Consider the following 54388-nt stretch of genomic DNA (forward strand, 5'->3'; position numbering starts at 1 on the left):
TGCTCATGCGGGGCATCCCTCAATGTCGTCGTCCCACTCCCGCGGCCGCCAAGCCGCGGAAGCCACCTCTTCGATTTCCGCGTCTTCCTTGCTATCGCGTTCTTTAACTTCTTCAGCCAGATACACGCCCGCCAAATCCACGAACTTGTCGCACTGACGGACGGCCTGTTGGTGAACAAGACGCGCGCCCTTCAACGACTGTTCCGCCGCCAGTTCAGTCTTCTCCGCCTGTTCTCGCACGTCATCGCATTGGCGCTCGCCATCGCGCAGGCCGGCGACGCGTTGCAGCACGCCGTCGATTTCGCGCACCCGCACTATCCGGCCGCACAGGTCTGCATACATTCCGTCTTCTTCGATTCGAGCCTTCTCGCGGAACTGCTGTAACGAGATTTCGGCTTCCCGGCGTGCCCTTGCCGCTTCCGCCATGCGGCGACGTTCCCGCCCTACCGAGAGTTCGGCCTGTTCCTCTCGAAAGCGCTTGATCTCAAGTAGGGCATCGAAGATCTTCATCACTGCCCCGCAATGCGGCTCATGCCGTCCAGGGCCTCCTCCAGCGTCGATAGTTCATCCGTCCGCTGGCGAAGGAAGGCCCGAATCGCGTCGATCTTCTCCAACGCTTCATCCGTGGCCGGATCGCCGCCCGGCTTGTACTCGCCGATCTTCACCAGAAGCTCTACCTCTTGATACTTGGCCATCAACTCGCGTATCCGGCCCGCCGCCGACTTATGCGCTTTACCGACCACCGCATTCATGACGCGGCTGGCCGAGGCCAGCACGTCGATCGCCGGATAGTGATTTCCCGAGGCCAGTTTTCGCGACAGCACGATATGCCCATCCAGAATCGATCGGGTTTCGTCGGCGACGGGCTCGGTCATGTCGTCGCCTTCGACAAGCACCGTGTAGAGCGCGGTAATGGAGCCTTTGTCGTTCATGCCGACCCGTTCCATCAGCTTTGGCAGCGTGGCGAACACAGAAGGCGGGTAACCGCGCCGCGTAGGCGGTTCGCCGGCTGCCAGCCCAATCTCGCGCTGCGCCCGTGCGAACCGGGTTACCGAATCCATCAAGAACAACACCTTCTTTCCTTGGTCCCGGAAATACTCGGCGATAGCCGTCGCGACATACGCGGCCTTGGCCCGCTCCATGGAAGATTTGTCGCTGGTGGCACAGACAATGACACTGCGTTTTCGCCCTTCCTCGCCGAGTTCGTGTTCAAGGAATTCGCGCACCTCCCGCCCTCGTTCGCCGATCAGCGCAACCACCGTGACGTCGACCGCGGCACCTTTCACCAACATCCCCATCAGCGTCGATTTTCCGCCGCCTGCAGCGGCGAAGATCCCCATGCGCTGTCCCTCCCCGCATGTCAAAAGGCCATCCATGGCCCGGACACCGAGTTCCAACGGTTCGGCGATGATGCGCCGCGTCAGAGGGTCGGGCGCATCGGCGAAAACTGGGTAGAATTTGCTCGCCTCCAGGGGCCCAAAGCGGTCTGCATCCAGCGGCCGGCCCAGCCCATCCACCACACGGCCCAGCAACCCGGGGCCCACCGGAACCATATGGGAGCGGCCGGTCGGAATTACCTCGGTCGACGAAGAGATACCGTGCATGTCGCCCAACGGAGTCAGGAGCGCGGCGTCTTTCACGAACCCCACCACCTCGCCCTTCATCTCGAATGCTTCACCCGGGTTGCGCAGCAGGCAAACCTCGCCGATCTTGACGGCCGGGACCACGGCTTTGATGATGGTCCCAACGACTTGGGTCACCCGGCCCTTTACCTGCAGGGTAGGCGCATCTTGCAACGCCATACCCATCATCTCCATGATGTAGCTGAATTCACGCATGGCGGACGCCCGAAGCGGCGGTCATACCCGGCTTCCCAACACGCGTTCGAACGCCCCGCGCATCGCCTGCAACTGCGCGTCCAAACTCGCCTCTACCAATCCGATCTCGCTCTCGACAATGCAGCCGCCCCGCGCAAGGCGGGGGTCGGGAACCAGATCGACGTAGCCCATTCTTGGGAACTCGGCCAGCCAATCATTCATGCGGCCTTGGGCCACGTCCATGTCGTCGGGGTGCATTCGCAGCGTTACCTGCTTCTGGTTTCGCACGACCGACAGGGCATTGCGAACGACCACTGCCACCCTGTCGCGATCGTCGAACCCCGAAATCAGTTTGCGCACGGCCTGCATCACCACATCGATCATCGTGGTCTCGACGTTGGCGAAGTACTCCACCGTGCGGCCCACGGCCTCGATCATGTGGTCGGCAGCCTTCAAGTTGGCCTCCTGACGTCCTGCCTCGTGCCCGCGTGCCCGCTCGGCTTCATACGCCGCCTCGGCGCCCGCAACGATTTGCTCGGCGCGACGGTTCGCCATGTCGATCAGCGCTTGCGCATCGCCGAGCGCGCTATGCTCTGCGGCGCGCACTATCCGTGTGCCGGGAGCGACCCGCCCGGGCAGCCCGAGCGGTGTCAGCGGTCCTTGGGAAATGAGGAAAGCCATGTGGGATCCATTTTTTCGATAATCCGGCACTCAAGCTCCAACGCGGCGCCAGCCGCCAACGGCGCCGAGCCCGCTGCAACCGTTGGCAGCTTCAGTTCAAACCGGCGCGCCACCGCGGGCCCGGCGTCCGTCACGGCAGCCAGCAACGTGCGTTGGCCCAGTTCTTCCACGGCACTCAACGCCTCCTCCAACGTCCAATTCCGCGTGCCTTCCAACCCGGGATGCAAGGACTCTGCCTGGCGGACGAACGCGACGATGTCATCGCCAAGCGCCGCACGTAGCGTCCGAACCTCCGCACCGACAATAGTGCGGCGCAGCCGTGGTCCGCACAGGACGGCCCCCGTTTGCCGCGCCAGGTTCTCCAACGCGTCCGGGGGCAAAAGCGCCACCACCAGCTCGCGGCGACCTGTATCGAAAACCGGCTCCGATGCCACGCCCAGACCTTGCAAAATCTGTCTGGACCAATGCCGATGCAGTGCGGCGCGCGCCTTGGGGTTGGCTTCCAATACGGCCAGGTTGGCGGACCGTGCAAAGGCCTCCCGACGCGAAGGATGCAGGGTCTGGCTCGGCAATTGATTAAACTCCATCAGTCGACGGCCAAAGAGCTGAAGAGGCGCGGTCATGTCGCGCCGTCGCCGGAGGACGGTTCGCCACGCTTGCCGCGCAGCGCCCCGGCGGTCTTATCGCGCAGCGTCTTGGGCAACCGTCGCCACCCCAGCCAAGCTCCCAGGATCGCCATCACCAGCACCATCAACATGGCGAACGCCAGCAACGCGCTTAAACGGCCGGCCGACCCAGGCTCCACCGCGATCCCAAGAATACGGCTAGGCGCCTGCGCGGCTTCCCCGCCTCGGGGTGCGCCCGGCTGGGCATTGACCAATGTCACCGACACCCTATCGTCGGTCAGGCCGGGAATGGCGTGGATCACCAAACGGCGGATCTGTGGCAAGAGCGCATCCAGCGAGTAGCCAGGCTGGTTCTTGATGAAGACGGCCGCCGTGGAAGGCGTTGCCACCTCTCCTACGCCTCCCCGCTCGGGTAGCACGACATGCACGCGCGCGGTGATGACGCCATCCATCTGGGACAACGTGTTCGCCAGTTCTTGCGATAAGGCGTAGATGTAGCGGGCACGCTCTTCCAATGGCGAAGAGACCAGGCCTTCTTTTCGAAAGATCTGTCCCATCCCATCAAATCGTTCACGCGGCAGACCTTTAGCGCGCAGCACCGTCAAGGCCCGCTCTACCTGGTCCGAATCTACGCTGACGGATACACCTGCCTTGCCCACGGCCTTTTGCGCGTTGATCCCCGCATCGAGCAATACCGATAACACTTCATTCGCTTCGGATTCCGGCACGGCGGCCAGCAAGTCGACGCGCGATCCACAGGCGGCAAGCAACGCCAGCGATACCAGGGCGATGCCGGCGCGCAGCCGGCGCCACAACCCAGCGTGTCGTGACGGCGATATCGAGCCCAAGGGAATCATCAGTTCATCCTGACCAGGGCGTCGAGATTCTGCGTACTCTTGGCTACCGCCTTGCCCACGACTTCATACTGCACCGATACCTTGAGCAAATCGGCCTGCAATCGCAACATGTCGGCCGAGGAGGGTTGGGCGACCATGGCATCCAGCCGGGCGGAAATACCCGACCATTTATCGGAGAACTCGGTCACCGTGCCGCGTAGCCCGCCCAGGATCTGATTGCCCATCGTGGAGACGGGTTGCGCAGCCGCGAGCGTGGCATTCAGGAACGAGCTGGTGGCTTCGATGCCCACGGCGGGTTCCACAACGGCGGTCGGTGCGCTCATCAGCGCGGCAAACTGCTGCGTTGCTAACGATGAGTTCGGCGCCAACGCGCCCGCCGCCGGGGAAACAGCAGCGGCCGCATTGGCCGCGACAACCATTCCAACATCCATGCCAACTCCTACGTTTTAATGGCCTGGCCAAGCAGGCTGCTTGCCAGCACGGACGCTTCCGTGTTCGATTCCAGAACATGGCGCAAGAGCCTGACGCTCTCTGCCGAATACCCCGCCTGCTGCAAGGCCACCGCGCGCCAGCAGTCCACCAGCCCGCGCTCTTCCGGCGGCATATCGCGCGGCGCCGATTCGAGTACGCCCACTGCGGCAACAGGGCGCCCTGCATTCATCCACGCCACGCACATCCCGACGCGGGGATAGGCGCGCATCGGGCGAAAAGCCAACAACGCGCCAAAAATCGGCTCCGCGCGCGCCACGTCTCCCGACGCGGCCGCGAGGAATCCGATCTCCGTCAACAAGTGCGCGTGCGACGCCGACAGCGTCACGCCTTGCGTGCGATCCCGCGCTTGTGCGCCGAATAGTTGCTGCATCGGCTCATGCCGCCATGGGCGCGGCAGCAAGCTTCATCAGCGCTTGCGCGCGCCGCCCGATCTCCGCATGGTCCGGAGACGCCTGCGATTCCTGGAGCACTTGATTCAACGTGATCTGCGCCTGATCGCACATTCCGGCAGCGATCTGACACTCCGCGACATGGAGCGTGGAATCGGGAGAATCGGGAAAGAGCATTGAGTTCAATGTGTAAATGGATGCGGCCTCTTCGTGTCGGCCGGCCATGTTCAGACAGAGCGCCATACCCGCCCAATAGTGCTTGCGCGTGGGTCCGTACTGGGCCAGAAAGGCAAATACCGGCAACGCCTGTTCATACTTCTTCTGCACCACATGGGCATACGCCAGGCCATAGATCACTTCCAATTGCGCACTGGAGAACCGTTGCGACGAGGGCAAGGCAGCCAAGGCGGCGTAAAGGACTTCGTCCTGGCTGGTACGGCGGGCACTGTTTGCTTGAGGCATGTCTTTATCTCCCGACAGATGGTACGCGCGGTCAAATGGTGACGCGCGAGCTGATATTGGCTGCAATCTGAGATTTACTGTCTGCTTGACCGTTAATGACCTGCGACACGAGCACCATCGCGTCATCAATGCTCTTTAGAATTTTCTTCATTTGCTCCAAACCCTCGTCCATGGCGGCCTGCAACTGAATGGAGAACGCAATGAGCTTTTCATTCGCGGCCTTTGCCAGCTCCGCGTCTTCCTGGGTTCCAGCGACCTTCAAATCGTTGACTCCTTTACCGATGCCCATGGACCCTTGCACCACCGCGTTGCTCACATTAACGATCGTGAGCGTTATTTTGGTAGCGGTATTGACGGCTGTAGAACCGCCGCTCATCACACCGGAGACGATGCCCACGGTCAACGCAGCCACCATGCCGACGATCATTCCCGTCAGCGCCACGGTATTGGCGTCGGCACCTGACAATTCCGCGATTCCGGTCGCCATATCACCGAGAATTGACGGTTCCACCACCAATGCCGCAGGCAACAAGATCGCGACGGCGCCGGCCACGACTTTGCCAATGCGCGTAGCGGTTTCCGGATCTACGCCGCAAGCCTCAAGCGTCTTTCCGACCAGCGTCGTGAGCATATTGCTCAGGCTGATTTCCGGGCCGCCGAATTCCTTCGATATCTGGTCCGCCAGGGCCATAGTCGAACCAATCATTGCCATCGTTGCCAGAGCCATCACAGGCGCGCCTAGACCTCCAGTCAACCCTGTCAGGCCGGCCGCAACGACCATGAAGACCGCTGAGGCGATAACGGCAAATACCTTCGCGATCCAGCCGAATATTTTGCTGACGGTGCTCTGATTTTTTGCTTCGGCGCACTTATCCGCCCACTCTTGCAGTTTCTCCATCTGCGCTTCGTTGTTGTCCTGCTTCTTTAGCTGGTCTCCCTGAACTTTCTGCTTGTTGGTGTTCAGTTGCTGGTCTTGGGTCTTGGTAGTCCAGACCCGAATAAAATCGGTCATATCTTCAGCCGAGAATTCACTTCCTTCGGCCAACACCGGAGAACCGTCCGCATTCAAGACGCCATTCGCCCGGGTTGGCGCGATTCCCGCCATCTTGTTCATGGCGACCATCTCGGCCACCTGTCCATCGGTCAAGGGCGTCGTTGTTGATGCGCTTGTCGTGCCATTAATGGGCTTGCCGCCCTCTCCGTCGCCCCAAACAGTATTTACGACCGGGGCGCCCGTTACTGTGTTCACATTCGGCATGGCATGGATTCCTAGAGGAACTTCAGTCAGTCGGTTCAGACATTTCGTGCCATGGCGCGAACGCTTTCAGTGTGCGATCGCTCCTTTTCAGCAAGAAGGTCACAGATCTGTTGCGTCGTCTGATCTATGTGCTCATTATTTTTCCGACTTGTTTCCACGGCTGCGTCGTTAACGGTTTGGTAAGCTTGCAGCCGCTGTTTCTCGGCGTCCTCCAGGCCCGCGTTGTATTCGTGTTGCGCGTTGGCCATCTGGCCGGAGCCAGACAGCGACGCCGAACCGCCCTGGCCGATAGCGAGGGCCGACTGGCTATACGAACCATGCTTTTGTGCCAGACTGTCTTCTATCTTTGCGACGCCCGACCACTTCGCATGGGCACTGGTTTCCACCTTAAAATCGCCAGCCTTGATTGCATTCTCTGCGCTCGCCGCCGTGTTTTTGGCTCCCTTGGCGCCGTATATCCCGCCCATAACGCCCGCGCCCATTTGCAATCCGCCGCCGGCGATCGCCAAACCAGCCGCGGCCACCGAGCCGGCATAACGATCGCTTGCAGCCTGTTCCATCTTGTCCGCCATGCTCATCAATGCGTCGTTCGCGTTGCTGGCGGCGGCAAACCCTTTTCGTCGCTCAGCTGTTTTCATCTCCTGCTGCATCTGAAACATCAACTTGGCGACCGCGGTAGCGTCGGCGGCGCTCTCCTCCACGCTCAGCGAGCTCACGGCGAGAAGCGTGTTGCGCACATCGGCTGCCGTCACATTCCCGTCGTCGGGCCGAGGAAGCCCGGAAGCGTCCGCCACGAGAGTTCCGGGCACTGCCGACACGGCGTCGGAAAGTAATTTCGGATCGATCTGTACAGTGCCTGCCTGCTGCACGCCATCCGCAGACGCCAGCGTCCCGGGCAGGTCCTGAACGGTATAGCTTGAAGATACTTGCATGGTTAGGTCCTCACTTCGGGTAGGTCTGTAAACGAGCCATGAGTTGCCGGGCTTGCTCCGCCACTTCGCCATGCTTTTCAACCGAGCAAAGCGATATCGCGAGCTCAAGCGTTTCCAATGCTTCTGATGTGTGCCCCATCGCAGCCAGGCACTGAGCGCTATGGAAGATTGGCTGTGGGTCATCCACCAGGAATACCGCCGCCGTCATGTACTGGGTCAAGGCATCCCTGTATCTGCCTATCATCTGCCCAGCGGCGCCCAGGCCCATCAGATAGCGGGGCTCCATGCTGTTTTGCATGACCAGAACGGAGAAGATCTTGAAGGCCTGTTCGTATTGGCGCTGACCGTAGAACTGACGGCCAAGCGCATAGACCGCCTCATTCTCCTGGTCGCTGATACCGCGCAATTCTCCCGGGGTACCGCCCCGTTTCAGGTAGTCGCCAAATGTCCTGACTTCCTGGGATAGAGCGTCCCAGACTTGCTCGCCATCCTGCGTTGAGTGTGTCTGCATTGGTTGTCCCGCGAAAAGCGATTTCGGTTTTCAAGGTTTGGATCAGATCATCCGCCGGCGCCCCAGCCCGGTGCGCGCCACCGGAGCGCCCGCCAGGCTGGCGTAGTCGAGCCTCAGCTTTTCCTGCTCCACTTCGTTTTTGACATCGGCAAGGTCTTGCTTCAGTTTCTCAGCGACTTCTTGTTCGAGCTCCGGAGACATTTTCAAGTGAAGATCCGCAAGGCTCATGTTCGAGGGCAACCCCATCGAATGCAGAATCCGAGTATGTTCCCGCGTGGTCTGCTCGATGCTCTCGATCAGCGCACGCGACTCGGCCAGGATCTCTTCGGTGCTTTTTCTCATCGTGCTCCGCCCACTCGTAATAATCAGCCGCCGATCAACGCAAATTCGACAAGATGGCAGAGATGCCGTCCTGGACCTTTTTCATGAAGTTGGTCATCAGTTCAAACGCCTCGTTGCGCTTATTGCTCAATGACTGCAGACCCATCATGTCCATCTGCGACGTGCTGTTCATGTTGTCCAACTTTCCTTGGATTTCGTTTTGCAGCTGCTTCACGTCATGCTGAGTTCGACCGCCTGCGAAGACGGACTTTCCGACTGCTATGCTGCCATCGCCGGTCCGTCCGCCAAGCTCCGGCCCGGATCCAAAATTAAGAAGCCCGACCGCCTTCAGCGCATCGTTCAACGGCTTCTCCAGCGTGTTCACTTTGTTGGCGTCCCAATCCTCAATGGTGGCATCCGCCTCTGAATTTTTCGGAAACGCGTTCAGCACAATATTCACCTTCGCCATCGCTGTGTTCAGCGCAGCGGTCGCTTCATTTTTCGCCCTTACGTCTTGGATTCGATCAGCGAGTTGCTTGTCCAGCAATTTGGTTCGCTCCGTCTGAACAAGCATCAGCGCTCCAAGGATGTCACCCGAGCTCAGCATGGCGCTCAGGGCGGAGCTGGCGGTCGATGCAGGAATGGGCATGGCAGAAACGGACATGGCGGGTTCCTTCGTAAAGTGGAAGACGAATACAAAGTTGAATCGATATTTCTTGGTGACTGCCGCAGCGATGTGGTTCCCGGACAAGCGCCCACTCTCGTGGTTGCCGTTGCTTTCAGGCACGAAAGCGGGCGCTTCCGTTCAAGCCGTGCCGAGCGCAGCGGGCCGAATCCCCATTCCGGCCAACCGCTCGTGTGCATAAATCTCCCCGCCCGCGTTAGCCGCTTCCAGCCAACCTTCCCAATGGGTCACGGTGTCGGTAAATCGGCCCAACGCGACATCAAACTCCACCTCATCAAGCGACCTTAGCGGCAGCACCCGGCCAAGCAAGACTCTCCCAGAAGCCTCATCGATGGAAAGCGTGGCGCCGCCGGTCTCCTTCCAGAAGGTGTTCGCCGTCAGCAAACGCGCGTAGATTTCCAACTGCCGATCGGGCTCGACTTCCTGCAGGATGGCGTACAGAATGATCTCGTCCGCCTCCGCATCCAGCTGCATGTGCACGAATTGATCGTCGACCTTCAACATGAGGTAGCCGTCTTCGTCCGGGGCCATGTCCGGCATATTCAACGCTTTACCCAACTTCGCGATCAGTTTCTCGTAGTCGCTCATCATTGTTTTTGCTCCTTATTGCAAGCCATTCAAGCGGAAGCGAAGGCGCCCAAGCCGGCCAGGTACTGCATTACCTGCAAGTCGCCAATCCTGTCCTTCATATGGGGAGTCTCTTTACTTCCCGGCAGGCCCGCGTTACGTGTCTGGTTCTCCAATTGGCCGGACTGAGCCGACATCTGGTTGTAGATGCTGCGGTCCTGGTCATCCATTGGCCGGTCATAGCGAAGGTCGCTGCCCAAGTCCTGCAAGACCATTTTCGTTTTCACCTCTACGTCCAGGACGCCGCCTCTGTCCTTGTCGGACTTACACCCTTTCGAAACGGTGGCGGCCATCGTGTCGACGCCCGCTTGCTGCAATGCCCGATCGGCCAAGGTCTGCAAGAAGACGATCTCCCGCCCCATCTTTGCGGAATCGCCATCGGCCCGCTCGAATTCACGTTCCAAGAACATGTTGCGCACCACCTCTGTCTGCAGGTGCAACCGGCCGACCATGTCGCGCAGGGCCTCTTGGCGCGGTAGATCCAGCGTGCCGTCTGGCGTCGACAGCTTCGCGGAAACGGCTTCGATCACCTGTCCGATGAAGCCTCCCGGAGCCGTGCCTCGCAAGTCGGCGCCGCGACTGCCTGCCGGGCCGAGATCGCCGATCAGCTTGATCATGTTGCGGGTATTGTGTTCATTCACGTTGCGCCAAACCCCACTGATCTGGCCCAACAACGGCGAAGTGGCGATCTTATTAATGCCAAAAGAGAACGTGATGGCGTTGATGTCCAGCCGGACTTTCAACTCCTGCCCAGGCTGTTCGGGATCCACGATACCCACTTGGCCAGCTTTGGCGGCATCGTCGAACGCAGCGAACTGATTACGCGTGAATGTCAGCTCGTCAAACTTGGGATTGAGGCGACGCAGCAGAGGCAAACTGCGGATGCTATCTGGCGAGATCAGCCCCACACTGACGTGCGTAAGGCGCGGCGGCGGTGCTAGCTCATCCCCTCCTTCCGTCGTCTGGGCAGCTTGCCGCAGTCGGGCCATTAAGCCGGCGTTTCCGGTCACGGCGGCATCCAGCACCTGGCGGGCGCCCGCGGCATTGGCGTCTCGACGCGCCGCCTGGTCTGTGATATCCCACATATCCAGCACGCCATGGCCCACGATATGGGCCACGCGTTGGCCTTGTCCGTCCACCAGCTCACTGATCTTCAAATTGCGCACGCCGCCTTGGCCGTCCGTCGTGCCAGCGCCCACCATCCCATCGGCATACTTGGCCGCGAAGCGCTTATCGATCGCGCTGGCGGGAGTGGTGGTACTCACGTACTGGCGAGAAACGCCGTCGCGCGTGAAGACCATGCTTTTGCTTTCCGGCGTCCAATTCCCCAGCGCTGCCTGCAACTCGTTATGCACTGCGGAAAGCACCTTCTTTGACAGGCAATTCTCAACCAACTCCTCTTTCAGTCCAACGGCAAGAAGTTCCTTGCGTAGGTCACCCAGGATTTTTGCCTTGTCCGCCACGATCGGGTGGGTAGTGTCGGCTTTCCCGCTGGGCGCCCTGACTTGATCCGTGAACAAGTCCATATTCCGCGCCCGGGTCTCAAGGTTCGTCAAGCGGCCTAGCCACGACTTTTTCAGCGCTTCGAGCTCGCTTTGGGTCGCCAACCCCTCTTTGATCAGCTGATCTGTCTTGGCCGGGTTTTTCGCCATCCCTGCCTCTTTTTCCGCTCTTGCGCCGCGCACTTCTTCGGCTAAGGTCCGATGCGCGGTCTCCACGACGCGCAGCCCGACCGCCACCCATTGTTTGTTGCTGGCCAATCGCGCGTGCCTGGATAGCGGATCGTTCCTTGCCATCATTTCCACCGTGTCTATCTTTGCTTCGACCAGACGCTTTTGCGTGTCTAGATCCATCACCGTGGCGGCCGTCAACGTGCCTGGGCTAGAGTCCTCGCCTGCGTCGATAGCCGCTTGCGAGATGGAATTGATCAAGGATTCAAGCTCACGACGATGGCCATGCAACGCCGTGTGCAGTTGCTTCAGGCCATCCTGATTCCAAGCCGTCTTGGCCAATAGCTCGGAGCCAGATTCCAAAAGACGGAAAAGACCTGCAACACGTTCCTGCGTCAGCGCTTTATCGCAACCTATCGCCTTGATTTCGGCTGGGGAAAGGGCCTTACGCCGCAGTTCCGTCCACGGAACGGTGATCGCCTGACCGGGGGTTACGGCCTTGTCTGGAGAGTCACTCGCGGAAGGCGTCCCCTGACTTGTCCCGATGACGTTTTTCTGCAAATAGCCGGTCAAGCCTGGAAACTGTAGATGCGCGCGCTGACGCAGTGTTTCGGTTGCCCTTTGCGATGCCTTCTCGCGCAGAGACACCAACGTGTCATTGCTCAATTCGACTCGTCCGTAGTCCGGATGACCGCGAACCTCATCCGCCAACGCGGCTTTCACCGTGCCATCCACCTCGGCAGCCAGATGCAGCGTCAATGCGCTTTCGTTCTTGCGCACGGTATTCAGGCGATATTGATCCGCCAGATCCAGGACGTGCGTCACCTGACGGGACGTAAGCGGTTTTCCCTGGTGGATTTTCGCCGTCGATAGCGCCATGTCCGCGTGCCGCTCACCCATAGCAGTTGTCAATGCCGCACGCAACTTCTCCGCGACATGATCGGGAACTGGCGGCACCCGGCCGGCTTTCTCAAAGCAGTTCAGCAGCTTGTTGCCCCAGCCCATGACGCGCTGAGCAAGCAGGGAACAGCCCCGCTGTAGTTGCCCGTCCTTGCCGATCAGTACGGTTCGGTCCAGGCTCAGCCCGCTTGCGCCAACCGCCCGGAACTGTTCAATGCCTAAGTTCATCGCTAACTCCTACCCTTCGATTCGTCTTGTTCATGACGCGTGGGTAACGGGCGAGGCCAACCCGGTTCCAGGGGTGCGATGGAACTTTCGGCAGGGCCCCCGTTACTACGGCTTACGTGGCCGCTCTGGCCGCGGTCGCATCGTGCACGCTTCGCCCTCAGGACTGATTCAGGATCATGAAGCTCGACAACACTCCTACCACGCCACGACACCCCTTCGGCGCCGGTCAATCGGCACTTGCGCAGTACCGGATGCCCCAGCCCCAGACTGGGCCGAGCGCGCTAGGCACCGCCGCGGCGCCCGATATGGACGGCGCATTCAGCCTGGCCGACGCGGCGGAAGAACTCAGCCTGCATATGGCGCACAAGGTGGAAGAGAAGCGCCATAGCGAGCGGAAATTCGGGGCTGACAAGCCGCTGCGGATCATGCAAAACGCCGAAATCATCGACGCGCGGCATCACTACCATGAACCTGACATCCAGACGCGCCTGGTCGAGTTGACGCGCAATCTGCTTGGCGGTCGGGAGGGGCCGCGAAAGCTCGTCAGCCAGAGCTTCAAGGACGTGACGCAGCAGTACCTCTCGCTTCAGTTCGCGCTGAATCAGGCCGAGAAAGAACGCGCGTCATCGGACGTCCTGGATGGGCTGCGTAATGCGATCGCCGATATGGAGTTGGAGTCCGGGCCGCAAATCCGGGCCGGGCTGAATGCCCTGCCGGCGGCGGGCGCATTTGCCCAGACGGGTCAGGCAGTACAGGGGTTTGTGGATACCTACCGGGATGTCGTCCTTGGAGAATCCACGCTGTCAAAGACCCTCTCCCTGGCCATGGAGCGCTTTGGCGGAGACGACCTGGAACGCGCAGTCGGTCACCTCATTCAGGCGCTGGGCGTCGATCTTGCCGCCACGCACCCCTCCACGCATCCCGAGCGTCTAACGGCGCTGGTTTCGGACTTGTACCAGTTGGAGGTCGCCGCGACGGTCCTGGAAAGTTGCAACGCGACCGTGCGGAAAATGGTCGAGGCCGGTTGCCCGCCATTCAAGAAGAGCGAGCTGATGCACGATTTGGTGTCGATCAGCGCCAGCCAATGGGTAGACGCGCGAAGCATCGAGAATCTGGCCGACAAACGGGCCATCACCGTTCTAAGCCCAAAGATCGCGTTTCTCAACGACGTGCGAAATATATTCCGGGGCCTGCCTCTTCCTGTTTACCCGAACACTGAAACGCGCAATGCCGTCCTGAACGCCAACCAGGCCGCGCTGGACATCGTTATTGCACAAGAGGATGAGGCATGAACACGGAGCTGCTGCTGAACGAGTTCACGCGCCACCTCGGCCTGCCGGATGTCGTCCTGGACCGAAACAGCGAATGCGCCATTGAACTGGGTCATGGCCAATACCTCGGTATGCAGTGCCAGCCAGACGCCATCCTGCTGTACATCGCTCATCCCCTTGGCGTCGACGACCTGATGGCCTATCTGGATGCCAGCAAGCGCGCCCACCTCGCGCACCTGCGCGAAGACGCTTTCCAGCTGGCATTACGCGAGATGAATCATCGCTACTGGTTGCTTGCGCTCAGCCGCATTCCCGCTGCGGAGTTTTCCGCTTTGCGAGGAGAACGCGCTTGCGCGGACCTGCGGCATTGGCTTCAAAGCCTTTGATCCCTTTCTCCTTGCGAACCCTGATCATTTTAGGAATTTCCCATGCCTGACCTTTCCTTCAATAATTCGCTCAGCCTGGACATGGGACTGAGCGGCATCAGCTATCAGAGCCGGCAAAACGTAAAGCAGTCGCTACCGGAACGGCGGGAGATAGCGCCTGCCGAAGAGTCCGTAAAAAATCATCTGGAAACGCTGCTGTCCACCCCGAACCTCAGCAACTATGTCACGGCGCAGCTTCGCCCTGTACTGTCGAACAACGACATGCTGACACCGGCCAGATTCGCGTCCGAATTGAACCGCGCCTGCGCGTTCCTGGACACGGCCAAGCAATCCAACCCAAGGGATGCCACCGTACTCCAACGCGCTGCCCGGACATTGCGCGAAGAGGCCGGGCTGCGGGACCTGGTGACCATGTACCGAAGCGCGTTATATCAAGGATGAAATCCTCGCCGAAGCTCAATCCCGAAACGCGTGAAATGATGCTTGTGCTGGCGTTCGTATATCTGGAGAACAACCGTCCTGAGAAAGCTGCCGCCTTGCTGGACGCTATGCAGGCCATGTCGATGACGGACGGCCGCGCCCGTTGCACGCTGGCGCTTTCCCAGCTTCGTAGCGGCAAGCCCAAGCTGGCCTTATCGACGCTTGACGCCATGGCGATGAGCGGCCAAGCGACCGCCGTCTTTCATCTGGTTCGCGCGGAATGCTTGCAGAAACTCGACCGCCACGATGAGGCGGCCGCCGCAATGCGCGCTTATGTCGGACTGCGAAAGGCCGACAGCCGGGCCGCCCCGCTGGATGCGGTTCCGGGAGCCTCAGGTGTATAAGTTCCTCAACCGCGGTATTGCGGTACTCACAAGCCGCAACGACATCGTTCTTGCCGTGATCATCGTGGCCATCATCTTCATGATGATCCTGCCACTGCCGACGCTGATTGTCGACGCCCTGATCGGCATCAACATGACTTTGTCCGCCGTACTGCTGATGGTGGCCATGTATCTGCCCTCGCCGTTGGCGTTCTCATCGTTTCCGTCAGTCCTGCTGGTCACCACGCTGTTCCGACTCGGCATTTCCATCGCCACGACCCGTCTCATCCTGTTGCAGGGAGACGCCGGTCATATTATCGAAACGTTCGGCAACTTCGTGGTGGGCGGCAACCTCATCGTCGGCCTGGTGGTATTCCTGATTCTCACGATCGTGCAGTTCGTGGTGATCACAAAAGGGGCGGAGCGCGTCGCGGAAGTGGCGGCCCGCTTCTCATTGGATGCCATGCCCGGCAAACAAATGTCCATCGATGCCGACTTGCGCGCCGGCACCATTGACATGGACCAGGCGCGCCAGCGCCGCTCAGTGGTAGAAAAAGAAAGCCAGTTATACGGCGCCATGGACGGCGCGATGAAGTTCGTCAAAGGCGACGCCATTGCCGGTTTGATTATCGTTGCCGTGAATTTGCTGGGCGGCATCCTGATCGGCACGCTGCAGCGCGGCATGACGGCGGGCAATGCCGTGCAGGTGTATTCCATCCTGACTATCGGCGATGGCCTGATCGCACAGATTCCCGCCCTGTTCATTGCGATCTGCGCCGGCATAATCGTTACGCGCGTGCAAACGGGGGATGGGCCGTCCAACGTCGGCAAGGACATCGGCTCGCAAGTGTTGGCTCAACCCCGCGCGCTGATCATCGCGGGCGTGATCGCCATGGGAATGGGTCTTATCCCCGGCATGCCGACGCTGATCTTCGCGGTCCTGGCCATTTCGGTAGGCACGGTCGGCTTCGTATTGTTGCGATCGACACGTAAGGTCGTCAACGAGAAAACCGGTGAAATCACGGAGATCTCGGCGCTGACCGCGGATGGTCGGAAACCCGAAAAGCCCAAGACAGATGGCAGCGCGGAATTTGCACCCTCCGTGCCGCTGATGCTGGATGTCGCCGCCGATCTGCAACGGGCGTTCGACGCCACCACGCTCAATGCGGAATTGATGAAGATCCGCCGGGCGCTCTATTTCGATCTGGGCGTGCCGTTTCCCGGCATCCAGCTTCGGTTCAACGAAGCCCTGGAACAGGACAGCTACACGATCCTGCTGTCCGAGGTTCCGGTCGCGCAAGGGCGTTTGCGGCCCGGCTTCTTGTTGGCCCGCGACACGGAGTCTCATCTTCAAGCGCTGCAGGTAGCCTTCGAGGTGGAGAAGAAGTTCTTGCCGGACCTGCCCACGCTATGGGTGAAGGAAGAACTGGGCGAAACATTGCACGCAGCAGGGGTTCCAACCCTGGACAGCAGTCAAATCCTGGCTTGGCACCTGGCTTTTGTACTCAAGAAATACTCTTCCGATTTTATCGGCATTCAAGAGACACGATTCCTGTTGACCGCCATGGAAGACCGCTTTCCGGAGCTTGTCAAAGAAGCCAGCCGCATCATGCCGGTACAGAAGGTCGCCGAAATCTTGCAGCGCCTGGTGTCCGAGGACATTTCCGTGCGCAACCTGCGCGGTGTTCTGGAAGCGCTGATCGAATGGGGGCAGAAGGAAAAGGACTCGGTTCTGCTGACGGAGTATGTGCGCATCGCGCTTAAACGGCACATCAGCTACAAGCATTCCTCGGGCCAGAACATCCTGCCGGCGTACTTGCTGGCACCCAACGTCGAAGAAACACTGCGCGGCGCGATCCGCCAGACCTCGGCGGGTAGTTATCTAGCGTTGGATCCTGCAGCAAACAAGTCGCTCCTCGACAACATCAAAAATGCCGTTGGCGACTTGAGCAGCTCCGCGCAAAAGCCCGTCCTGCTGACATCGATGGACATCAGACGCTATCTGCGCAAGATGATCGAACAGGATCTCTACGAGCTTCCTGTTCTTAGCTATCAAGAGTTGACGCAAGAAATCAATGTCCAGCCGCTGGCGCGAGTTGACTTATGAGCGCTCCCGCATTGGAACTCCGCGTTCTTTCAGGCATGCACCGCCATGCCAGCGCCCTCGTGACCCAGGGGACGCTGATCGGCGCTGACGCCGACTGCGACATCGTGCTTGCCGACCCGGGCATCCCCCCCCGGGTGGCTCGCGTGCATATCGGTGCGGACACCTGGATGCTGGTACCTGAAGACGGCGAGTCGCCCGGTACGCCCCGGCAGCCGAATCAACCGGTTCAATTGGGTTCGATTTGGCTGACGTTAGCCGACACCGATGCGCCCTGGATCGATGCGCCTACGCCGACACCCGCGTCCCCGCTTGACGCCGACCTTCTTCTGGAGACATCTCCCCCGGGCGAGGCGTCGGCGGGACCGGACCTGGAAACCGAGCGCGACGGCCTCGCGGCTTCTGGGCTCGCGACATCAACGGCCGCGGGGCTGGTCGCCTCGTCCGCTGCGCCAGTTCAGCGCAAAAGCCGCGAAGCCCTATACGTGTACGGCGGCACGGTGGCGATGCTGTTGCTTTCGGTCGCCGGCGTTATTTTCTTGCTTCAGCCTCCGCCGCGCGTGCCTGCCGGCGCCGACCCGATGCGCGCGTCCATCGAAAAGTCGTTGCCTACGATCATGGAGATTCTTGAAAAGCAGGGGCTGACGTCAAGGTTGACGGTGGGTCGACGTCCAGATCAAACCATCGTGATAAGCGGCTGGCTGCGCACCGCCGCCGAACAGGAGCAGCTGGCGACCGCCCTGTCCGCCGTCTGGCCGATGCCTGCCCTGCGCGTCAACAACGAAGCCGAACTGGTCGCTGCCGCGCTGAATGTGCTCAAGGCGTATCCGGTGCGCTACGACGCCAGCTACCTGGGCGACGGTGTGCTGAACATACGAGGCATCTCCGCGGACGCTGCGCAACGAGCACAAGCCAGCGACGCCGTTCGAACCGCGCTGCCCGGCCTGAAGTTGAACATGCAGGACGTGGAATTGGTCGACGACGTCAGCCAGAAATTCGCGGATGCAGCGAAACAGGCTGGCTTGGAAGACGTGCAGATGAAATGGAACGGCGAAAAGCTGGAAATCTCCGCTCCTGAGGATCCCAAGGAAATCGGCCGGCTTCAACTCGTCATCGATACCTTCAACGCCGGGAATTTCCGGGTGGCCACATTGCTACCCGCCGCCCCGGCACAACCCGCACGCCGCGCGATCGCGACAACCGTTCCCTTCACGATCCGTAGCGTCATGGGCGGCGCGCAGCCGTTCATTGTCGTAGAAGACGGAACAAAGCTGGTTCCAGGTGGCGTGTATCGGAAGTACCGCCTGGTCTCGGTCGAGAACGGGAAGGTGACCTTCGACGGACCAACCTACGCGGTGGTCAGCCGTTAACGCAACAAATCCCCGTACCGGAAGCCATCATGCCCACAAACCCGATATCCCCCAACGAACTTGAGGAGCGTTTGAATGGACCTCAAGGCGTCACCCTGAAAACGGCTTTGATCCAAGAGCTGGCCGACCTGGAGCTCGTGTATCGCCACTTGGCGACAACCGGGCTTTCGCGCGCGGATCTTCTTCTGTGCCAGGCTGCTGCGGAAGCGGCCGCCAGCGCCATTTCGGTACTCGCCCGTTACCCCGCGGCGGGCGCCGACAACCCGCCTGCGACCAAAATTTTGCACTGATCGGCAGGTTTTTCAGACACATCCAAGGAATGACAATGGCAACACTAGACATGAACGGCAGTAGCTCGTTGAGCTTTAACTATATCAACGAGACCATCTTTACAGGCATGAAAGCGCAGGAAGACAAACTCAAGACGACCTTGGCGGGGTTGGGTGCGACGGGAGATGGGAACCTCAACCCAACCCAGCTGTTGCAGGTGCAGCAACAGGTCCAACAGTGGACCATGATGACGGAGATTCAGAGCACCATGGCTAAACAGTTGGCCGATTCCATGAAAGGGATCATCCAGAAGTCCGGCTAGTCCGCAGGTTCCCGCAGCGCGCCGCCCCAGGCGGCACGCTGCGGGACGACTCGGTTTGATCGCGTGAGGCAGCACTCACCAGATGTTGCGCGGCAGCCTGCAACGCCAAGAAAAAAAGCCCGCCCGGATTACGGCCGCTATCCAAACGGGCTCCTCGTTTTGATTGAAGATTCTGAGAAGGCGGATTTTTCCTGGAAGTTAGGCGCGCAAGCTGAACTGAGACTGCTCGGACGGTTCGATCGCGCGCATCGGCACGCTGTCTTCGGCTTCCATCGGGGCCGAAAGGCGTGTCTTCCATTGGCCAGCCGCCGCGACCAACATCTCGATGGCTTCAGAAAGATATTCCACATCAGCGACTGCCAAGTCGATACGCCGTGTCAGCATGAGGTCACCGGTCGAATCATCCAGACCCAACGTCCCGCCAGCCGTCTCATGGCAAAACACGTTGGCCTGCAGCATCGCGCTATAGGCCAGTAACCGCGCGTCGTCTTCATGCGGGTCTTCACCCACGACCACGTACAAGTGCAAAGCGCCGTCCTGCTCCGCGTTTTCAAGGTTAAGCACGACGCCATCCGCAAACTGCAACGCCAACGTGCCCGCGTCGCTTAGCGCCAGCGGAACTCCGGAACGTTCGCCAAAAAGAGAGATAAGGGTATGAACATCCATGAAGGATCACTCCTGATAGAAAATCAACTTAGACGCCACGCGCCATGTCGGCACGGACTTGTTTGATGACGGTGTTGAGCTGGCCGCGATTTTTCATAATTTCTGCCGCCTGTTCTGCGATCGATGCACGCTTGGGGGCCGCAGGTGAACTGTCCGACGGGCAATGTTCTTAGCAACATCAACCCCATGCTTGTTTCCGCAAATTCTGGCGTGGTGATATGAGGCCTTGATGTCACTGATATTCATGATTCCTCCTTGTTTCGTTGAAATCAGTTGAGAAAACCGTATGCTGACCTGCGTTCGAAGCTTGTCCCATCAACAGCCAGCCTGCCGCCTCCAGGCACCCTTTCGACGGCGGAGTTTCCGGTTCTTTCCTGTCGAGCGCTGCCTGCTTCGTAACAGGGGCCATTTCGCGGTTCCCTCTGTCCCGACCGCCCGCTAACGGGAACCAAAGCCAGCGTATGGCGACTGAGTTCGCTCGACCCTCTTACAAGGCGATCACCGCTATGCACGTCATCGATCACCCCAGCGTTGCGTTGACCTTTGCCGACGCGCCACGCCCTGCCGTGCACGCGCCCCCGCCATCGCTCGCCAGTGCTGGCGTGGGCTTGAAGCTCGGGCTTGAAATGGAAATGGTTGTGGCGCGCGCGGATTGCGGCGCAAGCCATCCTGTCACGCGGTACTTCGAGACGCTCGCTCGCGTCAAACGCTCACGTGGCGAGCCTGCCGAGTTGCTGAAGCTCGGTGAACGTCCCAACGCGGTTCTGGGACGTCTTGGCAATAGCGGGCTGGACAATGGCTACAATTTGCTCGAAACCGCATTCCACCCAGTGACAGGCGGACTGGGCGGGCTTGACCGCTTGGCTGCCAACGTCTGGCGAGAGATCGAAGACGTCCAGACGGCACTGGCCGCTGAAGACGCCGTGTTGATCAATGCCTCCGAACATCCCGCCTGTTCGCTTGACCCCGACTGGTACCGCCTGGTCTGTGTGCCGCGCCCGATCTACACCGAACTTGTCGGGCATCGCGGCTGGCTGCATCGCACAGGAATCGACGCGAAAGCGCAAAATAGCCCCTGCACGTCAATACCCGTTTCTTTGGCTGCCCGAGCGTTGAATGTCGTGCTGGCATTATCGCCAGCGGCCATCGCTATATTTGCCAATAGCCCGCTGCAAGGCGGGCGCGAGACCGGGTTGAAAGAAAATCGAATGACCATGTGGGACCGGATGTTCCGCCACTCCCGTTTCGCGGGCGACCACTTCCTGCAAATGCTGCCGCAACGCCCGTTCGAAGATCTAGGCGCCTATTTCCGCTGGATGTTCGGGAACAACACCACTAGCCGCGCTTTGCCGGCCGCGTCCGACCAGCGCTACAAATCCGCGGTTCCGCTTTACCTGGAAGATGACCCGAGCCTTGAACGCTTCCTGGCAGCCCCCGAATGGGTCGCTTATAACGGCGTAACAGGCCAACGGAAGATGCTGCGGCCCGACGGCTCGCATTTCGTCTATTCGCAATTCGCGCATTTTCTGGACGCCCGCTGGCGGTATCGTCTGCGCAGCCCCCTCGCGCTTGATGAGCTGCATCATATGTGGGCCCAGCCTGGCGGCATCGAAGCCCTATTCGACAAGTTGGGCGTTGACGGCTATATCGAAGGTCGAGCGCCCGGCGCGGTCTTTCCGGATGCGCACTTGCAAGAAGAGGCTGGTCCCGCCATTTCCCGGAGTGTTCCGTTGGCTGCTTCCGCCTTGCAACTTGGCCTGCTACAGAATCTGGCGCAGGCGGAAACCCTGGTTCGGGATTGGGGATGGATGCGGCTGCGGGCGCTACGAGCGGTCGCCGTGCGCGAAGCCCTTGACCACGATGCGGTATACGCGCTGGCGCAAGACGTGCTTGCCGTAGCGCTTGAAGGATTGGAACGAGATGAACGAAGGTGGCTTGCTTATGCCGCGTACTGCATCGACACGCGCAGCACAGGCGCGGACCGCATGCTGCGCCGGTGGCGCGATTTGCCGCAAACGGACACGAGGGTTCGCGACTTGACCCGCCAGCTGACCTTATCGTTCTAGCCCGGCGCCACTTGGCGTGGCGCGTCTCAACGCGTTTCGTATATCTCGTCGGCCGCCAGCAGCATATCCAGGCTGGGATCAAAACCAATCTGGCGGGCCGTCCCCAGGTTCAGGGCGATTTTTGCGGGATCGACCCATATCTGCGTCAATTGCCGCGGTCGCGCGCCGTTGAAAATTCGGGCGATCGTCTCGGCATGGAAACGCCCAACGTAGGAATAGTCGGCTTGGGTCAGGCTCATTAACAGTCCTGCACGAACCTCCTGCGCGCCGAGCATGGCGAAGCTTGGAATTTTGGCATGACGTAAGGATGCCGCCAGTTCCTCCACCGCGTGCGGAGTCAGGCCGCGATGCACCGTCACATACATCGCGTCGACTTTTGTCTTCAATTCTTCGTAGCAGCGCAGCGCACTGCGTGTCGCATCCCGGACATCGGCGCCGCTTGATCCCGTATCGCATTTCTTTACGGAAAAGCCTTTTTCCTGGGCCACCTGCGCCACGGCATCAACCGCGGCATATGTCCGTCCCGCCGGGCTGTCTTCGTACACGACCCCAAGCGTCTTGAAGCCCACGGTCTCATGAAACAGCCGCAATTGCCGCTGGTAGCGTTCGGGCTGCACGCGCGCATGCAGATTGTCCTGGCCGCTATCGACAGCGCTGCTGACGATACGGGCTCCCACGGCGTCGCTCGTCGACGCCACCACCGTTGGCACCGGCGTGCCAAGCGCCGCCATGTCCTGGCCTGCCCACGTTCCCATGGCGATGATGAGGTCGATGTCATCGCGGCGGCTCAGACGTGCCTTCACTTGCTCCATGACGGCGGGGCGCTGCGCGGCATCGAAGTTTCCCGGCTTCCAATACGCGTCGCTCACGAATTCCAGCGATTCGCTGCGAGCGTTTCGCGCCAGAAATTCCCATGTCTCCTTGCCACTAAGACCCGAGGGAATTTCCGATGAATCCAACCACCCCAGCTTTCCCAATCCGCCCACGATTTCGCGCAGGATACGTGGATAGTCTTCGTAGTCGCCGCTTTCGTAATAGCCCAAACGCCATTTAGTCCCGTCCGATTTGGCGGAGGGATGAGTGGAAAAAAGCGCCGTCTTGGGTGGCGACGGATCGGCGGGTGGAGTCTGTGACCAAGCCAACGAGGGGAGGCACAAAAAGAACGAAAGCAGCGAGCGAAATCGGGCGTTCATGGCGGGCTCTGAGAAGCGTTGATATGACCTGAGTGACCAGCGGCCGAGCCTCGGTTCCTTACAGGTTCCCGCCACGGAACCATCATCGCCACCCCGTCACTCACCCCCAACGACTGACTACCAGAAAAAACAATGGTGAAGACCGTGCAGCTAGGCATACGCAAGTGGGGCGCCCTCTTGCGCGCGCGCGCCGCTTTGCCAATAACAATAGGCTGCTTATGCATGCTCATTCTGGCGCAGGCACTGATCGGCGTCCTGAGTCTGGCCGCGCTGAACCGGCTAGTCACCGACATTACGGCGGATCGACTGGAAGTTGCCGCGCGCCAGATTGGCGACAGCGTGGAAACCGGGTTACGGCTGGGTAAGCCATTGGGGCAGTTTTTTGGCCTTGAAGACCTGCTGCGCAGTGCCTCAAAGGTTGCGCCGGAACTGACTGGACTTGCTGTGTATCTGCCGAACGGCCAAGTCCTGGCGCAGGAAAAGCGTCCATCGGTAGACGTCGCGCCTTTAGTCCAAGCGCTGACGTCGCCCCCCAATGCGACGCTGGGAAACGGTCTTGTCCCGCGCGTATCGGGTGCGATTTCCCTGCACGCATCCAATCAGGTGGTTCTGGCCATCGCGTTGAAAGACGCGGCGGGTGCGCTGCAAGGCGCGGTTGTTCTGTCTACCCCGCGCGACACAGAAAAGACGCGTGCGCTCATCATCGATAATGTTCGACTGCTGATATTAGTGACGCTCGTCGTCGGGATAGGGTTGGTCCTGACCGTGCACTACGCCGTTCCCAACGCCGAACGGGTCGGCGAGGGACGGGCTCGGCTTTTAGCGCCCTTGCTCGCCCTGATGTTGGCGCAAGGAGTGTATGCCAGCTACACCATCCACACGTTCCGGAACGCCTGGCTCGACGTCACGCGCAGCAACGTTCTGGTTCTGGCCGAGGGGTTGCAACGGGGCCTGAATCGCGTTCTGGATTATGGCGTGCCGATCGATCGGCTTCGTGGCATCGAGACCCCGTTTGCCCGGCTGAGCGCCACGTTCCCCGCTATCGATAGCATTGAGTTGACCGATTCGCAAGGACGCATTCTGAATCGCGCCGGCGCGAAAGGGCCTTTGCCTGTGTCGCCCTCGCAACAGACGCGGAATCAGGACGAAGCGTTCACGCTGGTGCTGCCATTGGGGCAGGAAGGCGCGGCTCCGCAGGCCCGCGGCAATCTCATCGTCAGGCTATCTAGCGAAGTCATCGCCGCCGGGGTGCGGGCTCGCGCACTGGATGCAATGACTGTCACCGTCGTGGCGGTGGTTGCGGCGAGCGAAATGCTCCTGCTCCTGTGGTTGCTCATCGAACGGGCGTATTCCACGGTCAAGCACCGCACCGACGGGCGTGATATTGGCCGAGTTACCCGCCCCGTCATGTTCGGTTTCCTTTTTGCGTGGGCGCTGCCGCTGGGATTTCTTCCGATTTTCGCCCGGAGTTTGCCCGCCGAGGGGCTGACCATTCCTCTCAGCATGTCGATCGCCTTGCCTATTTCCGTGGAAATGGCTTGTGGCCTCCTCGCCGCGCTGGCGGCTGGGCGCCTGAGCGACCACAAAAGTTGGCGTTTGCCGGTCATATTGGGAATCGCGCTGACTTTCATGGGCATGGTGAGCTGTTCGCTGGCCATGAGCCAGCCGGCATTCATCGGAGCGCGGGGACTTGTTGGCATTGGCTACGGCTTGACGTGGATGGGGCTGCAGGGCGTGGTGGTCACACGTAGTCCGACTGAACACCGCGGACGCAACATGACTGGCGTGATTGCCGGCGTATTCGCCGGGCATCTGTCAGGCGCCGCGGTCGGTGCCATGCTGATGGAGCAACTAGGACCACGCGCTGTGTTCCTCGTCGGCGCCGTAATGCTGGTCCTTCCGCTGGTTGGCGTTCTGACCGTCATGCGCGCCTTTCGCGGAAGGCCCGTCGAGCCGCCGCTTTTTCGGCCTTCGGTAGCTGCCGGTTCCCTGCGTGAGCACATTCGCCAGTCGCTTCGACTATTCCGTACACGCGATTTTGCGCTGCTTTTGATCGGGAGCGTAGTGCCGTTTTCAATGTCCCAGGTCGGTCTTCTCTCATACGCTTTGCCGCTGTATCTGGAGGCTGATGGAGTCGCGGCGTCCAGCATCGGACGCGTGCTGATGATCTATGGCCTTTGCATTATTTACCTGGGACCGATCATGGGCCGAATCATCGACCGCTCCAGCGTCAACAAGAGATGGATCGTCGCGGGCGGCATGATCGGAGGCGCTGGCATGCTGGGCCTTTACTTTCACAATGGTATGGCGGCCGCCATGCTGGGCGTGCTGGCCTTGGGGTTGGCCAGCTGCTGCATCGGCGCCTCGCAGGCTGCTTACATGCTGGCGTTACCCCAGGTGCAGGCCTACGGCGCAGCCGGCGCCCTAGGCATTCTGCGCGCGTCGGACAAGCTCGGGCAGATGGCCGGCCCCCTCATTGTCGGCGCCGCCATCGGCACCGTTGGCATGCACGCGGGATTGGCGCTCATTGGCGCGTTTTATCTGACCGCCACCTTGGCTTTCCTTGTTTTCGCGCGTTGCGGCGCCAAATCGCGCGGAACATCCCCCCCGCGCGCCACTCCCCAGGACCCCGAATGAGCCATCAAACCTACATTGAATTACTGAGCGAATTTTGCTCGCTCGTTAGCGCCACCAACACCGCCGACATTCTTGAACACGGAAACCTGCATATCGACGGGGTCGCCTTCTCGCTCGCGCACGAGGATACGCTAGGCCGCGACGACATCATCATCTACTGCGACTTCGGCCCCCTTCCGCAGAAGGATCCCAGCCGGGCCCACCTGGAGCTGCTGCGGGCGAATCTCATGCTGTATGGCGGTTCGCTCGGCGGCACATTCGCCATCAATCCGGAATCGGGAAATGTCCTGCTGCTTGCCTATCAACGCCTGCTGGATGCCACTCCGGAAGGGCTGGCCTCGCACCTGCACATCCTCGCCGAACTCGCCAAATTATGGCGTGACGGCGAGGCGGTCCTGGACCGGCTCTTTGCTATCGAACCGGCGTCGCGCGCCGCGACGGCGGAACGATTCTGACTCGTGCCCGGATTTATTCCGCTTCACACCAAGTGATCTCATATGTTCAATTGTTTATATCCTCGCACTGCCACCGTCCCTGGTGATCAGCCGCAACCTCCTAAGCTCTTCTTTCCACGAGCCAAAGAGGTAATTTCCAGTACCGTCTCCGGCGCCGTTTACGGCGCCGTAAGCAGCGCCCTACGAAGGAATATTCCCCTACAAAGTCTTTCGAGGGCGCTGTATTGCACAATCGTTCCGGGTTGTGTGACTGCGGCGCTTGTCGGTGGTGTTGCAGGCCTGGAGATCGTAGAAAAATATGGCGGCCCCCGGCCTTCCAAGGGCCTGAAAGTGGCCGGCGCCGCCATCGGCGCGATTTTGTTTGGCGGCGCTTCGTCTGTTGGCGCCGCGTATTTTTTAACCAAAGCCACGACTCTAGCCGACGTTACGAATGACGACCTTGAAGTGCTTGAGAAATTGCTCGATTCCGTCGTGGCAAATATCGTTGCCAGCATCGCCTCAAAAATGATTCAAACAGCCGGGATCAATCTTTGCGTTCGCGAAGTGACGGCATCCGGTTTGGATACGCATGACAAATCCACACTGGCGAAGCGCGACCTCCTGCAGGCGGTCCGCTGCCTGCTCGACAGTTTGCCCAGAATGTCATTGCTCGGCATCCACGAGGTGACCGATAGCTGGACGGGCGCCATTCTGATCCACACCGGAGTGGGATTCACGGGAAATATCGCCGCCCTCGGTTGGGATGAGTTACGGGGCCGCAAGTTTGGATGCGACGAACCGCATCAGCGCAAAAACAGGGAGGTTAAAGAAGGGACCTGGTTGAACTTGAGGAACAAGGTCGGAGTCAGCATAGGAGCGGCGTGGGGCGCCGCCACGATTGCCCCTGCCATCAACGACGCAGGCGGTGTGCCGCTGGGTTGGCGGGCTGTCGTGTTTGCCGCGATCGGCTGCCTGATGGGAGCGGTTTTTGTCGGCCCGGCGCAAGCGCACTTCGCCAGAGCGCCGACGCCATCCATTGAGGGTGGAAACGCCGATGACGGCGGCGCTCCCCCCAGCAATGCGGCTCCGGGTTCGAACCCCGGCGAAGACGACGATCCGGACGGCAATGGGCTCGCGAATCCGAATCCTGTTGAAGACCTGAATTCGGACACCGATGCCTCTGGCAATTCGAACATCGGCGAGCCTCTCGACATGAACATCAATGTTCCCATCCCTGCAAAAACTGATGAAGTTGCCAATGCCTCCCCTCGCAGCGACGCCCGTTCGGCTTCCGATGACGACGACCAGGGCATCGAAATGCAGCCCATGGGAAATGCTGAATCCAACGTATAGGTCGTTGCGTTAGACCCCGTTCTGGGGCGGAAAGTGGTCTGGCATTCGTATTAAATGCGGCATGAAATGCTATGCCACTCAAGGCCTAAACTTGCTTCTTTTGACCGAGCCTCTTTGGCCCCACCCCGCCATCATGACGAACCTTGCACAATCCGACGACCCCATACCCCTCGTCAGCGCCCTTGCCTTGCCCCAGGCCGACCGGGACATCTGGGCAGCCATCGAGTCCGAACGGCATCGTCAGATGCAATCCATCGAACTCATCGCATCGGAGAACTTCGCCAGCCGCGCGGTGCTCGAAACCCAGGGGTCGGTGCTGACGAACAAGTATGCCGAAGGCTATCCGGGCCGCCGTTACTACGGCGGCTGCATGAACGTCGACATTGCGGAAGACATCGCGATTACGCGGGCAAAGCGGCTTTTCGGCGCGGCGCACGTCAACGTGCAGCCCCACTCCGGCAGCCAGGCGAACCAGGCGGTCTATCTGGCGCTGCTGACGCCTGGCGACAAAATCCTTGGCCTGGACCTGAAGGCCGGCGGACATCTGACGCACGGCGCCAAGGTCAATATGTCGGGCCGCTGGTTCCAAACCTTGAGCTACGGCGTCGACCCGGCATCGCAGCGCGTGGATATGGACGAGGTGGAACGCATCGCCAGGCGCGAGCGGCCCAAACTTATCGTTGCGGGCGGCTCGGCCTATTCGCGGACGCTGGACTTCGCGCGGTTCCGCGCCATCGCCGACGACGTGGGCGCCATTTTCATGGCCGACATGGCCCATTTCGCCGGCTTGGTCGCCGGCGGCGCCTACCCGTCGCCGGTGCCGCATGCGCACGTCACGACAACCACGACCCACAAGACGCTGCGCGGGCCGCGCGGCGGGATGATCCTGTGCAACGACGGCGAGATCGCCAAGAAGATCGATTCGGCCGTGTTCCCTGGCCTGCAAGGCGGCCCACTGATGCACATCGTGGCGGCCAAGGCCGTCGCGCTGGGCGAGGCCCTGCAACCGTCGTTCCGCACCTATGTGCGGGCCGTGGTCGACAACGCGCAAACGTTGTGCGACCGCCTCGCGGCGGGTGGATTGTCAGTCGTGTCGGGCGGCACGGATTGCCATCTGGGTGTCATCGATCTGCGTCCTTGGGGATTGGCGGGCAACACCGCCGAACAGGCGCTGGAGCAGGTCGGCATCACCTTGAACAAGAATGCCGTGCCCTTCGATGACGCCAAGCCCACGGTGACTTCCGGCATACGCGTGGGCAGTGCCGCCTGCACGTCCCGGGGCATGGGCGCCAGCGCGTTCAAGCAAATTGGCGACATGATCCTGGCCGTGCTCGGCGACGTGCGCTCGGGCGCTTCCGACCCTCGCACGGCATCCGCCGTGCGCGCCGAGGCGGCTGACCTGGCCCGGCGCTTCCCGCTTCCGTACTGAAACCACTGCCCGGCCAAGCGCCCGCCCATCGACCCGGCGACGGCCGCGATCAATCGCGATGATGGCGGCCATTTGAACGGGAATAACCCCTGTGCCTGTCGTGGTCTCGGTAGCCCGCGCGACGATATGAATGGTCGCGGCCGCGGTCGCGGTCCCAGTCGTGCCGGCGCCGTCCGCGGTCATCGTCGCCGGTGATGACGTGGCCCAACAGGCCACCGGCGGCGGCGCCGCCCACGGTGGCCCAGGGGTCGCCTTCCGACAACAATGCGCCGGCCACACCGCCCAACCCGGCGCCGATCACCGTATTGCGGGTCTGCTTATCGGCCTGCGCCGTCATGCTGACACCCAACGCCAGCACCCCTGCAAGAACTGCTTGGACAACGCGCTTCGTAATGGCCATCTTTTATTCTCCTGTAGCGGGCCGCGCCTGCAATGCGGCCGTGCCTGACGGCTTGAACCAGAAATCAAACATCTGGAAAGCAAGTTATCACTTCAGGTGTGTGTCAGTCCCGCAGGCTGGGATACGGTGTGTATAAGCGGTTTCAATCGCTTTCTGCGCCAGGCCGCGTAGGCAGGGAGAACGCGCTTCTTGTCCGGGCATGGCGACAGGCGCGCCGTCCGCGCCTAACGTTCCGGCGCTCTCGGAAGCAGACCGGCTTGTTCCAGACGCCAGCGCGGGATCTGGTATTCATACGAGGCGGCTTCCAGCGTCTCGTATTGCTTGAACCACGAGACGACATGCTTGTCGATATCGCCCGGAAGCGTCTCGAGCCAGGTGGCCAATTCTTCCGGCGAGGTAATGGCAAGCAAGGCGCCGCTGGCAAAGGTGGGCTCATCGGCCAGGCCTTGGCCGGGCACCAGATAAGCCCGGCGATACAGGCGGCCCTTGTCCCAGATCTCGGTGGGCACATACACCGGCCACTCCCGCTCGCAAGGCACCGACACATGCACGGCCAACGATACCCATTGCGTGTTTTCGAACGACGCCTTGTAGCGGATCAACTCGACGCCTTGCTCCACATCGCCCAGCGCACGCCACAAGCAGCGCTTGCGCTTCTTCTTCCAGCCCGTGAATGCGGGCTGCGATCGCAGCATCTCCATAAAGCCTTTCTCGATCAGATCGAAATCTATGGGCATATCGGGCTCCGGGGTCCTTGTTGCGCGATGCGGCACGCTGGTTCAAAACGAATTTAAGCACAGGCCTGCGCGGGTCAACTCTCGATACAATTGCGACACGCAAGACCGGCGCGCATGCCCTAGGATGCGGCTTCCCACGGCCCGGCCAGAAACACAAACGCTGCAGTACGTGGCATTGAACCCCATGAAAAAAATACTTTTGGTTGACGATCAGCCGATGCTCGTCGACATGTTGCGCGAATTCCTGCACATCGAAGGCTATGACGTCACGACCCATACCGATGGCCTGACCGCGCTTAAGCAGATGCTTGACGTGCGCCCCGATCTGGTCGTGACCGACTTCTCCATGCCGGGCATGAACGGCGCCGCGCTACTCACCGCCATGCGCGAAAACGCCTACCTGAGCGACACGCCCGTCATGGTGCTGAGCGGCCGGCCGGAACATGAAATCAGCGCGACGTGCGATGGCTATGCCGCCTATATGCGCAAGCCCGCCGAGCCGGCGGACGTGCTGGCGGTCATCCGCCGGCTGACGCCCGTGCCCTCCCGGCAGCCGCATCACATGGGCGGACCCGGGCCGATGACGGCACCTGCCCTGTTGGACGCCGCGCATGTCTGAACACCACCAATTCCTGTTCCCGCGTTATCCCCACCTGCCTGCGCCGGATTGGAAAAGGCTTGAATCGCAATTGCTTGACGCCGGGATCGTGCTGCCTCCGTTCGGTCGCAACGTGCCGTTGCGGGCGCTGGTCAATCTAAGCCTGACGCTGGCGCGCACGTTTGACTGCCCCTACCGCTACGACGACGCGATGCGCAGCCCCGCCGAAGTCTTGGCGTTGTACGAAGGGTGTGGCGGCCTGCCCGCCGACGCGCGGGCCGAGCCGGACTTCAGCATTGCGCAGACGCTTGAACTGCTGGCCCGTCACGGCGTGGAGCCAGACCGCACCTTCCTCGAGGACGAGGACAGCTCCTGGCATAGCCCGCATTACCTGTTGGGGCCTGGCGCGCGCGAATTCCTGAGCGCGCATGCCGCGCAAACCTATGACCTCGAGCCGCAGCAATTCGGCTTGATGCTGTTGGCCTACGACGGCCCGAATCCAGCCGTGAAAGTGGGCGAGAACCTGGAAGTGCCGAGCTTGCCGGAAACCGGCGAACCGGTGTCCGACATGGCGCCCTTCGACGACCACGTCGATTTCATCGGCGCGGCCTTTGAAGACCCCGCCGTGCAATGGCACTGCCCATCCAATGGCAACGCCTATCGCATTTTCGACCTGGACTGGCATTTCAGCCTGGCCCTGGGCTTCCGGATGATACGCACCGAATGGCTGGACGAAGAAAGCGCCCGCATGCTGGCGGATGCCGTGGGCAAGATCGTCGACGCGCCGATGGCGTGCAGCCATCGGCACCTTTGAGGGCTTACGCGTCGTAGTGCGCCAGCAAGCCGGTGATCGCGTGGCGCAAGGCGCGCTTGATCATGCGCGCCTCGGCGTCGTCGTCTTCGAGCCGGGCGTCGCGCACGTGGCGTTCTCGCACCGGGGCGCTCAAATGCGCGACGCGCAATGCGATCGCGCCGCCCGCGCCCGGTTGCGTGGCGCTGATGCGCACATATTCCGAATGGGCGATCTGCCGGACCAACTCGCGCGCGCCTGTGGCGGTCTCCGAGTACTGCGCATGATTCGAAGGGCCAGATCCGAATCGCACGGACAGTTGCGCAGGCCCCGCCGTGCGCAGCAAGACCGACAGGCGTTCCATGGCGTCTTCGATTTCGCCAGAAAAGCCGTCATAGACTCCATCGATCTCTCTATGCGGGCGCAGCAACGCCTGCACGTCGGAAAGATCCGCAAGACACGTCGCCAGGCGTGCGGCACCACGGGCATCGCGGCGCAACCAGCGCGGCGCCACAATGTCCGAGATCGCATGCGTGGGCGGATGAAAGCGATAGCTGCGCCCGTGGCGCGACATGACGCGGCTGCGATCGGGGTCGGTGTCGTCGGTGGCAAGCAGGCCGACCTGCGGCGATTCGGTGCAGTACACGTCATTGCCAGCGGCGATCAGGCAGTCCGCCCGCAGCGCGCCGCGCACCAGCACCTGGCAGCGATAGTGGCGGCATAACAACCCCGTGGCGTCCAAGCCTTCGGTGAACGCATGCCGCCCTGCGGGCAGCATCAACAGGCCGACCCGCGCCGGACCCAGCGCGACCAGCATCGGGCCGTCCTCAGGGTCGGCGCCTGACGCGCCGGGTTCCGAATGCCGGTCCGCCGCTTCTGCCACGCGCACCACATTAGCGTCCAGACCCGCCGCGAACACCCAGCCCGCTATCCGCAAGGCCGGGTGGTCGGGCAGTTGCGCCGGTAGCGCCAACGCCGTTGCCGCCACCGGCTCGTCAGCCACCAGCACCACCCATTGCCCGTCTCCGGTGATGGGCCGCCGTGCCGCCGCGACCTCGTCCAGCAAGGCGTAGTACGCACCGTTGTCGGTGTCGCGGATCCGGCCCAACAGCGTCTGGGCCTGCGCCAGGTTCAACGCCCGCAGCGTCAGGCCCTGCCATGCCACGCGGGCCTGGGCCGGTGTCTGGCGCGCGCGCTCCGTCCAAGCCTGCTGCTCGGCCGCCCGGGCGTCAAGCGCGGCGCGCTGATCGTCGGCCTGCTCTAGCCGCTGCGCGCGCTGCTGCTCGCGCCAGCGCTTGCGCGGATCCCCGTCCGCAGGTTCGCTCATTTTCCTTTGCGCATCGACACCGGCACGCCCCAGACCGGGTCTTCCATGCCCTGCTTGCCCAGCGTCGTGATCTGCATCGGTTCCAGCCTGGACAGCAACTGCTGGTGTTCCGCGCTGACGTTCTTGCGCTGCGCGATGAGCTTCTTCGAAAACTCCATGGGCGCCGGGCGGGTGTAGACCGTCAAGTCTTCAAGCGGGCATTCGATCATCTTGGGATCGACCGCGCGGCATGCCGATTGCTTGTACTGGTAAGCGGGCGTCTTCAAGTGCATGCGCTGGCTCAGCACCAACTGGCCGCTTTTGAGCGTGAAGCTTGCCAGCGCCTGCTTGGGCGGAATGCGCGACTGGATCTTGATCGCGGGGATGTCGCGATACTTCGTATCTTCGCGGTAGCCCGCCGCCGAGGTCTGCGTGGTGTCGCTGTATTGCTGCTCGCCCCAGCTCACGCAGGCGCCCGACGCCGCGTGCACGGCGGTGCAGACCGATCGCGTTTTGGTCTGCGTGCCATAGCTGGCATCTTGCCATGTGGTCTGTTTGTAGAACTCGCGATAGAGTTCGGGCGACAAATAAGACGTGCCATTCGCGCCGCGCCCCGACCCGACGGGGCCCTTCTGAGCGCCCACCTCGTCAAGCAACGCATTCAGTTTGTAATCGTCGCCACCCGTCAGCAGGTACTTGCCAGGCGGCAGGATATGCACCTCGAACGATTTGAACAGATGAGGCATCTTGGTGTCCTGCTGCAGCGAATTGGTCTGGAAGCTGCGGCTGAAGGTCACCTGCGGCGCGGCTTCGTTCATCCAGATCGCGCGGGTGGTGTACTTCGTCATGGACAACGCATCGCCCAGCGTGGGATGGGGCGTCAAGTCGGCCACCAACACCACGGCCATGCCCGACTTCAGCGCTTCGTCGATCAGATCCAGCAGCTGCGCGTAGCGCGGATCATCCCGGGTGCCCTCGTCGCTCATTAGCGAAGGCGACGCGCAGCCCGACAGGGCAATCGAAAGGGCCAGAGTGGACAACGCAAGTCGCGTTCGCGGCAAAGTCATGGATTGGTCCTTGAATGAGGCTGAATCAGGTCGTTGACCGCGCATACTACTGAGCCACTACCGGACCGCAATGCCCGCTTGGCGGCCTGAAACATGGCGCGACACGCGATTGCGCACAATGCGACAGGCCTTGCGCGACAACACGGACCAGCATTGCGGCCAAACCGCCAGCAATGGCGCGGGTCTTGGCCGCGCCGCGCCGGTGCGCCGCCCGGCAGCCCCGGCGCCAGCCGCAGCGACGTGCCCGAAAATTATTGTTGCGATTGTTTCCGGTCCTGTTGCTGTGATAGAGTCAATGCACAACGTCAACACGCCATCAGCCAACACCGTGTCCAGATTCCCGTCGATCGTGATTATTCGCTCCTCCGCTGCCATTGGGCGCCGGGGGCGAATTACGTTGGGCAGCTAAGCCCCACCTTCGCACCTCGCCTTCCAAAGGGCAGCGTACAGAACGCTGCCCTTTTTGCATTTCTGGACTCGAAAACATGTACACGCTGAATCTCTTCAAGCATGCCTTCCCGCTGACTACCACCCACGCCGATAAAACGGACACCCTGCAACGGTGGGCAAGCCCGCCAGTCGTCGAGGACCTGCATCGCGCGCAAGGCGCACGCCCGCTTTTCCTGCTGCACGACGGTCCGCCGTATGCCAATGGCGCCTTGCATCTGGGTCACGCCGTCAACAAAGGCCTGAAAGACTCGGTGGTCAAATTCAAACGGCTTCAAGGCTATTTCGCGCCGTATGTCCCGGGCTTTGACTGCCATGGCCTGCCCGTCGAACTGGAGGTCGAACGCTTGGGCCACGCCAAGGACGATCCACCGGCTTTCGTGGCGGCCTGCCGGTCCTATGCCCGGTCGCAGGTCGAACTGCAAACCGCCCAATTCCAGCAACTTGGCGTGGCCGCCGATTGGGACCAGCCCTACCTGACCATGGCGCCCGGTTTCGAGGCCGGTGCGGCCAATGTGTTCCAAACGTTGCCCGGCGCCGTCACGCGGCTGCGGCCGGTGCATTGGTGTCCGGCGTGCGCCTCGTCACTGGCGGAAGCCGAGGTCGAGTACAAGACCAAGGCCGGCGATAGTCTCGTCGTGCTGTTTCCGGTCGCAGGCGCCGACAACCTCTTCCTGGACGTATGGACCACCACGCCCTATACGCTGCCCGCGAACAAGGCCGTCGCCTACAACCCGGCGCTTCGCTATGTTGCCGCGGTCGACGGCCCGCGCACCCGGGTGCGCTTGCGCCAAGCGGGCGACGAGCAACTACCCGACTTCGAACTGGCGGGGTTGACGGTGGTCAGCCCCTATACCCGGGACACCGTCCCTGTCCTGCCGGCGGACTTCGTCAGCCGCGCCGGGACGGGGCTGGTACACATGGCGCCGGCGTTCGGCACGGACGATTTCCGCGTCTGCGAACAGCACGGCCTGGCGGTGGAGCAGTACCTGGACGCGCGTGGACGTTTTGTCGTGCCGGACATGCAAGGCATGGATCTGACGCAAGCCAGGGCCCACGTGCTGCAACGGGTGGCGCCCCTGGTCGTCTCCCTATCCGCCTTGGAACACGAATACCCCCATTGCTGGCGGCATAAGACGCCGGTGTTCTTCCGCGCCTCGCAAGAGTGGTTCCTTGACCTGGCCGAAACCCGGCAGCATGCCCTGCGCGCGTTGGACGAGGTGGAGTTCGTGCCGGCCTCTGGCCGTGAACGGCTGACCAGCATGCTTGCCGGGCGCGGGGCCTGGTGCGTATCGCGCAACCGGTTGTGGGGCACGCCCCTGGTGGACCCCGCCAACCCCGACGACCTTCGACTGGCGGCGCGGGTCGCCGAGGAAGGCGTGGAGGCCTGGCAAAGCGAAGGCCCTCGCCGCACGCTGGACGTGTGGTTCGACAGCGGCGTGACGCATCAGCTTGTGCTGATGCGGCGTTACGGACGTACCGCCGACGTCTATCTGGAAGGCTCGGACCAGCATCGCGGCTGGTTCCAGTCATCGTTGCTGACCTGCGCGGCGGCGGGCGGCGGCGCGCCCTACAAGCAGGTCGTCACGCACGGTTTCGTGGTGGACGGCACGGGCCAGAAATTCTCGAAGTCCAGCAAGAACTACCAGCCGCTGGATCAGATGTTGAAAACCTTGAGCCCGGACGTGCTGCGCTTGTGGACGCTGCAGCAGGACTTCACGCGCGAACTGAAGTTCTCGGCGCAGGCGCTGGCGCTGACCCAAGAGCGCTTTCGCAAGCTGCGCAATACGATGCGCTTCTGCCTGCAGAATTTGCAGGATTTCGATTGGAAGTCGCCGCCGCTGGTTCACCCGCTGGACCGGGTGCAGGCGGCCTTGCTGCGCAAGCTGGGCGGAGACGTCTGCGCGGCGGCCGACCGCTATGACTTTGCCGGCGCGGTATCGCATCTGCTGCGCTATGCCGAAAGCGCGTCCAGCGATTATTTCCCGGCGGTGAAGGACAGCCTCTATTGCGACCGGCCTGACGCGCCGCGCCGGCGGCAGGTCCAGCATGTGCTGGGCTTGCTGGTCCGCACGCTGGTGCGGTTGCTGACGCCCGTCCTGGCATTCTCTTGCGAGGAAGTCTTCCAATACCTGAAAGCCGCGGGCGCGGAACAAGCGGACAGCGTGCTGCTGGCCACGCTGGCCGACGTCCCCCTGCCCGCCTTCGACGACGAGGCCGCAAGCCTTGCGGCCTTTGACGAAGCGGTCGAGGTCAAGGGGGCCCTGCACCGCTGGGTGGAGGCCCATCGGGATGACTGGGTCAAGGGCGCGGCCCAGGTGGCGGTCACGCTGTCGCCAGAAACGGCGAACCGCCTGGGCGCATTCGCGGACGTACTTGGCGCCGCGGATGTGCGGCAAGACGATTCGATGGCTGCGGGCGCGCAGGCGCACTTCGGACCGACGGCGTGGCCCGCTTGCCCGTGCTGCCGCAGGCACGAACCGTCCGTGCCGGATGACGGGGGCCTGTGCATGCGCTGCGCCGACGTCCAGGCAGCGGTCAACCCGCAAACGCGACCGGGCCGCCTTGACACCCAACCGACCAACTAGTAGATTGGTTGTCATGCGAAAGGAATATCGACACTTTTCTTGCGTAGAACGCTGGGCGCTCCGCCCGTCTTCCGTCACACCGCCTGGATTCACATGAGTTTGGAGCTATCCCCAAGAGCCCTCGAGATCGTCGCGCAGACCAAGCAATTGCTTGCCGCTGGCGGTTATCACGGCTTCAGCTATGCCGATGTGTCCGAACGGGTCCATATCGGCAAGCCCAGCATCCACCATCATTTCCCGGCCAAGGCGGACCTGGTCCTTACCGTGGTCATCCAGCACCGCGAGCAGGCCCGCAACGGGTTGGCGGCGCTGGATCAACACGTTCCGGATCCGCTGGCCCGCTTGACGAACTACACGGATTATTGGGCCAAGTGCCTGCGCGATGGCTCGATGCCCATCTGCATTTGCGCGATGCTGGCTGCCGAACTGCCGATGATTCCCCAAGAGGTCGCGGACGAGGTGCGCGCCTATTTCGGTGAATTGACGGCCTGGATAGGATCCGTGCTTGAAGCTGGCGCCGCCGATGGCCAATTCCATCTGCGCGATAGCGTCGAAGTGGAAGCGCAGGCGTTCATGTCGACGGTGCATGGGGCGATGCTGACCGCGCGGGCACTCGGCGCCCCCAAGGTATTCGCATCGATTTCGCGCGCAGCCATTCGCCAGCTGACCGTATCGGATTGATCACAACGTGAAGCGCACCCAGCGGTGCGCTTTTTATTTGCCCCACAAACCGACCAACTAGTTGGTTGTTTATTGAGTTTCAAGGAGCCGCAAGCCATGCCACATCCCATTTCCGCCTTGGGGGCCGCCCACACCCTCATCAGTCTCGTCCCAGCCACCGTTGGCCTATACAGCTTTGCGCGATACCGCGGCATCGACAGCGCGACGCGAAGCGGCAAGATTTACCTGGCCGGGCTGCTGGTGGCCGTGCTGACGTCGTTCGGCCTATCCAGCACCGGCGGGTTCAATGCCGGCCATGCGCTGGGCATCCTGGCGTTGCTCTCGGTATCGGGCGCGCTGCTTGTATCGCGACTGCCCTGGCTGCCCCGCGCGCACCCCTATCTGTCCCAGCTTGGCTTCTCGTTCAGCTTTTTCCTGATGTGGATCCCCGGCATCGCGGAAACACTGACGCGGCTGCCTATCTCGCATCCGCTTGCGGACGGGCCGCAAGCGCCTTTGGTGCGCGGCGCGCTGGCGGCGTGGCTCGGGATTTTCGTCATTGGCGCCGTGACGCAGCAACTGTGGATTCGTATGCAACGACAAGCGCGCAACGCCCCTGCCCGCGCATAGCGTTTGCACGCGCCGCCAAGACCCTGCCGCGTGCCCTGCCACGCACAGCGAAGGATTCGCCATGAATTTGCATAGCATTGCCCCCACCGGCGCGGCCCGTATCAATGGCGTGCCCGATAGCGACCGTGCCGGGCGTTTGCGCGCCCAGGCCCACACCGACCGTGCGGCGTCGCCGTTCGCCCATTGCCTGAAGCACGCCGTCCAGGCATTTCACGATCAGCAAGCCAGGCTGGACGCGCATTCGATCGCCGTCAATCAGGCGCAGCGAGACGAACAGACCGTGCTGGAGGCGCGCGCCGAAGCGGCCAACGACCTGGGCACCATCCAAGGCCTGCTACCGCTGCAACCGTATCGCTTTGCGGTGGGACCGCCGCCGCTCCTGCCGCAGCGGACGTTCGGCAGATAAGCCATATCCCATTTGAAGCAGGCCCATTTGCCGAGGCCGTCACCGCCCCGAGCGAATAGCCTGATCGGAGCCACGTCGTCCACTGATCGCGCTGTCGTTTCTGTTATTTCTGTCTTGACAGAAATAACAGAAACCTCCTACAGTGGCCCCATGACACTGACTCCGATCGCCGAACGATTCATTCTCCATTGGGGCGAGATGGGCTCGCGCTGGGGCGTGAACCGCACCGTCGCCCAGATCCACGCACTGCTCTACCTGCTGGGCCGTCCCGTGCCCGCCGAGGAAATCGCCGACACGCTTGGCGTGGCGCGCTCGAACGTCAGCAACAGTCTCAAGGAATTGCAGGCCTGGCGCCTGGCCCGGGTGGTCCACGTCATGGAAGACCGGCGCGACCACTTCGAAACGTCGACCGATATCTGGGAACTGTTCAAACTGATCGTCGAAGGCCGCCGGCAACGCGAAATCGATCCCACGCTGACCATGCTGCGCGACAGCCTGGCCAGCCCGGAAATCGAAAACGAAAGCCGCGCCACCGAACAGCGCGTGCGCGAAACACTGGAATTCCTTGAAATCCTGACCACCTGGTCCGACGAGATGCTGCGCATGAAGCCTGAAACGCTGATGAAAACGCTGGGCATGGGCGCAAAGATCAGCAAGACCATGCGGCGCGGCAAGGCTTGATTCTTGAAGGCGGGACGAACATCCCGCCTTTTTTTCAGCACCAATTTCTGTCTATACAGAAATAGCAGAAACTAGAGAACCCAAAAACCATGAACGGCTTATCCATCAAGGCGACGGCATGAACATCCTGGTCTGCGGTGCGAACGGATTTATCGGCCAAGCCCTGTGCGACGCCTTGGCGCGTGACGGCCATCGGGTGCTGAAAGGCGTGCGGCTGGCCAGCCGGCCGGACGAGATCGCCATTGACTACATGACGGACACTCATCCGGCGGCCTGGACAGACCGGTTGCGCGGTATCCATGTGGTGATCAACGCCGTGGGCATCTTGATCGAAAGCGCGGACGCCACCTTCGACCGGGTCCATCGGGCGGCGCCGATCGCCTTGTTCGAGGCCGCGCGCCTTGCCGGCGTCCGGCGCATCGTGCAACTGTCGGCGTTAGGCGCCGAACATGGCGAAACGCCTTACTACCAAAGCAAGCGCGCGGCCGACGATCATCTGCGGTCGTTGCCCGTCGCTCACCATATCTTGCGGCCGGCGTTGGTCTATGGAGAACAAGGCGCGTCAGCCCGGTTTTTCCGCGCGCTGGCCACATTACCGATCCATCCGCTGCCGGGTGGCGGCCGCCAGTTGCTGCGTCCGATCCTCGCGGACGAACTGGCCGAGATCGTGGCGCGGTTGCTGCGCAATGACGATGGCGGCCCGTCCGTGCTGGACCTGGTCGGCGGCACCGAGGTTGAGTTTCGGCAGATGCTGGCAGCCTACCGGGCGTCCATGGGCTTTGCGCCGGCGCGGCGGTTCTCGGTGCCGGCTTGGCTGGTATCGGCCGGCGCAGCGCTGCTGAACCGGTTGCCGGGTTCCTTGTTGACGCGCGACACCTGGCGGATGCTGCGCGCCGGGAACACGGCCGCCTGCACGACGACGGCCCGGGCACTGGGGCGTGCGCCCGCCGGGGTCGAATCCTTCATCGAACCCGCCGATGCGCTGGCGCTGCGCCATCAGGCGCTGGCGGCGTGGCGGCCGGGCCTGCTTCGCGGCGCGCTGGCGCTGATCTGGCTATGGACGGCCATCTGCAGCGCTTTCCTTTATCCCGTAGCCGCCAGCCTGGCGCTGCTTGAACCGGTCGGCCTGCAAGGTGCCGCCGCGCGCGTGGCGCTGTACCTGGCTGCCGCGTTGGATTTCACGTTGGGCATCGCCACGCTGTGGCGGCCCGGCCGGCGTCTGTGGGCCGCGCAGTTGTGGCTGGTGTCGGGCTACACGGCCGTGATTGCCGTGGCGCTGCCCGAGTTCCTGTGGCACCCGTTCGGCCCCGTCCTGAAAAACGCCGCCGTCATCGCGCTATTACTTATTCTGCTTACCGAGGAGCCCAAACCATGAACGTATATCTGACGGTCAAGACACTGCATATTCTTTCGTCGGTGCTGCTGGTGGGCACGGGTTTCGGCACGGCCTTCTACCTGTTCTTTGCCAACCGAACGGGTTCCATCCCGGCGATCGCCGCCGTGTCGAAACTGGTGGTCCGGGCCGATCTATGGTTCACCACGCCTGCCGTCGTGTTCCAGCCCCTGTCGGGCCTCTGGCTGGCGCATGCCGCCGGGTGGCAATGGACCACGCCCTGGCTCAGCCTGTCGATCGCGCTGTATCTGCTGGCGGGCGTGTGCTGGCTGCCGGTGGTGTGGCTGCAATACGAAATGTCCAAGATGGCCGCCACCGCGCACGCCTCGGGTCAGGCCACGTTGCCGGCGCGCTACTGGCGCTTTGCGCACTGGTGGGAACGCCTGGGCTACCCCGCCTTCCTGGCCATGGTGGCCGTGTACTTCCTGATGGTCCTGAAGCCGGCGTTATAAAGCGGCGGCGCCGTTTTTCAGCCAACGTAGCTGGCCGTCATACGAACAGCTCAGGATACCCTTGCCCATGGCCATGACGTCCGTAGTGAAGTTCCGGCTGCTTTCCGCGCAAAGCTGTGTGCGGTCGGGCATCGCCCACAAACGCGTCTGGTTGTCTTCGCCTGCGGAAGCTAGCAGGGTTGCCGATAACCACCGCACACGGCGCGCGGCGGCGCGGTGCGCGGCGAACGAGCGCTGCTTCGTCCAGGCATCACCCCGCCGTTCCCACACCGCAAGGCTTCCGTCGATACCGGCGGTTGCGATATGGCGTCCGCCTTCGGATACGGCCAGGGAGCGCAGGGCAACGGCCCCCGGCAATACCTGCAAGCAGGCGCCGCTGGCCGGGTGCCAAATCCTGACGTCGCCATCTTCCGATGCCGACGCCAGCCGTCCCTGCGGCAGCTTGTCCACGCCCCAAACCCAACCGTCATGCCCTTCCAGCACGCCGCGTGCGTTCCCGTTCACATCCCACAATTTGATGCGCCCGTCGGCGCCGGCCGTGGCGATCGTGCCGTCATCCAGCGCCACCACGCTTAGCAGCGTGGCCGCGTGCGCCGCTTCGACGACATGCAGGCACCGTCCCGATTGCCAGTCCCAGACCCGCAGCGCGCGGTCGCGGGAAACCGACGCCAGGCACCGGTCGGACAAGCGGGCCAGACCCAGCACGGACTGCGTGTGCCCGTTCAGCGTTTGCAGCAAACTGCCGTCTCGATGCCATACCCGGATCGAGGTATCGCGCCCGCCGCTGGCGAAGATCTCGTCGCTCAGGCGTTCCAGCGTCCACACATAGCCCTGGTGTCCCGATTCAAAGGTGGCCGGCGCAGCCTGACACGGCCCGTCCGGCGCGCGATAGATCACGTCGCTGCGCAAGATGTATTTGGTCCCCGACGCCACGCGCGCGCCGGCATGCCACAGGCGGTGATCAAAAACGATCAGACTTCCCGCCTGCGGCGTCACCGTGGCGATCGGTTCGCCGTCGCCAGCATGCCCGGCTTCATAGAACTGGGTGTCGCCGCCCTCGCATGACGCCCCATCGCTCAGATAGACCAGAAAGGTCAGGCACGATTGCTGGCTGCGGCTTCGATGATGCACGCCATCCTGGTGCATGTGAAACACCTGCCCGGGGCGATAGCGGCATAAGCGGAACCGTTCATTGATCGAATCCAGCGTCCAGGGCAAGGCCGACGGTGCCGTCTCCGCCAGCGGCATGGACGCGGGCACCAAACCTTGCAACCGCGCGAACATTCGAGAGGCCAGATCCGGGCAATCGAGCACTTGGCGATCGTTGTTCCGGTAGGACGGCGGGTAATCGCTATCGGCTCCTGCGTAGCCCCGAGCCTCGCTTTCCGCGATCAGGCGGTCGCACTCTTCCCTGGAGAGAAAGCCGGGTATCACTTTGCAGAACAGGCTTCCGTCGGGCAGTGGGAAAAAGGGCTCGGCGGCGCGGCAGGCGGAGGGGTTAGACATGGCTATGGCCCGATCAATGGCATTGTTTTATAAATTGGTTGAACAACCAATATTGAAAAATTACTCCTCTACGGCACTTCGCGCAACTAAAATTGGTTATCTACCCAACTATGACGCCCACGCCATGGCCCGAAGCCCCAACACCGAAGCCCGCCGCGCTGAAATTACGCAAGCCCTGCTCACCGTCATTGCGCGGCACGGCTATGAGAAGGCAACGATCCAGTCCATCGCAAGCCAGGCGGGCCTGGCACCGGGCCTGATCCACTATCACTTCAAGCACAAGCAGGAAATCCTGTTGTCGCTCATTGACATGCTGGCCGAGGTCGCGCGTAGCCGTTTCACGCGTATTTGCGATGAAGCCGCCGCGCCTGGCCTGCGCCTGGATGCCTATCTGGAGGCCCGTCTGGGCAGGGGCGAAGGCGCGGCGCCGGAAGCGGTCGCGGCCTGGGTCATGATCAGCGCCGAAGCCGTGCGCCAGGAAGAGGTGCGCGCGGTGTACAGCCAGGTGATCGCGCAGGAACTGGCGATGGTCACGGAATTGGTGGTTGCCGCCTTGCGCGAGCAGCAGCGCGACACTCGGGGCGCGCGAACGCTCGCGGCGGGCGTGCTTGCCCTGATGGAGGGGGCATTCGGGCTATCCAGCGCCACCACCGCCGTGATGCCGGCCGGGTATGCCGCGAAAGCAGCCAAGGACTTTGCGCATATGGCTATCGCGGCTGCCGCCCCCGCCCGGCACGCCGGCCGTTAACGCTTCATCCCGCGTTCGCCGCAAGCTTGACCGGCGAATCAACGGCCTGCTCGGCCGAATCGGCATCCACCGAAGCCAGCCGCTGCTTCGCGTGCTTGGCGCGGTAATCGCCCAGGAATTTGGCGATGCGGCCGATAGCTTCCCGCAGGTCGGCTTCGTGCGGCAAGAACACAATGCGGAAGTGGTCGGGGCGCGACCAATTGAAGCCCGTGCCCTGCACCAGCATCACGCGCGTGGCTTCGAGAAGCTGCAAGAAGAACTGGCGGTCGTCCTGGATGGGATAGACCTCGGGGTCCAGCCGCGGGAACATGTACAACGCGGCCTGCGGCTTGACGCAGGTGACGCCCGGGATGGCGGTGATCAGCTCGTAGGCCAGTTCGCGCTGGCGGTGCAACCGCCCGCCCTCGCGCACCAGATCGTTGATGCTTTGGTAACCGCCCAGCGCGGTCTGGATCGCCCACTGGCCCGGCACGTTGGCGCACAGCCTCATGTTGGCCAACATATCCAGGCCTTCGATGTAATCGCGGGCAGCTGCCTTGTCGCCCGAAACCACCATCCAGCCGGCGCGATAGCCACAAGCCCGGTAGCTCTTGGAGAGCGAATTGAACGTCAGCGTCAGCACGTCGGTAGACAAACTGGCCAGCGCGGTGTGCTGGACATCGTCGTACAGCACCTTGTCATAGACTTCGTCGGCCAGGATGACCAGCCCGAATTCGCGCGCGATGTCGACGATTCCGCGCAGCACGTCATCGGGGTACAGCACGCCGGTCGGGTTGTTCGGGTTAATGACCACGATGCCCTTGGTGCGCGGCGTGATCTTGGCGCGGATATCGTCCAGGTCGGGGATCCAGCCATTCGCCTCGTCGCACAGGTAGTGCACGGGCGCGCCACCGGACAAGCTGGTGACCGCTGTCCACAGCGGGTAGTCCGGCGCGGGCAGCAACAGTTCGTCGCCGTCATCAAGCAGCGCGTTGGTTGCCATCGCGATCAGGTCGGACGCGCCGTTGCCCAGATAGATATCGTCCAGCGTCACGCCCTGCGTGCCCTGCGCCTGGGTGTAGTGCATGACCGCCTTGCGCGCGGCGAAGATGCCCTTGCTGTCCGAATAACCGGCCGAGTTGGGCAGGTTGCGGATCATGTCCAGCTGGACTTCTTCCGGGGCATCGAAGCCGAACGCGGCCAGATTGCCGATATTGAGCTTGATGAGGTGCTGGCCTTCGTCCTCCATCTGTCTGGCCCGATCCATGATCGGGCCACGAATGTCATACAGGACGTGAGCGAGCTTGCTCGATTTTTTAAGGGTCTTCATGGACGGGTTACCGTGAGATGCGCGCCTTGCAGGGTCGGGCGCTTGATCAGCCAGGTCATTAATCACCGGATGGCGACCAATGATAGCCGCCTGACGCCGACTGTCGATGACGTTCCTGGGCCGCGCGGCCCCACACCCTTAAAAATCAAAGACTTAGACAAATTTCACGGTAATAGGCCACGCCCGATTCCGCATGGCGGTCAGCTAACGCGATTCCATGAGCCGTTCGAGAAACCACCGGCCTGCCGGGCCAGGCGGCGTGTCCTTTCGGTAAACCGCGAACATCGCTATTGGCGGCGTGCGATCCTCGAAAGCCTCCAGCCGCAGCCTGACAAGCGCGCCGGCATCCAGGTCAGCCTGTACCATCGCCAGCGGCATGTGCCCCCACCCGAATCCGGCGCGCAAGAACGCGTGCTTTGCGCCAAGGTCAGCAAGCCGCCATGTCTGCGGAGAAAACACGGCGAAGGTCGCGCCGTCGGTCAGCGCCGTGCGGTCGGTAAGCACCAACTGCACGTGCTCCTTCAATTCGCGCGGCTGGATCAGGCCATCACGAGACGCCAGCGGATGTGACGGCGCGGCAACCGTAACCATGGGCACGTCTAGCAGTTTTTCCGCTTCCATGAGGTCTGGAATAACCGGCATTGAACCGCTGATGCCAATCCGGCACGTTTGTTCAATGACCGGCTGCATGACGGCGCCTAGTGCTTCTACGTAGAGTCGTAATGGCGTGTGCGGAAACGCTTTTCGGAATGCGCCGACCGCATCGGTCAGCGATGACATTGGGTACATGACGTCGACCACTACGGACAGTTCTGGCTCGAGCCCTTCCGCCATCGCGCGCGCCTTCGATTTGAAGCCGTCCATCCCGCTTACAACCGTGCGCGCCTGAATCAGGAGCGCGGCGCCTTCTTCGGTCAGGCGTGGATAGCGTCCGGTGCGATCAAAGAGCCGCACGCCAAGTTGGCCTTCCAGGTTCGCCAGGGTGTGACTGACGACAGATTGAGCGCGCCTTAGCTTGCGGCCCGCTGCCGAAAAGCTGCCCTCGTCGGCGGCGGCGATAAAGGTGCGAAGCTGGTCGAGCGAGACGGCGTCGAGCATGTATCTGGTATTTAGATAGATAACATCGAAAAATATAGGCTTCATGGATAGGAGTCAAGATCCTAAGCTTCGAACATCAACTTTTCCACAAGGATGTTCACCATGAATTCGACCCCCAACACCGCTACGGCACTTCCCTTGATCGGCCGCGTATTGATGGCGGCAATTTTCTTATTCAGCGCCCTGGGCAAGCTGATAGCGCCCGATGCGAATCTGGCATACATCGCATCGATGGGATTGCCAGCCCCCGTGCTTGGCCTCGTGGCAGCGGTGGTTCTGGAACTGATCGGTTCAGTCCTGCTCGGGCTAGGTTATCGGACCCGTCTGGTGGCTGCCTTACTGGCGGCGTACACCATCGCAACCGCGTTTATCTTTCACCATGCGCTGGCGGACCAGAATCAGTTGTTCCACTTTCTTAAAAATCTGGCCATGGCAGGCGGGCTTTTGCAGGTGGTGGCGTTCGGCGCGGGCGCGTTCAGCCTGGACAAGCGTCGCGCGCACATTGCATTGGCCGCCGTTTGATAATCCCTTCATAGGAACACGATCATGAATAACGCAGCGACTTTGTTGGAACAGCATTTGCTGTGGCTGGTTGATGACAATCAGCAATGGCAAGGCCTGATCCATGACGACATCGTATGGGACTTGCCTTACGCACCCAGCCTTGGCCACCCATTGCAGCTTGATGGCCGCGAGGCCGTCGTCAAGCATGCGAACTGGTTCAAAAACGCAGTTACCGATTTCCGTTTTTTTGATATCGAAATCACAGCAAGCGACGTCCCCCATAAAGCCGTCGCACGGGTGCGAGCCGAAGGGCGGGTCCCCGAAACGGGGCGGCTCTACCAGCAAGAGTATGTTGTCTTCCTGACAGCGCGTGACGGACGTATCGCGCACTTGCGAGAGTATTTTGATCCGGTCAAGGCCGCGCTGGCATTCGACGCGCCGATCGTCGGTGTCGCCACAACGCGCAGCTGATGCCCGGTCAAACCAGGCTCTTGAATAGCGCATGACGGGCCACGTCCAAGGATAGGAAATTCCCGGACGTGGCCGAATGGCAAGGCCTTAGCTGCCGAAGCGGACTGCGGGCGAAAGCGTGAACGATTCGCGCATGTCGCGGACTTCATGTAACGGCGTCCGCCCAAACAGGCGCTTGAACTCACGGCTGAACTGGGGCGCGCTTTCGTATCCCACGCGAGCCGCTGCCGCGGCGGCCGTCACACCGTCACGTATCATCATCAGCCGCGCCTGATGAAGGCGAGTCGACTTGATGTACTGGATCGGCGAGGTCTGCGTCACGGTGCGAAAGTTGGCATGGAAAGCGGGCACGCTCATCCCGGCTTCCTCGGCAAGACTCGCAACGTTCAGGGGCGTTGCGTAGTCCGCGTGGATACGTTTGAGGGCGCGCGCCACACGCCCAAATCGGCCGTGATGCGCAAGCGCGGCACGCATCGCGCCGCCTTGCTCGCCCGTCAGTACCCGATAGCAGATCTCGCGCACCAGGCTGGGGCCGAGCACCTGCGCGTCAAGCGGGTCGGTCAAGGCCTCTAGCAACCGTAGCGTGGCGCTTGCAAGGCGTCCCGCCAGCCGCGTGGAGGCCATGCCGGCCGGCGGTGCATCGGGATGATGACCCGCCGACCCGATCTGCGTGATCAGGTCGCTTAGTTCAAGCAGGTCCAGGCGGATGGATACCGCAAGCATGGGTTCCTCTGGCGAGGCCTGCGTTTCGGTGGAAAACGGTAACGGCACGGACAACACGAGGTAATGCTGCGCGTCGTAGACATACACCTCGTCGCCCAGGAATCCTAGCTTTCGCCCCTGGCAAACGATCACGATGCTTGGCTCATAAAGCACGGGCGTGCGTCCAAGCGGGCGGTCGGACCGCATCAGACGCACGCTGTCCAGCGCGGACTGCGTGTAGCCCTCGTTGGGCGCCAGCGTCTCCAACAAGCGAACCATCTTGATCGAAGCAGTACTTCGGACCTTGGCCACCGCCTTCTCCCCCTGTGTCGCGACAGGCGCCATTCTAGCTTTTCCCTGCCCGACCACGCCAGCCAGAACGATAGGAATAGGCAATAACGGGATCGGTCCGTGTATTCGTCTTAAGCGCGGGATTTCCTAACATTCATGCACCGGATGATGAATGAATAAGGCTGTAGCGCGGGGCGAAACCCGTCAGGCACGCCCCCACGATTCAATCTCCGGATACACCCGAAGGCTGCAATCGAAAAATAGGATTATTCAACATGGCAATTTCCTCGAACGAATCGAAAGTGATCCTGATCACCGGCGCCAGCAGCGGCATCGGCGAAGCCGCTGTCCGCTTGCTCTCCACGCAAGGACATCGGCTTTTTATCGGCGCCCGCCGCACCGAGCGGCTTGCCCAGCTGGCGAAGTCGCTGCAGGACGCAGGCGGAATCGTCCAATACCGGGAACTCGACGTTACGTCGGCAGAGAGCGTCGCGACGTTCGCGCGCGCTGCGCTTGATGCGTTTGGCCGCATCGATGTGCTGATCAACAATGCCGGCGTGATGCCGCTTTCCCCGCTCAGCGCGGTAAAGGTGAATGAATGGGACCGAATGATCGACGTGAACATCCGAGGCGTGCTTCATGGCATCGCGGCTGTCCTGCCGACGATGGAGCAGCAGGGTAACGGTCAGGTCATCAACATTTCTTCAATCGGCGGCCTTACCGTGTCGCCCACCGCGGCCGTGTATTGCGCCACGAAGTTCGCCGTCCGCGCCATTTCCGACGGCTTGCGCCAAGAGACGGACAAGATCCGCGTCACGGTGATATGCCCCGGCGTCGTGGAATCTGAACTGGCCGATTCCATCTCCGACGATACCGCCCGCTCGGCCATGCAAGCGTTTCGCCGTATCGCCATCCCCCCCGATGCCATCGCTCGCGCAATCGCCTACGCGGTCGAGCAGCCGGCCGACGTCGACGTCAGCGAAATCGTTGTGCGCCCGACCGCCAGCCCCTTTTAACCACACGACGGACATCGTTCACTTTGACAAGGAACATCACCATGACTGCACGCAAGACTGAAACCGGCGCCTTCGCGGGCAAGGTCGCCATCGTTACCGGCGCGGCCAGCGGTATTGGCCTGGCCACCACCGAACTTCTGCATGCCGAGGGCGCCAGCGTTATCGCGGTTGATCGAAGTTGCAATATCGAGGCACTGGCACGCCCGGGCATCATCCCCCTCGTGGCCGACGTGGCGCATGAAGAAAGCGCCGTGCAGGCCGCTTCAATGGCGATTGAACGCTTCGGCAAGCTCGACATCCTGGTGAATAACGCGGCCATCATCATGAACAAATCCCTTGTGGATATGTCATTGGAAGACTGGAATCGCGTTCAGTCGGTAAACGTGACCGGTGCATTCCTGTTCTCACGCGAGGCGATGCGCGCGATGGTCCCGGCGGGAAAGGGCGCCATCGTCAACGTAGGTTCTTACGCCTGCTATCAGGCTTTCCCGCAGATCTCGGCGTATGCGGCCTCCAAGGGCGCACTGGCGCAGTTGACGCGCGCCCTGTCGCTGGAAGCCATTGAGCATGGCATTCGCGTTAACGCGGTGGGCTCCGGAGATGTCATCACCAACATCACCAACCATATCCACGCAGACGGTCAGGCGTTCCTTGCCGAGCATGGCAAGAAAGCGCCCATCCGCCGCGCGGCGCAGCCGCAGGAAATCGCGGAAGTGATCGCGTTCCTTGCTTCAGACAAAGCCAGTTTCATCCTTGGCGCCGTCGTCATGGCCGACGGCGGCATGAGCGTGGCGCTTGCCTGAAGTCTCCTGGATCATCATCACGAATATGCCCCGCGGCCGGAGGCCACCCGCATCGCGGACTACAGCGCCGCGGGGCTTCCCTTCAGCCTGATCTCGGCCACGGTACGGTCGCCGCGCTGATCCAGCGAGAATTCGTATCTGTCGGCGTACCGCAAGGCCAGGCGGCGGCACAGATTGCCCAGCCCGCCACCGCTCTCGACCAGATCGAATGGCGCCTGCAGGTGACCCGGGTTGTCCACCTCGATGATCAGCTCGTCGCCGTGCAGCCGAGTGCGGATGTGGATCAGAAATCGATCATGCACCGCCCGCATGCCGTGCTTGACCGCATTTTCCGCCAACCCCTGCAGCGTCATATGGGGAATGTTGATCTGCAGCGTGGCCGGGTCGATCTGGCAATGGCACTCAAGCTGCTTGTCAAAGCGCAGGGCCTGTATGCGGATATAAGCCTGGGCCGCCTCGATCTCCTCTTCCAGCCGGCTCAGGCCGCGACCGCGCCGGTCCAGCGAATAGCGCAGGTAGTCGGCCAGGCGGCGCGTCATCTCTTCGGCAATCGCCGGGCGCTCGGCGATCTCGGCGACGATGGTGTTGAGTGAATTGAAGAGAAAATGGGGCTCGATTTGCCGCTGCAGATGTTCCAGCTCTAGCTGCAGGGACCGGGTTTCGGCCTTCATCTTGGACATCCGTTCGGTGCGCGCAGTGATCTCCGCCGACACGCCGAAGTAGATCAGCGTCCAGATAGACAGTATCCCCATGTAGTAGATGAAGCCCAGCCGGTACTGATTGCCCGGCAGCCCAAGTGGCCCCCAAGAAAAGTAAGCGGATACGACTTATCTTGGGGCGTTCGAACCGGCAGCGAAGAGGCCGCCGCCTTAGAATTGCCAGCGCACATTCGCGTTAACCGAATGCTCCCGGCTGTCGCTGGCGTACTGGCCGGCATACCCCAGCCTTAGCGACGCCGTGCGCGCGATCGCAACCTCGGCACCCAATTCCACCAGCGCCGCGTCGCGCCCGATGGGCGCGCCCGCGACGGTGAACGACTGCCCCGCGCCGAACGCCAGTACCGATTCCGGCTTTATATCGCCGAACACGTGGCGCCAGCCCACGCTGCCGAACACCTTGCCTTGACGGCCACCGGCCTCAAACCCTTGTGCGGCGCGCAGCCCCAACGTCGTATACGTTTGCTGCGTGCTGCCGGACTCGCCCGACAGTGCAGCCCCGCCGCCGCTTTCAGCAAAGCCGCGCGTGCGCAAATCGCTCCAGGCCAGGCCGACGAACGGCTCCAGCGTGGTGCGTTCCCCCAACGACCTTGCATAGGACAATTCCGTGAACACCTGAGCGGTGCTCGCGCCATAGTCCGCCGTCAATGCGGCGGTTTGGCTGTTGGCGTAGCGCCGCGTCGAGATGTCGTGCCACGTATAGCCGGCGCCCGCCAGGAATTGCCACGCGCCGGGACCGGCGGCAAAGGATTTCCCGCCATAGACCAGCGCGCTGTAGCTGGACACGTCTGCCTGAGAGGCCCGCTCGTCGACACGCGCTTTGCTGTCGGTGTAGCCCAGGGCGCCCCCAACACGCCAGCCCGCGCCCACGGGGCGATCGGCTCCCACGAACAGTCCGCCAACATGCTGGCGGATTTGCGCGGCATTGCCATCGGCATCGATGGTCTGCCAATTGCCCACGACTTCGGCCCAGGCCGGCAAGGCGCCGGACGCCGGCATCTCGCTGGCCGAGAGCGGCGCATCAGACACGCCCGCGGCGGCGGTGGGGCTACCCGCCCGCGCAGTCGCTTGCAGGTTCGCGCGCAGCTTGGCCAAAGGTGTCTGGCGCACCTGCGCCGCGCTCTGAAGCAACGTGCTGGACACGCTGGCGTGTATTTCACCGGACAAGCTGTCGAAGGCGTCTTCGGTCTGACCCACTGCCAGCGTCGCCACATACTGTCGCAACGCGCTGTCTGGCCCCATGCTTTCCAGGGCGCCGGCCACGGCGCGCTGATTGGGCGTATTGGCGCCGGTAGGAAAGGCGCGCGTCTGCAGCAAGCCCAGCTTCACGTCCGTCGCGCTGTACGCAAGCTGGGGATCCAGAAACGCGTAGTTCGACGACACGCTCTCGAATCGGCCTTGTACCGAATTCGCGCTAAGAATGGTGTAGCTCAGGTTGGGGGTGAAGTTGCCGTCCGGCCCGACGTGCAGCACCGAGCCCGCAAGACGCGCGATGCCGTTCACCACGACCCGATCGCTGTCGGCCGATGCCGGCGCTGCTTCGACGCGGTAGGTGGACCCGGGCGCGAAGGTCAGGTCGCCATTGACTGTCAGCGTGCCGATCGAATTGCCGGGGCTCAAAACCGAGCCGGCGGCCAGTGTGACCGCCCCCACCGAACCTGCCCCGCCCAATGTGGCGCCCGCGCCCACGCTGACCGGACCCGCCAGCGCCCCATTGACCGTCAGCGCGCTTCCCGACACCGTGGTCAGCCCGGTATTGCTGCTGTTGCCGGTCAGGATCACGTCGCCCGACAGGATGTTGACGCGGCCATTGCCTTGAATGCTGCCGCCATAGGTCAGGGCCGGGCCAACGAAGTTGAACAGCAGTTCGCCATCACCCGCGCCAAATCGCAGCACTGGCGCATTCAACACACCCACGGGCGCCGCGCCAAAGTCCGCGGGCGTGCCCATGACTAGCGTGCCCTTGGACCCGGCGGCGTTCGCGATCACGACTTCACTCGCGTTCAGCGCGCCTCCGAACATCAGCAGCAGCCGTCCTTCGCCTGCATCGCCCACGGTCACCGGACCGGTCGACGTCCATTTGGACCCGTCGCCCGAAATCGTCACGTTGCCATAGGATCCCGCCCGCCTGCCCAATGTGCCGTTCCAGCTGGTCAGCTGCCCGCCGCCGGAAATGCCCAAGCCACCCCGCGCACCGCGGGCGTCGCCCACGACAAAGATCCCAGTGTTGCTCCAGGACGATCCCGTCCCGCCAATCGAAGCCGTGCTGACGCTGCCGGACCCGACGCCAACGAACCCGGACGTGCCGCTAAGCGTCGCGCCGTCGGCTATCAACAACGTGCCGCTGCCCTCTTTGCCGATTTCCACCGGCCCCGAGCTGGTCCAGGACGAATCGGCGCCTGTCAGCAAGACGCTGCCGCTTGATCCCGCTTTGTCGGCCGCGATCAGGCCGCCGCTTAGCACACGCCCCGCATGGTTGACTTCAAACAAGCCGCTGCCAAAATTCCCCACCTTCACGGGCAATGCAGAATCCAGCGACGATATCTCGCCGTCCACGAGGAGGGAACCCGTGGAAAGCGCCGAGTCCCCAATGCTGATTTCGGTGGCGATAAGCGTCGCGCCCGCCAGCACGCGCACCGTGCCGCGAGCGCTTGTGCTGGGCTGCCCGAACTCATCGCCGCCGACCAGCAAGATCCCGGCCTGCAAGGTGGAGCCTGCGTCGGCCACCTGGATTTCGCCCCACCCGTCGCCGCCACGCCCGGCTGCCAGAACGCCCGCCTGCACCACGCCCCCATTGTTGATGGCCAACGTAGCCGTCCCTAGCTCGCCGACGTACAGGGTGGACAACACTTCGAGCCGGCTGCCCGGATCCGACACGGTCACCGATCCCGTACTGTTAGGGCCCTTGGCGATCGTGCCGTACATGGAGTTCCAGATATTGCCGGCGCCCACGCCCCCCAATACGGCCGCCCCGTTCGAGCCGCCATCGTTGCCCAGCACGAAGCTGCCGGTAGTGAGGCTTGCGCCCGTCCGAAACACCAGCGCGCCGGCGGCGGTATCGCCCACCAGCAACGAGCCCGCTTCCCTCATACCGTCAAGCTGAACCGTGTTGGCTGCGATATAGGCATCGTCCGCAAGGGTGGGCAGCGCACCGCCCCAGTTTGCGGGAACCCCCCAAAACGCCCCGCCGCCGCCGCCGACCCAGGTGACGGTCGCCGCACCGGCGGATGGCGCGCCAAGGCTGGCGACCGCCATGGCAACCGCCGCTGAAAGCGGACGCAGAGGCAAGTGGGAAATCATGGGTGACAGGCGCATCGGCTTCATTCTTGGCTTCCAGGTTTTGGGCTGCCGGACGTTCACATCCCGGCGCGGCGACGAGGAGTATAGGAATTTGCAAGCGTCTGAAGCTGAGCAAGTATGAGCGCGGCAACCGGGAAAAGCTGCTTGCGCATGCGGGACTGCCGGCGGTGCGACATTCAAAAAAAGCGCTGCGCAAGGAAACCAAGTCGGGTTAAATTGAGCGCCTTGCTACCCGCCCGGGTACGCATCTACCGGTGCCTTGATACCAGCCCCGAAGCCTAATGTCCCATACGCCGCCTGCCGACCTGATGCCCATGCTCCTGGACGCCGTGTGCGTCGTGAACGCGTCAGGCGTATTCCTCAGCGTGACCGGCGCTTGCCAGCAGATTTTCGGCTACACACCCGAAGAAATGGCGGGACGCTCGATGATGGACCTGATCTACGAAGCCGACCGGCCCGCGACGCTGGCCGCGGTCAACCGGCTGATGGGGGGCAAGCTGCAATACGATTTCGAGAACCGTTACGTGCGCAAGGACGGACGGATCGTCCACATTATGTGGTCAGCCCGCTGGTATCCGGACAAGCAGATTCGCGTTGCGGTGGCACGAGACGTCACCGAACGGCATGTTCAGCGCACCGCGTTGGAAGCCACGCCGGCGGCACCGCAGCCCCTGCCATGGCAACTCTGCGATTCGCCGCCCAGCCTGGTTCCTCCCGGGGCTTCGCCCATCCCCTTGTCCCACCAGGACTACACCGTCCTGGCCACGCTTGCCGCGCACGATCAAGGGGCCAGCCGTAAGGCCATCGTCGAAGCGCTGGGAAAGGACTACTGGACCTACGACCGACGCAGTCTGGATACGCAGATGCGGCGCCTGCGCAGGAAAGTCGAACAAGCCTGCGACCGCGAACTGCCGGTTGCGACACTGCGGGGAATGGGTTATCGGTTTTACGACCTGATCGAATGCCGGCAGCGGGGCGAGGTAGCGCGGTCGGATTGAGCGCAAACGTC

The 54388-nt window shown here is 62.1% G+C and carries 57 protein-coding genes (1 of these 57 only partly in view); 29 read left to right on the top strand and 28 right to left on the bottom strand.

Going from position 1 to position 54388, the window contains the following annotated elements:
- The 16 genes in view from ACI0FO_RS16850 to ACI0FO_RS16925 are tightly spaced (at most 42 nt apart) and all read right to left on the bottom strand, a layout consistent with a single transcriptional unit that may run on beyond the window.
- A protein-coding gene (locus tag ACI0FO_RS16850; RefSeq protein WP_416028397.1) for a hypothetical protein crosses the window boundary here: on the bottom strand, positions 1-7 show its beginning. The gene continues 557 nt to the left of window position 1, outside the view; only the first 7 of its 564 coding nucleotides appear in the window; its start codon is at positions 5-7; the stop codon falls past the left edge of the window.
- Entirely contained in the window at positions 4-510 is a 507-nt protein-coding gene (sctO, locus tag ACI0FO_RS16855; RefSeq protein ID WP_416028399.1) for a type III secretion system stalk subunit SctO, read from the bottom strand. Before sctO ends, ACI0FO_RS16850 begins: the two co-directional genes overlap by 4 nt.
- Positions 510-1838 (bottom strand): type III secretion system ATPase SctN, encoded by a 1329-nt coding sequence (gene sctN, locus ACI0FO_RS16860; protein WP_416028401.1) that lies wholly within the window; start codon positions 1836-1838, stop codon positions 510-512. Before sctN ends, sctO begins: the two co-directional genes overlap by 1 nt.
- Positions 1839-1859: 21 nt before the next feature.
- On the bottom strand, positions 1860-2498 hold the full coding sequence (locus ACI0FO_RS16865; protein WP_416028403.1) for an HrpE/YscL family type III secretion apparatus protein: 639 nt from the start codon (positions 2496-2498) through the stop codon (positions 1860-1862).
- Positions 2468-3121 carry a SctK family type III secretion system sorting platform protein gene (locus ACI0FO_RS16870; protein ID WP_416028405.1) on the bottom strand — a complete coding sequence of 218 codons (654 nt, stop codon included), beginning with the start codon at positions 3119-3121 and terminating at the stop codon, positions 2468-2470. Before ACI0FO_RS16870 ends, ACI0FO_RS16865 begins: the two co-directional genes overlap by 31 nt.
- Positions 3118-3981 carry a type III secretion system inner membrane ring lipoprotein SctJ gene (sctJ, locus tag ACI0FO_RS16875; protein ID WP_416028407.1) on the bottom strand — a complete coding sequence of 288 codons (864 nt, stop codon included), beginning with the start codon at positions 3979-3981 and terminating at the stop codon, positions 3118-3120. Before sctJ ends, ACI0FO_RS16870 begins: the two co-directional genes overlap by 4 nt.
- Positions 3981-4412: a type III secretion system inner rod subunit SctI gene (gene sctI, locus ACI0FO_RS16880; protein WP_416028409.1), complete on the bottom strand. Its 432-nt coding sequence runs from the start codon at positions 4410-4412 to the stop codon at positions 3981-3983. The genes sctJ and sctI overlap by 1 nt, the downstream gene beginning before the upstream one ends.
- An 8-nt stretch (positions 4413-4420) precedes the next feature.
- Positions 4421-4843 (bottom strand): hypothetical protein, encoded by a 423-nt coding sequence (locus tag ACI0FO_RS16885; protein ID WP_416028410.1) that lies wholly within the window; start codon positions 4841-4843, stop codon positions 4421-4423.
- 4 nt (positions 4844-4847) lie between these two features.
- Positions 4848-5324 (bottom strand): SycD/LcrH family type III secretion system chaperone, encoded by a 477-nt coding sequence (locus tag ACI0FO_RS16890; protein WP_416028412.1) that lies wholly within the window; start codon positions 5322-5324, stop codon positions 4848-4850.
- A 31-nt stretch (positions 5325-5355) separates the two neighbouring features.
- Positions 5356-6582 carry a type III secretion system translocon subunit SctE gene (gene sctE / locus ACI0FO_RS16895; RefSeq protein WP_416028414.1) on the bottom strand — a complete coding sequence of 409 codons (1227 nt, stop codon included), beginning with the start codon at positions 6580-6582 and terminating at the stop codon, positions 5356-5358.
- A 35-nt stretch (positions 6583-6617) separates the two neighbouring features.
- Positions 6618-7514, bottom strand: a complete 897-nt coding sequence (locus ACI0FO_RS16900; RefSeq protein WP_416028416.1) for a hypothetical protein — start codon at positions 7512-7514, stop codon at positions 6618-6620.
- Between the two features lie 10 nt (positions 7515-7524).
- Positions 7525-8025: a SycD/LcrH family type III secretion system chaperone gene (locus ACI0FO_RS16905; protein ID WP_416028418.1), complete on the bottom strand. Its 501-nt coding sequence runs from the start codon at positions 8023-8025 to the stop codon at positions 7525-7527.
- Between the two features lie 42 nt (positions 8026-8067).
- Positions 8068-8367, bottom strand: a complete 300-nt coding sequence (locus tag ACI0FO_RS16910; protein ID WP_416028420.1) for a hypothetical protein — start codon at positions 8365-8367, stop codon at positions 8068-8070.
- Positions 8368-8401: 34 nt separating this feature from the next.
- The gene (locus tag ACI0FO_RS16915; RefSeq protein WP_416028422.1) at positions 8402-9133 is read right to left on the bottom strand and encodes a hypothetical protein; all 732 of its coding nucleotides are present in this window, start codon (positions 9131-9133) and stop codon (positions 8402-8404) included.
- A gap of 18 nt (positions 9134-9151) precedes the next feature.
- Positions 9152-9622, bottom strand: coding sequence for a type III secretion system chaperone (locus tag ACI0FO_RS16920; protein ID WP_416028424.1), 471 nt, complete (start codon positions 9620-9622; stop codon positions 9152-9154).
- Between the two features lie 26 nt (positions 9623-9648).
- Entirely contained in the window at positions 9649-12456 is a 2808-nt protein-coding gene (locus ACI0FO_RS16925) for an inositol phosphate phosphatase SopB (protein WP_416028425.1), read from the bottom strand.
- 176 nt (positions 12457-12632) lie between these two features.
- On the opposite strand from ACI0FO_RS16925, the gene sctW reads away from it, so the two are divergent.
- Genes sctW through ACI0FO_RS16965 form a run of 8 tightly spaced genes read left to right on the top strand, consistent with a single transcriptional unit; the run spans position 12633 to position 18982 of the window.
- Entirely contained in the window at positions 12633-13748 is a 1116-nt protein-coding gene (gene sctW / locus ACI0FO_RS16930) for a type III secretion system gatekeeper subunit SctW (RefSeq protein WP_416028427.1), read from the top strand.
- A complete protein-coding gene (locus ACI0FO_RS16935) occupies positions 13745-14113 on the top strand; it encodes a hypothetical protein (protein WP_416028429.1) in 369 nt (122 codons plus the stop codon). Before sctW ends, ACI0FO_RS16935 begins: the two co-directional genes overlap by 4 nt.
- Positions 14114-14155: 42 nt before the next feature.
- The gene (locus tag ACI0FO_RS16940; RefSeq protein WP_416028431.1) at positions 14156-14554 is read left to right on the top strand and encodes a hypothetical protein; all 399 of its coding nucleotides are present in this window, start codon (positions 14156-14158) and stop codon (positions 14552-14554) included.
- Positions 14551-14937, top strand: coding sequence for a tetratricopeptide repeat protein (locus ACI0FO_RS16945; protein WP_416028433.1), 387 nt, complete (start codon positions 14551-14553; stop codon positions 14935-14937). The genes ACI0FO_RS16940 and ACI0FO_RS16945 overlap by 4 nt, the downstream gene beginning before the upstream one ends.
- A complete protein-coding gene (sctV, locus tag ACI0FO_RS16950; RefSeq protein ID WP_416028692.1) occupies positions 14909-17023 on the top strand; it encodes a type III secretion system export apparatus subunit SctV in 2115 nt (704 codons plus the stop codon). The genes ACI0FO_RS16945 and sctV overlap by 29 nt, the downstream gene beginning before the upstream one ends.
- On the top strand, positions 17020-18390 hold the full coding sequence (gene sctD / locus ACI0FO_RS16955; protein WP_416028435.1) for a type III secretion system inner membrane ring subunit SctD: 1371 nt from the start codon (positions 17020-17022) through the stop codon (positions 18388-18390). The genes sctV and sctD overlap by 4 nt, the downstream gene beginning before the upstream one ends.
- A 29-nt stretch (positions 18391-18419) precedes the next feature.
- Entirely contained in the window at positions 18420-18680 is a 261-nt protein-coding gene (locus ACI0FO_RS16960; protein WP_416028437.1) for a hypothetical protein, read from the top strand.
- 35 nt (positions 18681-18715) lie between these two features.
- A complete protein-coding gene (locus ACI0FO_RS16965) occupies positions 18716-18982 on the top strand; it encodes an EscF/YscF/HrpA family type III secretion system needle major subunit (RefSeq protein WP_416028439.1) in 267 nt (88 codons plus the stop codon).
- Between the two features lie 198 nt (positions 18983-19180).
- Here the strand turns inward: ACI0FO_RS16965 and ACI0FO_RS16970 are convergent, their stop codons facing one another.
- Positions 19181-19648, bottom strand: a complete 468-nt coding sequence (locus ACI0FO_RS16970) for a type III secretion system chaperone (RefSeq protein WP_416028441.1) — start codon at positions 19646-19648, stop codon at positions 19181-19183.
- 626 nt (positions 19649-20274) lie between these two features.
- Between ACI0FO_RS16970 and ACI0FO_RS16975 the strand changes: the two genes are divergently transcribed.
- Positions 20275-21714 carry a glutamate-cysteine ligase family protein gene (locus ACI0FO_RS16975; protein WP_416028694.1) on the top strand — a complete coding sequence of 480 codons (1440 nt, stop codon included), beginning with the start codon at positions 20275-20277 and terminating at the stop codon, positions 21712-21714.
- 26 nt (positions 21715-21740) lie between these two features.
- On the opposite strand, the gene ACI0FO_RS16980 is transcribed toward ACI0FO_RS16975, so the two are convergent.
- Entirely contained in the window at positions 21741-22907 is a 1167-nt protein-coding gene (locus tag ACI0FO_RS16980; RefSeq protein WP_416028443.1) for an ABC transporter substrate-binding protein, read from the bottom strand.
- A 222-nt stretch (positions 22908-23129) separates the two neighbouring features.
- Between ACI0FO_RS16980 and ACI0FO_RS16985 the strand changes: the two genes are divergently transcribed.
- From ACI0FO_RS16985 to glyA, 4 genes are all read left to right on the top strand, one after another.
- Positions 23130-25544: an MFS transporter gene (locus tag ACI0FO_RS16985; RefSeq protein WP_416028445.1), complete on the top strand. Its 2415-nt coding sequence runs from the start codon at positions 23130-23132 to the stop codon at positions 25542-25544.
- Entirely contained in the window at positions 25541-25999 is a 459-nt protein-coding gene (locus tag ACI0FO_RS16990) for a CesT family type III secretion system chaperone (protein ID WP_416028447.1), read from the top strand. Before ACI0FO_RS16985 ends, ACI0FO_RS16990 begins: the two co-directional genes overlap by 4 nt.
- Before the next feature lie 246 nt (positions 26000-26245).
- The gene (locus ACI0FO_RS16995; protein WP_416028449.1) at positions 26246-27331 is read left to right on the top strand and encodes a hypothetical protein; all 1086 of its coding nucleotides are present in this window, start codon (positions 26246-26248) and stop codon (positions 27329-27331) included.
- Positions 27332-27464: 133 nt separating this feature from the next.
- Positions 27465-28760, top strand: a complete 1296-nt coding sequence (gene glyA, locus ACI0FO_RS17000) for a serine hydroxymethyltransferase (protein WP_416028451.1) — start codon at positions 27465-27467, stop codon at positions 28758-28760.
- Positions 28761-28809: 49 nt separating this feature from the next.
- Here glyA and ACI0FO_RS17005 read toward each other — a convergent pair whose 3' ends face one another.
- Positions 28810-29160: a glycine zipper 2TM domain-containing protein gene (locus ACI0FO_RS17005; protein ID WP_416028453.1), complete on the bottom strand. Its 351-nt coding sequence runs from the start codon at positions 29158-29160 to the stop codon at positions 28810-28812.
- Between the two features lie 224 nt (positions 29161-29384).
- Complete coding sequence (locus tag ACI0FO_RS17010; RefSeq protein WP_416028455.1) at positions 29385-29897, bottom strand: hypothetical protein; 513 nt, start codon at positions 29895-29897, stop codon at positions 29385-29387.
- A gap of 184 nt (positions 29898-30081) precedes the next feature.
- Here ACI0FO_RS17010 and ACI0FO_RS17015 point away from each other — a divergent pair, with 184 nt between their 5' ends.
- On the top strand, positions 30082-30516 hold the full coding sequence (locus ACI0FO_RS17015; protein ID WP_416028457.1) for a response regulator: 435 nt from the start codon (positions 30082-30084) through the stop codon (positions 30514-30516).
- On the top strand, positions 30509-31309 hold the full coding sequence (locus ACI0FO_RS17020; RefSeq protein WP_416028459.1) for a hypothetical protein: 801 nt from the start codon (positions 30509-30511) through the stop codon (positions 31307-31309). Before ACI0FO_RS17015 ends, ACI0FO_RS17020 begins: the two co-directional genes overlap by 8 nt.
- 4 nt (positions 31310-31313) lie before the next feature.
- Here ACI0FO_RS17020 and ACI0FO_RS17025 read toward each other — a convergent pair whose 3' ends face one another.
- Positions 31314-32612 carry a hypothetical protein gene (locus ACI0FO_RS17025; protein WP_416028460.1) on the bottom strand — a complete coding sequence of 433 codons (1299 nt, stop codon included), beginning with the start codon at positions 32610-32612 and terminating at the stop codon, positions 31314-31316.
- Positions 32609-33658 (bottom strand): hypothetical protein, encoded by a 1050-nt coding sequence (locus ACI0FO_RS17030; protein WP_416028461.1) that lies wholly within the window; start codon positions 33656-33658, stop codon positions 32609-32611. Before ACI0FO_RS17030 ends, ACI0FO_RS17025 begins: the two co-directional genes overlap by 4 nt.
- Positions 33659-34143: 485 nt before the next feature.
- Here ACI0FO_RS17030 and ACI0FO_RS17035 point away from each other — a divergent pair, with 485 nt between their 5' ends.
- The 7 genes from ACI0FO_RS17035 (at position 34144) to ACI0FO_RS17065 (ending at position 40915) form a co-directional block, all read left to right on the top strand.
- Positions 34144-36693 carry a class I tRNA ligase family protein gene (locus ACI0FO_RS17035; RefSeq protein ID WP_416028463.1) on the top strand — a complete coding sequence of 850 codons (2550 nt, stop codon included), beginning with the start codon at positions 34144-34146 and terminating at the stop codon, positions 36691-36693.
- A gap of 93 nt (positions 36694-36786) precedes the next feature.
- Positions 36787-37374, top strand: a complete 588-nt coding sequence (locus ACI0FO_RS17040) for a TetR/AcrR family transcriptional regulator (RefSeq protein WP_416028465.1) — start codon at positions 36787-36789, stop codon at positions 37372-37374.
- Between the two features lie 96 nt (positions 37375-37470).
- Positions 37471-37983, top strand: coding sequence for a hypothetical protein (locus tag ACI0FO_RS17045; RefSeq protein ID WP_416028467.1), 513 nt, complete (start codon positions 37471-37473; stop codon positions 37981-37983).
- Positions 37984-38044: 61 nt separating this feature from the next.
- Positions 38045-38389 (top strand): hypothetical protein, encoded by a 345-nt coding sequence (locus tag ACI0FO_RS17050; RefSeq protein ID WP_416028468.1) that lies wholly within the window; start codon positions 38045-38047, stop codon positions 38387-38389.
- A 150-nt stretch (positions 38390-38539) separates the two neighbouring features.
- Positions 38540-39070: a GbsR/MarR family transcriptional regulator gene (locus tag ACI0FO_RS17055; RefSeq protein ID WP_175170225.1), complete on the top strand. Its 531-nt coding sequence runs from the start codon at positions 38540-38542 to the stop codon at positions 39068-39070.
- Positions 39071-39188: 118 nt separating this feature from the next.
- Positions 39189-40445 (top strand): SDR family oxidoreductase, encoded by a 1257-nt coding sequence (locus ACI0FO_RS17060; RefSeq protein WP_416028471.1) that lies wholly within the window; start codon positions 39189-39191, stop codon positions 40443-40445.
- On the top strand, positions 40442-40915 hold the full coding sequence (locus ACI0FO_RS17065) for a DUF2269 family protein (RefSeq protein WP_416028473.1): 474 nt from the start codon (positions 40442-40444) through the stop codon (positions 40913-40915). The genes ACI0FO_RS17060 and ACI0FO_RS17065 overlap by 4 nt, the downstream gene beginning before the upstream one ends.
- Here the strand turns inward: ACI0FO_RS17065 and ACI0FO_RS17070 are convergent.
- Positions 40910-42421: a 2OG-Fe(II) oxygenase gene (locus ACI0FO_RS17070; RefSeq protein ID WP_416028475.1), complete on the bottom strand. Its 1512-nt coding sequence runs from the start codon at positions 42419-42421 to the stop codon at positions 40910-40912. The genes ACI0FO_RS17065 and ACI0FO_RS17070 overlap by 6 nt on opposite strands.
- Before the next feature lie 124 nt (positions 42422-42545).
- Here ACI0FO_RS17070 and ACI0FO_RS17075 point away from each other — a divergent pair, with 124 nt between their 5' ends.
- Entirely contained in the window at positions 42546-43169 is a 624-nt protein-coding gene (locus ACI0FO_RS17075; protein ID WP_416028477.1) for a TetR/AcrR family transcriptional regulator, read from the top strand.
- 4 nt (positions 43170-43173) lie between these two features.
- Here the strand turns inward: ACI0FO_RS17075 and ACI0FO_RS17080 are convergent, their stop codons facing one another.
- Positions 43174-44478, bottom strand: coding sequence for a pyridoxal phosphate-dependent aminotransferase (locus tag ACI0FO_RS17080; RefSeq protein ID WP_416028479.1), 1305 nt, complete (start codon positions 44476-44478; stop codon positions 43174-43176).
- A gap of 204 nt (positions 44479-44682) precedes the next feature.
- Positions 44683-45576, bottom strand: a complete 894-nt coding sequence (locus ACI0FO_RS17085; RefSeq protein ID WP_416028696.1) for a LysR family transcriptional regulator — start codon at positions 45574-45576, stop codon at positions 44683-44685.
- Between the two features lie 93 nt (positions 45577-45669).
- Here ACI0FO_RS17085 and ACI0FO_RS17090 point away from each other — a divergent pair, with 93 nt between their 5' ends.
- Together ACI0FO_RS17090 and ACI0FO_RS17095 are read left to right on the top strand one after the other, a co-directional pair.
- A complete protein-coding gene (locus ACI0FO_RS17090; RefSeq protein WP_416028481.1) occupies positions 45670-46098 on the top strand; it encodes a DoxX family protein in 429 nt (142 codons plus the stop codon).
- A gap of 24 nt (positions 46099-46122) precedes the next feature.
- Complete coding sequence (locus ACI0FO_RS17095; RefSeq protein WP_416028483.1) at positions 46123-46551, top strand: nuclear transport factor 2 family protein; 429 nt, start codon at positions 46123-46125, stop codon at positions 46549-46551.
- 87 nt (positions 46552-46638) lie between these two features.
- Here ACI0FO_RS17095 and ACI0FO_RS17100 read toward each other — a convergent pair whose 3' ends face one another.
- Positions 46639-47532: an AraC family transcriptional regulator gene (locus tag ACI0FO_RS17100; RefSeq protein WP_416028698.1), complete on the bottom strand. Its 894-nt coding sequence runs from the start codon at positions 47530-47532 to the stop codon at positions 46639-46641.
- Between the two features lie 287 nt (positions 47533-47819).
- Between ACI0FO_RS17100 and ACI0FO_RS17105 the strand changes: the two genes are divergently transcribed.
- Both ACI0FO_RS17105 and ACI0FO_RS17110 read left to right on the top strand, forming a co-directional pair.
- On the top strand, positions 47820-48560 hold the full coding sequence (locus tag ACI0FO_RS17105) for an SDR family oxidoreductase (RefSeq protein ID WP_416028485.1): 741 nt from the start codon (positions 47820-47822) through the stop codon (positions 48558-48560).
- A gap of 41 nt (positions 48561-48601) precedes the next feature.
- A complete protein-coding gene (locus ACI0FO_RS17110; protein WP_416028487.1) occupies positions 48602-49363 on the top strand; it encodes an SDR family NAD(P)-dependent oxidoreductase in 762 nt (253 codons plus the stop codon).
- A 59-nt stretch (positions 49364-49422) separates the two neighbouring features.
- Here ACI0FO_RS17110 and ACI0FO_RS17115 read toward each other — a convergent pair whose 3' ends face one another.
- Positions 49423-50034 carry a sensor histidine kinase gene (locus ACI0FO_RS17115; protein WP_416028488.1) on the bottom strand — a complete coding sequence of 204 codons (612 nt, stop codon included), beginning with the start codon at positions 50032-50034 and terminating at the stop codon, positions 49423-49425.
- A 198-nt stretch (positions 50035-50232) separates the two neighbouring features.
- Positions 50233-53334, bottom strand: coding sequence for an autotransporter domain-containing protein (locus ACI0FO_RS17120; protein WP_416028489.1), 3102 nt, complete (start codon positions 53332-53334; stop codon positions 50233-50235).
- Between ACI0FO_RS17120 and ACI0FO_RS17125 the strand changes: the two genes are divergently transcribed.
- Both ACI0FO_RS17125 and ACI0FO_RS17130 read left to right on the top strand, forming a co-directional pair.
- Positions 53333-53500 (top strand): hypothetical protein, encoded by a 168-nt coding sequence (locus tag ACI0FO_RS17125; RefSeq protein ID WP_416028491.1) that lies wholly within the window; start codon positions 53333-53335, stop codon positions 53498-53500. The genes ACI0FO_RS17120 and ACI0FO_RS17125 overlap by 2 nt on opposite strands.
- Positions 53501-53660: 160 nt before the next feature.
- On the top strand, positions 53661-54377 hold the full coding sequence (locus ACI0FO_RS17130) for a PAS domain S-box protein (RefSeq protein WP_416028492.1): 717 nt from the start codon (positions 53661-53663) through the stop codon (positions 54375-54377).
- The last annotated feature ends 11 nt before the right edge of the window (positions 54378-54388 follow it).

The organism is Achromobacter marplatensis (assembly GCF_049060505.1).
In the GTDB taxonomy this organism is placed as follows: domain Bacteria; phylum Pseudomonadota; class Gammaproteobacteria; order Burkholderiales; family Burkholderiaceae_B; genus Achromobacter; species Achromobacter marplatensis_A.

What these genes read in the sequence shown, in the direction of transcription:
- sctN (WP_416028401.1), bottom strand. Translation starts at nt 1,838, where the DNA reads ATGCGTGAATTCAGCTACATCATGGAGATGATGGGTATGGCGTTGCAA.
- ACI0FO_RS17110 (WP_416028487.1), top strand. Translation starts at nt 48,602, where the DNA reads ATGACTGCACGCAAGACTGAAACCGGCGCCTTCGCGGGCAAGGTCGCC.
- ACI0FO_RS17060 (WP_416028471.1), top strand. Translation starts at nt 39,189, where the DNA reads ATGAACATCCTGGTCTGCGGTGCGAACGGATTTATCGGCCAAGCCCTG.
- sctW (WP_416028427.1), top strand. Translation starts at nt 12,633, where the DNA reads ATGAAGCTCGACAACACTCCTACCACGCCACGACACCCCTTCGGCGCC.
- ACI0FO_RS17010 (WP_416028455.1), bottom strand. Translation starts at nt 29,897, where the DNA reads ATGCCCATAGATTTCGATCTGATCGAGAAAGGCTTTATGGAGATGCTG.
- ACI0FO_RS16920 (WP_416028424.1), bottom strand. Translation starts at nt 9,622, where the DNA reads ATGATGAGCGACTACGAGAAACTGATCGCGAAGTTGGGTAAAGCGTTG.
- ACI0FO_RS17030 (WP_416028461.1), bottom strand. Translation starts at nt 33,658, where the DNA reads ATGACTTTGCCGCGAACGCGACTTGCGTTGTCCACTCTGGCCCTTTCG.
- ACI0FO_RS16885 (WP_416028410.1), bottom strand. Translation starts at nt 4,843, where the DNA reads ATGCAGCAACTATTCGGCGCACAAGCGCGGGATCGCACGCAAGGCGTG.
- ACI0FO_RS16970 (WP_416028441.1), bottom strand. Translation starts at nt 19,648, where the DNA reads ATGGATGTTCATACCCTTATCTCTCTTTTTGGCGAACGTTCCGGAGTT.
- ACI0FO_RS16900 (WP_416028416.1), bottom strand. Translation starts at nt 7,514, where the DNA reads ATGCAAGTATCTTCAAGCTATACCGTTCAGGACCTGCCCGGGACGCTG.
- ACI0FO_RS17120 (WP_416028489.1), bottom strand. Translation starts at nt 53,334, where the DNA reads ATGGCGGTCGCCAGCCTTGGCGCGCCATCCGCCGGTGCGGCGACCGTC.
- sctJ (WP_416028407.1), bottom strand. Translation starts at nt 3,981, where the DNA reads ATGATTCCCTTGGGCTCGATATCGCCGTCACGACACGCTGGGTTGTGG.
- ACI0FO_RS17070 (WP_416028475.1), bottom strand. Translation starts at nt 42,421, where the DNA reads ATGTCTAACCCCTCCGCCTGCCGCGCCGCCGAGCCCTTTTTCCCACTG.
- sctI (WP_416028409.1), bottom strand. Translation starts at nt 4,412, where the DNA reads ATGGATGTTGGAATGGTTGTCGCGGCCAATGCGGCCGCTGCTGTTTCC.
- ACI0FO_RS16935 (WP_416028429.1), top strand. Translation starts at nt 13,745, where the DNA reads ATGAACACGGAGCTGCTGCTGAACGAGTTCACGCGCCACCTCGGCCTG.
- ACI0FO_RS17055 (WP_175170225.1), top strand. Translation starts at nt 38,540, where the DNA reads ATGACACTGACTCCGATCGCCGAACGATTCATTCTCCATTGGGGCGAG.
- ACI0FO_RS16870 (WP_416028405.1), bottom strand. Translation starts at nt 3,121, where the DNA reads ATGACCGCGCCTCTTCAGCTCTTTGGCCGTCGACTGATGGAGTTTAAT.
- ACI0FO_RS16985 (WP_416028445.1), top strand. Translation starts at nt 23,130, where the DNA reads ATGCTCATTCTGGCGCAGGCACTGATCGGCGTCCTGAGTCTGGCCGCG.
- ACI0FO_RS17020 (WP_416028459.1), top strand. Translation starts at nt 30,509, where the DNA reads ATGTCTGAACACCACCAATTCCTGTTCCCGCGTTATCCCCACCTGCCT.
- ACI0FO_RS16905 (WP_416028418.1), bottom strand. Translation starts at nt 8,025, where the DNA reads ATGCAGACACACTCAACGCAGGATGGCGAGCAAGTCTGGGACGCTCTA.
- ACI0FO_RS16965 (WP_416028439.1), top strand. Translation starts at nt 18,716, where the DNA reads ATGGCAACACTAGACATGAACGGCAGTAGCTCGTTGAGCTTTAACTAT.
- ACI0FO_RS17080 (WP_416028479.1), bottom strand. Translation starts at nt 44,478, where the DNA reads ATGAAGACCCTTAAAAAATCGAGCAAGCTCGCTCACGTCCTGTATGAC.
- ACI0FO_RS17090 (WP_416028481.1), top strand. Translation starts at nt 45,670, where the DNA reads ATGTTCACCATGAATTCGACCCCCAACACCGCTACGGCACTTCCCTTG.
- sctO (WP_416028399.1), bottom strand. Translation starts at nt 510, where the DNA reads ATGAAGATCTTCGATGCCCTACTTGAGATCAAGCGCTTTCGAGAGGAA.
- ACI0FO_RS17035 (WP_416028463.1), top strand. Translation starts at nt 34,144, where the DNA reads ATGTACACGCTGAATCTCTTCAAGCATGCCTTCCCGCTGACTACCACC.
- ACI0FO_RS17125 (WP_416028491.1), top strand. Translation starts at nt 53,333, where the DNA reads ATGGCAACCGCCGCTGAAAGCGGACGCAGAGGCAAGTGGGAAATCATG.
- ACI0FO_RS16945 (WP_416028433.1), top strand. Translation starts at nt 14,551, where the DNA reads ATGAAATCCTCGCCGAAGCTCAATCCCGAAACGCGTGAAATGATGCTT.
- ACI0FO_RS17005 (WP_416028453.1), bottom strand. Translation starts at nt 29,160, where the DNA reads ATGGCCATTACGAAGCGCGTTGTCCAAGCAGTTCTTGCAGGGGTGCTG.
- ACI0FO_RS16960 (WP_416028437.1), top strand. Translation starts at nt 18,420, where the DNA reads ATGCCCACAAACCCGATATCCCCCAACGAACTTGAGGAGCGTTTGAAT.
- ACI0FO_RS17075 (WP_416028477.1), top strand. Translation starts at nt 42,546, where the DNA reads ATGGCCCGAAGCCCCAACACCGAAGCCCGCCGCGCTGAAATTACGCAA.
- ACI0FO_RS17100 (WP_416028698.1), bottom strand. Translation starts at nt 47,532, where the DNA reads ATGGTTCGCTTGTTGGAGACGCTGGCGCCCAACGAGGGCTACACGCAG.
- ACI0FO_RS16890 (WP_416028412.1), bottom strand. Translation starts at nt 5,324, where the DNA reads ATGCCTCAAGCAAACAGTGCCCGCCGTACCAGCCAGGACGAAGTCCTT.
- sctD (WP_416028435.1), top strand. Translation starts at nt 17,020, where the DNA reads ATGAGCGCTCCCGCATTGGAACTCCGCGTTCTTTCAGGCATGCACCGC.
- ACI0FO_RS17105 (WP_416028485.1), top strand. Translation starts at nt 47,820, where the DNA reads ATGGCAATTTCCTCGAACGAATCGAAAGTGATCCTGATCACCGGCGCC.
- sctE (WP_416028414.1), bottom strand. Translation starts at nt 6,582, where the DNA reads ATGCCGAATGTGAACACAGTAACGGGCGCCCCGGTCGTAAATACTGTT.
- ACI0FO_RS17130 (WP_416028492.1), top strand. Translation starts at nt 53,661, where the DNA reads ATGTCCCATACGCCGCCTGCCGACCTGATGCCCATGCTCCTGGACGCC.
- ACI0FO_RS16980 (WP_416028443.1), bottom strand. Translation starts at nt 22,907, where the DNA reads ATGAACGCCCGATTTCGCTCGCTGCTTTCGTTCTTTTTGTGCCTCCCC.
- ACI0FO_RS17065 (WP_416028473.1), top strand. Translation starts at nt 40,442, where the DNA reads ATGAACGTATATCTGACGGTCAAGACACTGCATATTCTTTCGTCGGTG.
- ACI0FO_RS16910 (WP_416028420.1), bottom strand. Translation starts at nt 8,367, where the DNA reads ATGAGAAAAAGCACCGAAGAGATCCTGGCCGAGTCGCGTGCGCTGATC.
- ACI0FO_RS17045 (WP_416028467.1), top strand. Translation starts at nt 37,471, where the DNA reads ATGCCACATCCCATTTCCGCCTTGGGGGCCGCCCACACCCTCATCAGT.
- ACI0FO_RS16865 (WP_416028403.1), bottom strand. Translation starts at nt 2,498, where the DNA reads ATGGCTTTCCTCATTTCCCAAGGACCGCTGACACCGCTCGGGCTGCCC.
- ACI0FO_RS17040 (WP_416028465.1), top strand. Translation starts at nt 36,787, where the DNA reads ATGAGTTTGGAGCTATCCCCAAGAGCCCTCGAGATCGTCGCGCAGACC.
- glyA (WP_416028451.1), top strand. Translation starts at nt 27,465, where the DNA reads ATGACGAACCTTGCACAATCCGACGACCCCATACCCCTCGTCAGCGCC.
- sctV (WP_416028692.1), top strand. Translation starts at nt 14,909, where the DNA reads ATGCGGTTCCGGGAGCCTCAGGTGTATAAGTTCCTCAACCGCGGTATT.
- ACI0FO_RS16925 (WP_416028425.1), bottom strand. Translation starts at nt 12,456, where the DNA reads ATGAACTTAGGCATTGAACAGTTCCGGGCGGTTGGCGCAAGCGGGCTG.
- ACI0FO_RS17095 (WP_416028483.1), top strand. Translation starts at nt 46,123, where the DNA reads ATGAATAACGCAGCGACTTTGTTGGAACAGCATTTGCTGTGGCTGGTT.
- ACI0FO_RS16990 (WP_416028447.1), top strand. Translation starts at nt 25,541, where the DNA reads ATGAGCCATCAAACCTACATTGAATTACTGAGCGAATTTTGCTCGCTC.
- ACI0FO_RS17115 (WP_416028488.1), bottom strand. Translation starts at nt 50,034, where the DNA reads ATGAAGGCCGAAACCCGGTCCCTGCAGCTAGAGCTGGAACATCTGCAG.
- ACI0FO_RS17015 (WP_416028457.1), top strand. Translation starts at nt 30,082, where the DNA reads ATGAAAAAAATACTTTTGGTTGACGATCAGCCGATGCTCGTCGACATG.
- ACI0FO_RS17050 (WP_416028468.1), top strand. Translation starts at nt 38,045, where the DNA reads ATGAATTTGCATAGCATTGCCCCCACCGGCGCGGCCCGTATCAATGGC.
- ACI0FO_RS16940 (WP_416028431.1), top strand. Translation starts at nt 14,156, where the DNA reads ATGCCTGACCTTTCCTTCAATAATTCGCTCAGCCTGGACATGGGACTG.
- ACI0FO_RS16975 (WP_416028694.1), top strand. Translation starts at nt 20,275, where the DNA reads ATGGAAATGGTTGTGGCGCGCGCGGATTGCGGCGCAAGCCATCCTGTC.
- ACI0FO_RS17085 (WP_416028696.1), bottom strand. Translation starts at nt 45,576, where the DNA reads ATGCTCGACGCCGTCTCGCTCGACCAGCTTCGCACCTTTATCGCCGCC.
- ACI0FO_RS17025 (WP_416028460.1), bottom strand. Translation starts at nt 32,612, where the DNA reads ATGAGCGAACCTGCGGACGGGGATCCGCGCAAGCGCTGGCGCGAGCAG.